55 protein-coding genes and 2 pseudogenes (1 of these 57 running past the window's edge) are annotated in these 57,671 nt (G+C 42.2%); 33 read left to right on the forward strand and 24 right to left on the reverse strand.

Annotated features, from left to right (window positions below):
- Positions 1-399 precede the first annotated feature (399 nt).
- Positions 400-609: pseudogene (tnpA, locus tag R7041_RS06545) on the forward strand (IS66 family insertion sequence element accessory protein TnpA); the annotation flags it as partial.
- A 971-nt stretch (positions 610-1,580) separates the two neighbouring features.
- Here tnpA and R7041_RS06550 read toward each other — a convergent pair.
- The 3 genes and pseudogenes from R7041_RS06550 to R7041_RS06560 form a co-directional block, all read right to left on the reverse strand.
- Positions 1,581-1,727: pseudogene (locus tag R7041_RS06550) on the reverse strand (transposase family protein); the annotation flags it as partial.
- Positions 1,728-2,183: 456 nt separating this feature from the next.
- Positions 2,184-4,535, reverse strand: a complete 2,352-nt coding sequence (locus tag R7041_RS06555) for a hypothetical protein (protein WP_258512560.1) — start codon at positions 4,533-4,535, stop codon at positions 2,184-2,186.
- 214 nt (positions 4,536-4,749) lie between these two features.
- The gene (locus R7041_RS06560) at positions 4,750-5,430 is read right to left on the reverse strand and encodes a hypothetical protein (protein ID WP_258512559.1); all 681 of its coding nucleotides are present in this window, start codon (positions 5,428-5,430) and stop codon (positions 4,750-4,752) included.
- A 700-nt stretch (positions 5,431-6,130) separates the two neighbouring features.
- On the opposite strand from R7041_RS06560, the gene R7041_RS06565 reads away from it, so the two are divergent.
- Positions 6,131-6,841, forward strand: a complete 711-nt coding sequence (locus R7041_RS06565) for a hypothetical protein (protein WP_224914239.1) — start codon at positions 6,131-6,133, stop codon at positions 6,839-6,841.
- 37 nt (positions 6,842-6,878) lie between these two features.
- A complete protein-coding gene (locus R7041_RS06570; protein WP_258512555.1) occupies positions 6,879-7,172 on the forward strand; it encodes a hypothetical protein in 294 nt (97 codons plus the stop codon).
- A gap of 478 nt (positions 7,173-7,650) precedes the next feature.
- Here the strand turns inward: R7041_RS06570 and R7041_RS06575 are convergent, their stop codons facing one another.
- From R7041_RS06575 to R7041_RS06595, 5 genes are all read right to left on the reverse strand, one after another.
- Positions 7,651-9,912 carry a tetratricopeptide repeat protein gene (locus tag R7041_RS06575; RefSeq protein WP_258512553.1) on the reverse strand — a complete coding sequence of 754 codons (2,262 nt, stop codon included), beginning with the start codon at positions 9,910-9,912 and terminating at the stop codon, positions 7,651-7,653.
- A 1,117-nt stretch (positions 9,913-11,029) separates the two neighbouring features.
- A complete protein-coding gene (locus R7041_RS06580; protein ID WP_258512551.1) occupies positions 11,030-11,653 on the reverse strand; it encodes an inovirus Gp2 family protein in 624 nt (207 codons plus the stop codon).
- Positions 11,654-12,029: 376 nt separating this feature from the next.
- Entirely contained in the window at positions 12,030-12,245 is a 216-nt protein-coding gene (locus R7041_RS06585) for a helix-turn-helix transcriptional regulator (RefSeq protein WP_104968970.1), read from the reverse strand.
- Positions 12,246-12,425: 180 nt separating this feature from the next.
- Positions 12,426-13,739, reverse strand: a complete 1,314-nt coding sequence (locus R7041_RS06590; protein WP_104968971.1) for a tyrosine-type recombinase/integrase — start codon at positions 13,737-13,739, stop codon at positions 12,426-12,428.
- A gap of 189 nt (positions 13,740-13,928) precedes the next feature.
- Complete coding sequence (locus R7041_RS06595; protein ID WP_005379378.1) at positions 13,929-14,795, reverse strand: YicC/YloC family endoribonuclease; 867 nt, start codon at positions 14,793-14,795, stop codon at positions 13,929-13,931.
- 184 nt (positions 14,796-14,979) lie between these two features.
- Here R7041_RS06595 and rph point away from each other — a divergent pair, with 184 nt between their 5' ends.
- Positions 14,980-15,696: a ribonuclease PH gene (rph, locus tag R7041_RS06600; protein ID WP_031780917.1), complete on the forward strand. Its 717-nt coding sequence runs from the start codon at positions 14,980-14,982 to the stop codon at positions 15,694-15,696.
- 104 nt (positions 15,697-15,800) lie between these two features.
- Positions 15,801-16,442 carry an orotate phosphoribosyltransferase gene (gene pyrE / locus R7041_RS06605; RefSeq protein WP_026000307.1) on the forward strand — a complete coding sequence of 214 codons (642 nt, stop codon included), beginning with the start codon at positions 15,801-15,803 and terminating at the stop codon, positions 16,440-16,442.
- 84 nt (positions 16,443-16,526) lie between these two features.
- Here the strand turns inward: pyrE and R7041_RS06610 are convergent, their stop codons facing one another.
- The 3 genes from R7041_RS06610 to coaBC form a co-directional block, all read right to left on the reverse strand.
- A complete protein-coding gene (locus R7041_RS06610; protein ID WP_033905948.1) occupies positions 16,527-17,477 on the reverse strand; it encodes a Kdo(2)-lipid IV(A) acyltransferase in 951 nt (316 codons plus the stop codon).
- Between the two features lie 6 nt (positions 17,478-17,483).
- On the reverse strand, positions 17,484-18,074 hold the full coding sequence (gene slmA, locus R7041_RS06615; RefSeq protein WP_005379386.1) for a nucleoid occlusion factor SlmA: 591 nt from the start codon (positions 18,072-18,074) through the stop codon (positions 17,484-17,486).
- 171 nt (positions 18,075-18,245) lie between these two features.
- Positions 18,246-19,445: a bifunctional phosphopantothenoylcysteine decarboxylase/phosphopantothenate--cysteine ligase CoaBC gene (gene coaBC / locus R7041_RS06620; protein WP_005384780.1), complete on the reverse strand. Its 1,200-nt coding sequence runs from the start codon at positions 19,443-19,445 to the stop codon at positions 18,246-18,248.
- Between the two features lie 193 nt (positions 19,446-19,638).
- Between coaBC and R7041_RS06625 the strand changes: the two genes are divergently transcribed.
- The 8 genes from R7041_RS06625 (at position 19,639) to R7041_RS06660 (ending at position 25,980) form a co-directional block, all read left to right on the forward strand.
- A complete protein-coding gene (locus R7041_RS06625; protein WP_206949350.1) occupies positions 19,639-21,312 on the forward strand; it encodes a methyl-accepting chemotaxis protein in 1,674 nt (557 codons plus the stop codon).
- A 114-nt stretch (positions 21,313-21,426) separates the two neighbouring features.
- On the forward strand, positions 21,427-22,101 hold the full coding sequence (gene radC, locus R7041_RS06630; RefSeq protein ID WP_017820707.1) for a RadC family protein: 675 nt from the start codon (positions 21,427-21,429) through the stop codon (positions 22,099-22,101).
- A gap of 302 nt (positions 22,102-22,403) precedes the next feature.
- Complete coding sequence (gene rpmB / locus R7041_RS06635) at positions 22,404-22,640, forward strand: 50S ribosomal protein L28 (protein ID WP_005384783.1); 237 nt, start codon at positions 22,404-22,406, stop codon at positions 22,638-22,640.
- A gap of 13 nt (positions 22,641-22,653) precedes the next feature.
- Positions 22,654-22,824: a 50S ribosomal protein L33 gene (rpmG, locus tag R7041_RS06640; RefSeq protein WP_004410866.1), complete on the forward strand. Its 171-nt coding sequence runs from the start codon at positions 22,654-22,656 to the stop codon at positions 22,822-22,824.
- 276 nt (positions 22,825-23,100) lie between these two features.
- Entirely contained in the window at positions 23,101-23,577 is a 477-nt protein-coding gene (locus R7041_RS06645) for a hypothetical protein (protein ID WP_031777180.1), read from the forward strand.
- Positions 23,578-23,679: 102 nt separating this feature from the next.
- Positions 23,680-24,489, forward strand: a complete 810-nt coding sequence (gene mutM / locus R7041_RS06650; protein ID WP_042522608.1) for a bifunctional DNA-formamidopyrimidine glycosylase/DNA-(apurinic or apyrimidinic site) lyase — start codon at positions 23,680-23,682, stop codon at positions 24,487-24,489.
- An 86-nt stretch (positions 24,490-24,575) separates the two neighbouring features.
- Complete coding sequence (coaD, locus tag R7041_RS06655) at positions 24,576-25,058, forward strand: pantetheine-phosphate adenylyltransferase (RefSeq protein WP_017820709.1); 483 nt, start codon at positions 24,576-24,578, stop codon at positions 25,056-25,058.
- Positions 25,045-25,980 carry a glycosyl transferase family 90 gene (locus tag R7041_RS06660; protein WP_053303391.1) on the forward strand — a complete coding sequence of 312 codons (936 nt, stop codon included), beginning with the start codon at positions 25,045-25,047 and terminating at the stop codon, positions 25,978-25,980. The genes coaD and R7041_RS06660 overlap by 14 nt, the downstream gene beginning before the upstream one ends.
- Before the next feature lie 30 nt (positions 25,981-26,010).
- On the opposite strand, the gene R7041_RS06665 is transcribed toward R7041_RS06660, so the two are convergent.
- From R7041_RS06665 to R7041_RS06675, 3 genes are read right to left on the reverse strand one after another with little or no spacing between them, the layout of a single operon-like run.
- Complete coding sequence (locus R7041_RS06665) at positions 26,011-26,799, reverse strand: glycosyltransferase family 2 protein (protein WP_138939696.1); 789 nt, start codon at positions 26,797-26,799, stop codon at positions 26,011-26,013.
- Positions 26,796-27,563 carry a glycosyltransferase family 2 protein gene (locus R7041_RS06670; protein WP_206949349.1) on the reverse strand — a complete coding sequence of 256 codons (768 nt, stop codon included), beginning with the start codon at positions 27,561-27,563 and terminating at the stop codon, positions 26,796-26,798. The genes R7041_RS06665 and R7041_RS06670 overlap by 4 nt, the downstream gene beginning before the upstream one ends.
- A gap of 35 nt (positions 27,564-27,598) precedes the next feature.
- Positions 27,599-28,654: a glycosyltransferase family 9 protein gene (locus tag R7041_RS06675; RefSeq protein WP_206949348.1), complete on the reverse strand. Its 1,056-nt coding sequence runs from the start codon at positions 28,652-28,654 to the stop codon at positions 27,599-27,601.
- Positions 28,655-28,761: 107 nt separating this feature from the next.
- Here R7041_RS06675 and R7041_RS06680 point away from each other — a divergent pair, with 107 nt between their 5' ends.
- From R7041_RS06680 to R7041_RS06725, 10 genes are all read left to right on the forward strand, one after another.
- The gene (locus R7041_RS06680; protein ID WP_005395798.1) at positions 28,762-29,169 is read left to right on the forward strand and encodes a diacylglycerol kinase; all 408 of its coding nucleotides are present in this window, start codon (positions 28,762-28,764) and stop codon (positions 29,167-29,169) included.
- Between the two features lie 11 nt (positions 29,170-29,180).
- Positions 29,181-29,891 carry a 3-deoxy-D-manno-octulosonic acid kinase gene (locus R7041_RS06685; RefSeq protein WP_005379425.1) on the forward strand — a complete coding sequence of 237 codons (711 nt, stop codon included), beginning with the start codon at positions 29,181-29,183 and terminating at the stop codon, positions 29,889-29,891.
- Between the two features lie 144 nt (positions 29,892-30,035).
- Complete coding sequence (rfbB, locus tag R7041_RS06690; RefSeq protein ID WP_064368911.1) at positions 30,036-31,100, forward strand: dTDP-glucose 4,6-dehydratase; 1,065 nt, start codon at positions 30,036-30,038, stop codon at positions 31,098-31,100.
- On the forward strand, positions 31,100-31,984 hold the full coding sequence (gene rfbA, locus R7041_RS06695; RefSeq protein ID WP_206949346.1) for a glucose-1-phosphate thymidylyltransferase RfbA: 885 nt from the start codon (positions 31,100-31,102) through the stop codon (positions 31,982-31,984). Before rfbB ends, rfbA begins: the two co-directional genes overlap by 1 nt.
- Positions 31,974-33,056, forward strand: coding sequence for a DegT/DnrJ/EryC1/StrS family aminotransferase (locus tag R7041_RS06700; RefSeq protein WP_138939701.1), 1,083 nt, complete (start codon positions 31,974-31,976; stop codon positions 33,054-33,056). The genes rfbA and R7041_RS06700 overlap by 11 nt, the downstream gene beginning before the upstream one ends.
- Complete coding sequence (locus tag R7041_RS06705; RefSeq protein ID WP_206949345.1) at positions 33,053-33,748, forward strand: WbqC family protein; 696 nt, start codon at positions 33,053-33,055, stop codon at positions 33,746-33,748. The genes R7041_RS06700 and R7041_RS06705 overlap by 4 nt, the downstream gene beginning before the upstream one ends.
- A 7-nt stretch (positions 33,749-33,755) precedes the next feature.
- Entirely contained in the window at positions 33,756-34,754 is a 999-nt protein-coding gene (locus tag R7041_RS06710) for an NAD-dependent epimerase/dehydratase family protein (RefSeq protein ID WP_206949344.1), read from the forward strand.
- Positions 34,755-34,758: 4 nt separating this feature from the next.
- Entirely contained in the window at positions 34,759-35,742 is a 984-nt protein-coding gene (locus R7041_RS06715) for a hypothetical protein (RefSeq protein ID WP_262652082.1), read from the forward strand.
- Positions 35,743-35,780: 38 nt separating this feature from the next.
- Positions 35,781-36,629 carry a glycosyltransferase family 2 protein gene (locus tag R7041_RS06720; protein ID WP_206949342.1) on the forward strand — a complete coding sequence of 283 codons (849 nt, stop codon included), beginning with the start codon at positions 35,781-35,783 and terminating at the stop codon, positions 36,627-36,629.
- Positions 36,630-36,637: 8 nt separating this feature from the next.
- Positions 36,638-37,477, forward strand: coding sequence for a polysaccharide pyruvyl transferase family protein (locus R7041_RS06725; protein WP_206949341.1), 840 nt, complete (start codon positions 36,638-36,640; stop codon positions 37,475-37,477).
- A 39-nt stretch (positions 37,478-37,516) separates the two neighbouring features.
- Here the strand turns inward: R7041_RS06725 and R7041_RS06730 are convergent, their stop codons facing one another.
- The 10 genes from R7041_RS06730 to R7041_RS06775 all read right to left on the reverse strand — a co-directional run bounded on the left by R7041_RS06730 (position 37,517) and on the right by R7041_RS06775 (position 48,213).
- On the reverse strand, positions 37,517-38,239 hold the full coding sequence (locus R7041_RS06730) for a glycosyltransferase family 25 protein (RefSeq protein WP_206949340.1): 723 nt from the start codon (positions 38,237-38,239) through the stop codon (positions 37,517-37,519).
- Entirely contained in the window at positions 38,236-39,507 is a 1,272-nt protein-coding gene (waaA, locus tag R7041_RS06735; RefSeq protein ID WP_206949339.1) for a lipid IV(A) 3-deoxy-D-manno-octulosonic acid transferase, read from the reverse strand. Before waaA ends, R7041_RS06730 begins: the two co-directional genes overlap by 4 nt.
- On the reverse strand, positions 39,501-40,559 hold the full coding sequence (gene waaF / locus R7041_RS06740; protein ID WP_206949338.1) for a lipopolysaccharide heptosyltransferase II: 1,059 nt from the start codon (positions 40,557-40,559) through the stop codon (positions 39,501-39,503). The genes waaA and waaF overlap by 7 nt, the downstream gene beginning before the upstream one ends.
- Positions 40,556-41,545: a lauroyl-Kdo(2)-lipid IV(A) myristoyltransferase gene (gene lpxM / locus R7041_RS06745; protein WP_206949337.1), complete on the reverse strand. Its 990-nt coding sequence runs from the start codon at positions 41,543-41,545 to the stop codon at positions 40,556-40,558. Before lpxM ends, waaF begins: the two co-directional genes overlap by 4 nt.
- Positions 41,546-41,671: 126 nt before the next feature.
- Positions 41,672-42,613 carry an ADP-glyceromanno-heptose 6-epimerase gene (gene rfaD / locus R7041_RS06750; RefSeq protein ID WP_206949336.1) on the reverse strand — a complete coding sequence of 314 codons (942 nt, stop codon included), beginning with the start codon at positions 42,611-42,613 and terminating at the stop codon, positions 41,672-41,674.
- A 136-nt stretch (positions 42,614-42,749) separates the two neighbouring features.
- A complete protein-coding gene (locus tag R7041_RS06755; protein WP_206949335.1) occupies positions 42,750-44,945 on the reverse strand; it encodes a YjbH domain-containing protein in 2,196 nt (731 codons plus the stop codon).
- Positions 44,942-45,673: a capsule biosynthesis GfcC family protein gene (locus tag R7041_RS06760; RefSeq protein ID WP_206949334.1), complete on the reverse strand. Its 732-nt coding sequence runs from the start codon at positions 45,671-45,673 to the stop codon at positions 44,942-44,944. Before R7041_RS06760 ends, R7041_RS06755 begins: the two co-directional genes overlap by 4 nt.
- Positions 45,673-46,362: a YjbF family lipoprotein gene (locus tag R7041_RS06765; RefSeq protein WP_206949333.1), complete on the reverse strand. Its 690-nt coding sequence runs from the start codon at positions 46,360-46,362 to the stop codon at positions 45,673-45,675. The genes R7041_RS06760 and R7041_RS06765 overlap by 1 nt, the downstream gene beginning before the upstream one ends.
- A gap of 82 nt (positions 46,363-46,444) precedes the next feature.
- Positions 46,445-46,684, reverse strand: coding sequence for a hypothetical protein (locus R7041_RS06770; protein ID WP_206949332.1), 240 nt, complete (start codon positions 46,682-46,684; stop codon positions 46,445-46,447).
- A gap of 161 nt (positions 46,685-46,845) precedes the next feature.
- Positions 46,846-48,213 (reverse strand): hypothetical protein, encoded by a 1,368-nt coding sequence (locus R7041_RS06775; RefSeq protein WP_206949331.1) that lies wholly within the window; start codon positions 48,211-48,213, stop codon positions 46,846-46,848.
- Between the two features lie 574 nt (positions 48,214-48,787).
- Here R7041_RS06775 and gspG point away from each other — a divergent pair.
- The 10 genes from gspG to R7041_RS06825 all read left to right on the forward strand — a co-directional run.
- Positions 48,788-49,201 carry a type II secretion system major pseudopilin GspG gene (gene gspG / locus R7041_RS06780; RefSeq protein ID WP_258512549.1) on the forward strand — a complete coding sequence of 138 codons (414 nt, stop codon included), beginning with the start codon at positions 48,788-48,790 and terminating at the stop codon, positions 49,199-49,201.
- A complete protein-coding gene (locus R7041_RS06785) occupies positions 49,198-50,862 on the forward strand; it encodes a GspE/PulE family protein (RefSeq protein ID WP_206949330.1) in 1,665 nt (554 codons plus the stop codon). Before gspG ends, R7041_RS06785 begins: the two co-directional genes overlap by 4 nt.
- On the forward strand, positions 50,862-52,058 hold the full coding sequence (locus R7041_RS06790; protein WP_074191942.1) for a type II secretion system F family protein: 1,197 nt from the start codon (positions 50,862-50,864) through the stop codon (positions 52,056-52,058). Before R7041_RS06785 ends, R7041_RS06790 begins: the two co-directional genes overlap by 1 nt.
- Complete coding sequence (locus tag R7041_RS06795; protein ID WP_033004862.1) at positions 52,059-52,463, forward strand: Tfp pilus assembly protein FimT/FimU; 405 nt, start codon at positions 52,059-52,061, stop codon at positions 52,461-52,463.
- A gap of 37 nt (positions 52,464-52,500) precedes the next feature.
- Positions 52,501-54,549: a secretin N-terminal domain-containing protein gene (locus R7041_RS06800; protein WP_206949329.1), complete on the forward strand. Its 2,049-nt coding sequence runs from the start codon at positions 52,501-52,503 to the stop codon at positions 54,547-54,549.
- A gap of 96 nt (positions 54,550-54,645) precedes the next feature.
- A complete protein-coding gene (locus R7041_RS06805; RefSeq protein ID WP_318114894.1) occupies positions 54,646-55,035 on the forward strand; it encodes a prepilin-type N-terminal cleavage/methylation domain-containing protein in 390 nt (129 codons plus the stop codon).
- Complete coding sequence (locus R7041_RS06810; RefSeq protein ID WP_206949328.1) at positions 55,032-55,703, forward strand: prepilin-type N-terminal cleavage/methylation domain-containing protein; 672 nt, start codon at positions 55,032-55,034, stop codon at positions 55,701-55,703. The genes R7041_RS06805 and R7041_RS06810 overlap by 4 nt, the downstream gene beginning before the upstream one ends.
- Entirely contained in the window at positions 55,703-56,557 is an 855-nt protein-coding gene (locus R7041_RS06815) for a hypothetical protein (protein ID WP_206949327.1), read from the forward strand. Before R7041_RS06810 ends, R7041_RS06815 begins: the two co-directional genes overlap by 1 nt.
- On the forward strand, positions 56,557-57,630 hold the full coding sequence (locus tag R7041_RS06820; RefSeq protein WP_206949326.1) for a hypothetical protein: 1,074 nt from the start codon (positions 56,557-56,559) through the stop codon (positions 57,628-57,630). The genes R7041_RS06815 and R7041_RS06820 overlap by 1 nt, the downstream gene beginning before the upstream one ends.
- A protein-coding gene (locus R7041_RS06825) for a hypothetical protein (RefSeq protein ID WP_206949325.1) crosses the window boundary here: on the forward strand, positions 57,627-57,671 show its 5' end (the start). It continues 510 nt past the right edge of the window; 45 of the gene's 555 nt are visible here — the first part of the coding sequence; it begins with the start codon at positions 57,627-57,629; the stop codon falls past the right edge of the window. The genes R7041_RS06820 and R7041_RS06825 overlap by 4 nt, the downstream gene beginning before the upstream one ends.

Consider the following 57,671-nt stretch of genomic DNA (forward strand, 5'->3'; position numbering starts at 1 on the left):
TTCAATGCTAAGAGATGGTGTTATGTGGGATACAGATAGCCTCAAAAATTAACTATTGACGCCATAGTCTCTTGTTATATGGCGGACTTTCTAGATTATTGAGACAGTTGCCAAATACATACCTATCCAATACATAATGTAAAATACCCAATCATCTAACCGCTCAGCAAAGGTTTCTCTTTTCCATGTTTGCTCACTCCACCCAAGTCGCCCTAATGTTGCAACAGCAAAGCAAAAAGCCGACCCAAGAGCTAGAACACTTTGGCTCGTTGGTATACCCAAGTCATAGCAATCTACAATGAAACCGACTCCAACTGCACGTAAGCGCATCATAAACCACGCATTCTAATCGTCTAGCACGAATAATAAGATCAAACCTCCACCCAAAGGAGATTTGAAATGGCTAAACGACGCACTAACCAAGAGTGGCGAACTCTGTTCGAACAATATGAATCCAGCCAGCTATCACAACGATTATTCTGTGAACGCAACGACCTGAGCCTTTCCACTTTTTACGCTAAGCGCCAACAATTAAAGCACATCGAAAAGCCGAACACGATTGGCTGTGTTAAAGCCGAAGTCGTTGAAAAGACCACAAAGTATCAAGCCACTCATGTTGCAAAAGTCGGGCAAAGCGGATAAAGAATTGGCGAAAATCCAAAAACTCTATGGAATAGAGTCGCGCTTAAAAGGTGCCTCTGCTGAACATCGAAAAGCTGAGCCTGATATCGATGCGCTTCTGCCATGGAACTTCAAACACTAGCTAATCGCCCCGTGGGTTCATGGGGCGGATACCTTCTAGCTGAAGCCATCAAGTTTTGTAAGTCTGACATTATAGTGTTTGCTGTTGGTTGCAATCGGAAAAATGACGACACAATTAAACTAGTTATGGATACACACTTTGGTGGCTACGAAACAAAAGAACTTTAACGTAAAAGATATTGGCGATTTACCAGTAACAACATGGATTGCTATCGAATTGCTCACCCAAGAGCTAACTCTAAAGAGCAGGCAAGATTTCGAAACTTAGTGATAGGTAATATTATTGGAGAATGAGCGTCATCTCTGGAGTAAATGCCTATAACATGAAGAACAAGGATAAAGTCATTGATTCTCTGAACGTTCGTCAGTTGGGACTGATGGGTCATATTCTATTAGCTTGTTATTCATATCTATTTTGCCTTGCACTTTTACGTTTACTCTTTTGATTGCGAGCTATTACTTAAACTATCGATTGCTCTCAATCCAAGCATGACTCGAACTAGATTTATGAATTAGCATCGGAGTCTTCAAGTGTCACTACTGTATGAATAATGAGACTCACACACTGACGAGTTGGAGTCAGTTTTATCAGCATCTTACATTAGGAAACGCAGGTCAATCTGAGCACGTTCGTTTATTGAAGAGTATCTACTCTAAGTAGCTTTGGGGCAATTTCGTGTTACATGCCCCGTCAGCACAGCTTTGGACAATAGCTTCTTAGGGTAATCACTTAAATTAGGAAGGTGCGGATAACTTTTAGTATCAGAAAGTAGCTTCGTGAAGTGTCCAGTCTCGCTGGTGCAGATCATTAGTTTCTAAGGCTCTAAAGCTGGCAAGCTTGAACGCAAGTATTCTCTATCAATGTTTTTGACCGTTTCCCAGCGAATACCCAAATGCTGAGACACTGCATGTATGCTCATGTGGCGGCACAATCCACTGATGAACTTGCAAAAGCGAGCGGTATAGTGCGTATTTCGGAGCATTCCGAACACCTATTTCCGCAGTTTTTCAAGCAAGCTGTCGCCATTTTTACATTCTCGTAACGTACTAGGGGGCTTTACTTTCTGGGTTTAAGAAAACCTCACCAATGTGATTCCAGTTCCTAGCCCTTTTCGACCATCTTTCTGGGTGTTTTAAAGCTGCGTTGTGATACACCTGCTCCCGACGTTTGAGGATCTCTATATCATCACCATTTTATCGTTCGCTCGGTGTCACATACTTAATTCCGCTATGCTTATGTTCAAAATTATACCAATAGCAACTTTGAAATTAGCATTTGACGGTTTAAGTCTGGTATCGCAAACCGCCAAATCAACAATTACAAGAGGAGGAAACAGGCAACACGATTATGTTTTAAGTAACCAAAATACAATTTCCTCTCAAACGCATGAATTGTACTTGTACCTGCTTCCTCAGTGGGGTTACCAAATCTTTCCTTCTGGGTGATCGATCATCTCAACTATCTGTTGCTCAAACAAATGAGATGTACTTGCCAATACAAAACTTTGTGCACCCAAAAAGCAGAGCCCCACTAATCGTCCGGTAGTCGTGGAAAAATACTCTGAACTTTGTGTAAGTTGACCTGAATAAGGCTTGCTTATGCCTATGACGGTAAACAGCAGGACGAAGCTAAGCGCCAGTACAGATTTCACTGCAGACGACTTCATCAAATGTTTGGCTTCGTTTCTTTTAATGGCTTTAAGCTCAAGTGGGTACCCAATCACACGGATAAGAGTAACAAAAATAAAAAAGAGTGAAAAACCTAGAGCAATTGGTGGAACAAAGACGGTTTTAAGGTAAAGGTCACTCTTTTCCTTATTATCCGAGGATACGTTCCAAGCGTACAGAACTTGTTTTTGAACCACTAAATATTCTATTTTTTCGTTCAATATATTTTCAAATTCACTTTCTCTCAGCGATGTTGAGTCGATATCAAAATAGAAATCGCCCATAATGTGTCGAAGATTGTCTCTCACTTCCTTTATACCCATTACGGCTTTACTACTCACCTGCGAACGGAATATAGACTTGTTAAACGGTAGTGACTTACCATCTAGGCGACTTCTAAACACCAGTTGTGTATTGTTCAGTGCTGTATCCCGGCCCTTCATTTCCTGGCTTGTCCAATACTTAGTGACATCTGAATATCGGTTATAAGCTTTAGAGTAGGCTTTGATTACATCTTTGACCTCCATTTGGCGGTCACCATATTCGTATTCGCTCCTCAGTTCGTATGGGCGAACTAAAGGTCTAAAGCCTAATCCCTCAATGATTGCGTTTTGTGTTTCGTTGAAGAATGTATCGTAACGGCTTAAATCTTTCGAGTCGCTTAATCCGTACGGGAACCCTGTTTCTTGTTGAACATATGGCATTTCACTAGGATACATAGCTCTAGTAGCTTTTATCTCAATGTATTTTTTCTCAATATGCTTTAGGGCTAATGTGTAATCCCAATCATCGTCTCCAGGGCATAGTTTGTTGCTATCGCATAGTTCAAATAGGCGTATATTGTCGAAATAATTGATGTCTTTTCGATTCGGGTTAAAAATCCAGTTAAGATTCATAGCCATTTGGCTGCGTAAATAATCCAGGTTATACATACCTTTGGTATTGAGCTTACCTTTTTGCTTACCGGTTTTATAATAACTATAAATATTCCGCAGGTTCTGCTTCCTGACTCTGCTGCCGCGATATCGTTTTTTAGCGACCGACTCTATCTCTGATTGCATGCGCTTATAGGGGCCATCCATAAAGGTCCGTTCTGCCTGCCTGACGGCTTGATACATCAAGTGGGCCTCTAAAGCGAGGTTAAACGGAAGCTTATGCTTTACCATAGTGTTATGCACTTCAACGTTGAACTGAACAAGCTTTATGTACTGGTTTACTGCTTGGTATAGATCTTTTTGAGAATGTTCTAAGCGACGTTTGAGAATGGGGTCTACCCATCCTAGATTGGCAGGTGTACGTAACGATTCCTCATAAGCTTCAGTCGCGGAGATTCTAGTAAAAGGAAAGTAAGAAAGGATCGTCAGCGTGTCGCTGTATGATGGTGCAGTCTCACCTTCTGGCGTGGCCTTTTTAAGCAAATTGAAATGCTGAGGAAAATTAATCCCATAATCACGAACATCCACAACCAAGTTAGCAAGGTTAGCTTTATCTTGATTAGCACTAACAATACCTCCCACCAAAATATCTTGCAGCTTGTGCATCACAGGTACGGATATCGTTAAAATAACGAAAAGCCTCACCCACTTCTGCGACTGGCTCAACTTAACGGGAATAGCAAAAGAAGCAATAAACAAACCTAAACCGATACCGCTTAAGGTTCGACCATAAAACTCAACCTTATCTATCGTATCTTGGTTTAACACTAGGCCTGATGAAACACCTGCTATAGAGGTATTCAATCCAATTTCGCACAGCAAGTAGATCACATCAATTGCAATAATCACCTTTAACCATTTGTACTTTTTCTTTCGGTCGATGTAGCCGAGATTTTCATCGTACTTGCCATCGAAAAGTACCTTTTTGTCTGGAGCGGTAGAATGATAGGCTTTGAAGGTGCGAATAGCTAAATTTATGTAGACCGTTCCTATAATAACGAAGAGGAAGAAACCTACACCGAATTGAATGATAGTGCTAAGGGTAGACTCCCATAAGTTGAAGAGAAAAATTATCAAGCCTAGAGCTGGAACAACGATGGCTCCCCCTCCTAAGTAGGTATCTATCTCTTGGAAGTGTGCTTTATATACTTTGTCTTTAGAAAGTGTCATGCATCTATTCGCCCAACAATAGATGCCTATATAAGCCAATATTGTTAAAGCAAAGTGAATTTTAATAAGTATCATAGAGCCAAAAATGGCACCATAACAACTAAGCACTTGTAAGCGCTCGTTAGGTTGAGTGTTAGTATTATTAGACAACTTCGTTCGTACCCTATTTATAATTAGAATTTTTGAAAATCTAGTCCTTTAAACACGCTCAATATTATTCAAGCGTAAACTGATCAATCGATGTGTAATCAAAATTATCAAACCGATGCTCGACAAACTGGCGAGGTTCCGAGTTGTTTTTTTCTACATCAATTTTGTCACTTAATATTGAGTAAATTGCATGGATAATATCGATATAAAGAGGATGCTTTCGCATGGTTGGATCGTGTATTTCTATGACGATTGCATCTTTTTCGGTAGCTGGTAATTCAAACTCTTTGAGGAGTGCATCAATAATGTAAGGCTGTGTAGGAGCCAAGATTCGATCAGCGACTTCTTCGCTTACTCTCTCTTTAGGATAACAAATGCCTTTGTGAACACCATCGGTCATTAATCGACGGATGTCATGTGTGACTTTTTCCCAAGAGTATTCATTAAATTGACCGAAAATAACGGCACTTTCTGAAATCACCACGAACTCTAATAAGTTACCAGCAATGGTAACCTCTGATTGGTCTTTGCAATTAACCAAATTATATACGTATGGTGAAAGGTCGGTACCTTGAAGCTCTTTGATCCTTTGTTTTGCCTTTTGTTGATACATGAACAGTGGCAGCTCACTATCTTCTTTTTCTGGCACCAGGATGTGCTTCTCGCTGTTATCTTTACTGGCTATTCCCTTTGCTAAGATGTAGTTGCCTAGATATCCAATTTCTTGAGCATTGAGCGTACGCATGATTTCCCTACCAATTCCTTGAATTTAACTATTAATATATCAATCATTTAGTCATGTTCATAACGATATGCCTACAGTTTTTCGTTTTACTTATTCATACGAACGAATACCAACTCAATACAAGAAAATTACCCGCCGCAATAACCACTTTTAGCATTACTTAAAGGGCTCTTCTCCGCTTACATGAGCAGAGACAGAAGGATGAAAATTGAACATACCTCTTTTATCTTCAGTTTGAAGTAATCGCTGTCTCTTATTCCCATGCTCTTTAGTTATCATTGAATTCTCCGCACCATAGCGGGCATTTACCCTTACATTACGCGACATGCGGAACAGATAAACCTGTATCAATAGCTCTGGGAAAGTCTTGCCGACCTAACAGCTACGGTTTACGACCAAAGCGCAGCACTGCTGACGCAATCGGATAGTGTTTTATCTGCTTGAGCCAGAAAGGTTAGCGCAATGGCAATAGCATTAACTAGTTAAGTTATTTGTCTGACTTTTATCACTAAATATCTATTTTTTATTAGAAAAATATGTATTTTCCATTTGAAATAGCGTATGTTTCGAAACATCTCAAATGTGAGATTTAACCTCAACATGACCCAAACTTAACCTTAGCATGACTCAGATTTAACCTAGATATGAACTAGAAAATTTTGTCGTCTGAAATTTATATTACAAAAGGATATTTTCATACATGACTAAGAAACTTTTAATTGCAACTCTTTTAGCATCTACCATGTCCTTAACAGGTTGCGGAGCATTAATTGGAATGCAAGCCAGTTCTGGTCAGTTCGCAATGACAAGAGTTACGCCATTAACGGAAGCTGACCCTGTAAAGTCAGATGTTTTCAAGCGAGTGCAGTCAGTTGGTATTGTATACTACGTCGATAAACTTAATGATTCCGGTAACTATCCTGAAGACAACATAGCCATATATAAACTCATGGCGAAATATACCCAAAAGAACGTTGAAAGCATCAAAAAGTTTAAAGTTATCGACCGCAATACTTTTGAGAACGCTTTGAACAAAGTCGCCCCAGACTTAGATATTTTTGCAGCTGATCCCGAAGAATATAATGAAGCGATCGCAAAGGTGGGTCGTCATTTAGGTGTTCACGCTTTAATAGATTTACAGCTTGAAGAAGCACATGGAAATGTCACATCTGTTAGCAATCAATTTGTAATGGCTAAAGATCTGATTGTTCACGGTGCAGCACGTATTCCAATGAATCTAACATTAAAAATGATACGTTCAAAAAACGGCGAAGAACTGTATTCACAAAATGATCTAATCAACTGGGAAATGGGCACCAGCGGTATAGGCAATATGTCACAAAAAGACCTACATAAAGTTGTCGATAACGCAGTGAAACCTTTAGTAAATGATATGGGTGCATACCTTTAACCACCGTAATGTTTAACCAATTTAAAGGAAGTTACACATGGATATAGTTGAATATAAAACTATTAAAAAGGTAGCAAAAACTCAGCTAGGTGCTGATGATGCAGAGTCTCTAAATTATTTTGCAGTTAAAATAGAGAAACAGTCAAAATTTCTAAAATGGTTATCAATTCTGCTTGGTGTTCTGAGTATTCCGCTCTTATTTGTTTTAATTGGGTTTATTATGTTACCTGCTTCGATATTATTGTACTTCTTTGGTTATAGAAGATTACTTAAGAAGGCCAAGATGTTTAGAGAATTCATTAAAAACGATCCTGAACTATCAGCAGCATAGCTACCTATGAGCACACCCACACAAATTTAGTTGCATTTTGGCCCGTCTTGATATGGGTTGACACTTTTTAACTAAAACGCTCGATGTACTTCATCGGGCGTTTTGTATTTTAAGGTGGACTTGCCGCTCTAAAAAAGTGAATGGCATTTAAACCGAAAGTTTTACTGAGACACTTTTGCTACCTGCTAATAAATCTTTGGAAATAGAATGGTGGTGTCACTGATACCTTCAATGTTACGTTAGTCGCCTGTGTAGCCCTTTTATTAACTGAATAGCTACTGACCTGTGAGCAGTTGTCATTAGGAAATGTAGGCCAAAAGAAATGGTAGTTACGAGTTCAATATGGAAGTCAAAACACATATTGGGGCAGAGGTGTGTTTGCCATAGCCAGTTAAATAACCCCTGACAAACGCTCTGATAGAGGAAACGTTGCAAACTGTATTATCTTCTGACTCTATAAACCTAATTTATGGGCATTCTAATCAGAGCTGGGGGTTAGCTCTGATGCAACTAATGAATCTACCCAATGGCTTCGAGCTTGCTCGTACATATCACAGATCACCTGCTCGGTAACGAGGAGAGATACCTCCTCGGCCTTTGCGAGTGTTTTCTCGATGTGCTTCATATCGCTACGTTGCTGCGCATGGGCATTTAAGATATGGCAATACATTACCAATTGGCCGCGGTAGAACCCACTGCGCTGCCACAATGCTAACCCCTCCTCCGCTCGCTCAATGGCTTGTTGATACTCACACTTAAGCAAGTGCTTACGGGCAAGGCCATTTAGACAATCGGTGTAGGAGTGGTGCAGATCATTTTGCGCTGCGATTGCCTTGGTTTGGCGTAGCAATTCAATCGACTCATCGATCTGGCCTAGGTACTCCATCGCTGTACTCATTGATAGATTGATGTAGATGGTTTCAGCGGTATTATCCAACGCTTTGGCGATTACCAGTGCTTCTTGATAATCTTGATAGCTCTTTTGGAAATACTCGCTGTCTTGAGTTTCTAACCCTAACGAAAGGTAGCAAAGCCCACGTTGCGTCATGGCGCGGCAGCGGATCATTTCAAGGTGAGAACGGTGCGCCTCTTCAATGAGGGGATCGATGATGGTAAGGGCTTTTGACGTCTGGCCATGTTGCCTTAGCGTCATAGCAATCTGCACCTTCGCCTCCCCAATTGCCTCTGGAGAGCTGCCGATAGCGGCAAGGTCTTCAAACACGGATAGCGCCTCATCCATACGACACTGCTGTTGGTACAGCTTACCGCTCAGGTGCAGGAAGTCCTCTCGGTCTTTCTCCGAGATCTGCGCACTTTCAAGGTAGTGCTGGGCTTCGATGAAGTTTTTGTAGCCTAGCTGAGCCTCACCATTGATGCCGTTGATCTGGTCGGCATAATAGTAAAATAGGCACGTCAGTGCGGTGTTTTTTGATTCATCAGACTGATGGTCGAGCAAGGCTCGCTTCATCAATGGATTGATCGAAAATGCCTGTCCGGGCAAGGTCTGGATAAACGAGTGCTGAGTCAACCTATCCAGTTCGGTAGCTGGGTATCCGGTATTGTATTGCCGGATCATATATTGAAAAAGTTGGCTATCGAAGTGCCGACAGTTTGCCAGCACTTTCAGGGTTGCACTCTCCGCTCGGTCTAGGTAGCGGATAAATCTATCTAAGATCTCTCTCTGAGTCTTGCCCTGAAAATCATCCGGCGTTGGGGTTCGTAATATAGTGAACTTAATTTTTTGATAGGTATCAACAGAGACATCAAGGTAAAAGGGAACCCCCTTGCTGTTCTCGACGATAACATCAACGATTTCAGAATCTTGGATATCACAGCTTTCCAAAAAATAGCGCGCATCGTTTTCAGAGAGTGACTCGAGGATGTGCGAATCCAACACCTCTGCCCAATCGGACTGGTACTCTGACCATCTCAGCTTGTCTCGACCAGCAATCACAAACAGCACGTTGGGATGATGGGTAATCCACTCACGCACCCACTCATCGACTGAAAAAAAGTGCCCCTCACGATAAGCGTTGTCCCACATTGCCTCGTATGAGTCGATAAAGACACACAGCTTTTGTGCATCATCCTTATCTAACGCAGCATTCAAGTCTTCAGCCAGCATCATAGGCAGGCGCTCTGCGATTTGCTGTGGAGTTAGATTTGGTAGCTCTGTGAAGATACGGCTGCCCGCCGAACTCCACCAGCGCTCTAGGACGTTCACGCTTTTTTTGCCCAATACGGCTAGCTTAGTCACTACGCTAGCAACTGGTAGTGCCTCTAGCGTCTCGACCATGGCTTGAGCGATGTCCGTCATCAGATCAGAGGTTTGCAGATATTCTAGGCTAGGGTCGTTGATGGTGATATCGGGGTTTACCTTTTGCAGATAGATCAGGTAGGCAAAATCAAAGGAGCGAAAGCTCGGCTTGGGCTTAAACTGTTGGGCTAAGGTTTGGCGCAATGAGCGGAGGCAAAAAGCGCAATCTTGATAAGCGGGGTCTTCCATGTCGATACGTACATGGCACCAGTCACTGGTTAGAGATTCACTTTTCGAGAGCTCTTTAAGCAATCGAGATTTGCCAATACCGCCAAAACCATAAAAATTAATGACGCTATGCTCAGTGGAGTCAAAGTTATGGATTGCCTTTCTGAATGTCTCCCTCGGAAGCTCTCGGTCGGTGAAGATGCGTTGAGCCTTAATTGGGGCACTATTGAATGTGTGTTTAGGTTTAAGAGCCATCGAATTCCTTTCTCGACTATGCCGGTACGTTTAGGGAGGATATCGCCTTGGACAAATGTGTGCCCTAGACCCTGCCCCAATCATAAATGATTCTTGCGGGAAGTCATGGTTGGCTAGAATATATCAACTAAACATTTGATCTGAATCGATTTGGGCGGCAGCTATGTATTATTACCCCACGTTGTCTAGAATGATGTTTACTGCGGGGTATCGCTCGACTTTATAAGTGAAAAACTACCATCCTTATTTTCGGTCCATATGATTTCGTCACCTTGCTACCAATTGAGATCCTTTAGATAATCGTCAGAGATCTCGAAGTAGTGCTCGCCTTGCTCGGTTACTTTTATCGGTACTCTCATAGGTTGACCTTTTCTTAAACAAGTATTCGACAATCAGCACTATAGAATCATAATGAAAACTAAGTCAAATGATGCATATTAGGCTTGACGTAAACAATAGGTTTCAGCACGGAATGGGGCAAAAACGAGTCAGACATAACAACTGTAAACATCAAAAATGATCAAACTATATTAGCTTTTGACAAACTTTATTCACTTAGATCAAACACTATTATCCGGTTACACTATTCATTCGTTTCCACTGTCGCTGGTGGCACGTGGTATCAGATTGGTGCGAATAACAATGCTATTGAATGCCACTTAAACAGGCTTGTTTTATGGTGCAAGTAAAATAAAAATGGTCACAAAGTTGTTTAATTTTTGCTCGAAAATGGAAAGGCAACCCCCTTGTTTTTCCAAGGTTGCCGCAATTTGATTAATCATGGCGATATTATTAGCTTATCGCTCTGGGGCTGGCATTGTCATATCGCTAGTACGCAGCCACCAGCCGAAATCAAAGATGTTCATATCTATCACTTCGTTATAAAAACTGAAATCCTGATTGAAAAGTGACACAAAGTGGAGAAGGGAGCGCGGTTTTGTGATTTGGTTTTGGCACTTCTCAATTGGTTGATGTCGTGATGTGCGCATTACACTGTTTATGCAAATATCCGAATCTATAAGGGAATGACATCAGTGTCTAAGCCTGAAGTTGATTTATTGACCAATATTTTCCGTCATAAAGATCACAAAAAGATCGCATTGTGTGCTGCTTGTGCTTACAAATGAGAGAGTGATGATTTTGGCTTTATCGAGCTGCAACCGAATCGACGCACTCCAACAGGAACCTTCTCCTTAGAGGCGTATTTGTATGCATAGCTTGCTCTCATACGGGCGGCTCTGAGTATACGGCCACTCCCTGTCCGTTTAACTTTAAACAGATTTCGCTTAGGGGCATATATGTAATAAAAAGGGCTAATATCCTTGCATGCCTGTTTAGCTAGCTGGGTTATTTGGTAAGATTTTTGGCATACGTGTCCATCAATCATAATGGCAATATGATAGTGCTGATTTGTACCGTCTTTCCCTTCTTCCCGCGCCCATGCGTAGCCAAATCGATCACCTCTAATTTTATAGTGCTTGATACAGAGCGTCTTGAGTCTCGCTATAAACTTCGATAGATGTTTGTTGTGGGGGAGTTGAGTCGTTTGGTGGAATTGGATTAAAACGATGGTTATCCGAGAGTGATAAGTAAAGAGATTATCCAATTGGTTGTAGGCTTGATGAAGAGCTTTAATATCAATCCCTTCAGGATAATAGAATACAGGCTGTTGCATGCCTTTGTAGTTGTAGTAGGCGACATGCTTATAGTACGGATGTATAACTAGATCTTTATCAGACATGAACACTATATAATTATATTAATAACCCACCTTCGTCATACTAAAATGTTAGGCGTGAATTGGGCTTGTTAGCGGTTTTTTGAAAAGAACTAGTACCAAATAGTGTCAATTTAGGACATATGAGGACACGTTCAATAAAAGAAAAAGGGCTCGAAAGCCCTTTATGTAAGTTGACGATGTCTAGGAAAATAGCATACTTATGTCTTGCTCGAACCATCCACGGATATACCCTTTTGGGGTTCTTAGTGGTGGTTTTATCTCCTGACGCTCTACCATTCGATGAATTGTACGTTCACTGACTGCTAATCTTTCGGCTAGCTCTCGTTTAGATACAATTCTGATTGAATTAGCTGAAACCGTTGCAGCAAAATCATAATTACTCATGATCTGCACCTCTGCTTTCAATCCAATTCATAATCTCTGATAGTCGCCAACCTACAGAGTGTGAACCGCAAAGCTTTACTCGCTTTGGAAAAAGTCCACGTTTTTCTAAACGCCACGCTTGTGTCCGCGAGATTGAGGTCAGAGCTTTTCTTTCCTCTTCTCTAATAATGCGGTCAAACCCTGCGGTTAGGTTGCTACTTGTAATCATGGGGGGTTACCTCGTGCTTACAGTAGCGTTTCAGTTTGGTGGGGAAACTGATTTGTTGGATGTTACAGAAAGTTTCCGTATGTTCCAATGGGGGGCATCCTAACGCTTCCCCTTGTAAATTGCTCAACGTTGAGCTTTTAATTTGTGATCTTGATCACCAATAAAATTTGTGTGTTTAGCCTATGCAATCTGTTCAATTGTTGGCTTTTGCGAACTATCTAAAAAGTCGTCACCAACGTTTTTTATCACGCCATTGGTTGTAGCTGGTGGCGTGGGTTTTAAAAATGGCTCAAGAAAGTTGGCAAGTTTATTTAAAGCTTCTCTACGCTCATCTAAATAATGGTATCGGTCATAAATCCCTACAACGCCTTGTATCTTGTGGTTTAGACAGCGTTCAGCCACTTGCTCACTGACTCCAAGCTGAGAAAGTAAGCTTCTGCATGTTCTGCGTAAGTCATGAACAGTAAAGGGCTCTATATCAGGCATCAGGTTCGAATAAGCTGTTTTCTTACTACTAGGGTCTATTCCCATCAGCGTTTGAAGGGCATGGTTAAGAGTGTCATCAGAGATATATCCTCGCTTGCTCTTCTTTCGTGCAGGAAACACGTACTCGGAACCGCCGGCTCGGTATTTAAGTTCTTCAAGCCATGACACAGCAACATCTGGGATAGGGATAGATACTTTTTGCACCGGAGCATTCCTCCGTTGTTTATTTGGAATGCAATGCCAGATTCTCCCTAATAAATCGATGTCTTCCCATTTGGCGCTAATTAATTCCCCTTTGCGACAACCAAAACAGAGTAACAGGCAACAAGCAAGATAGTTGTCCCTTGTAAATGAAGGGCTCTGGCTGCGCATAACCCTAAAGGCATAGTTGATTTCATCGACTCTTAGGCAGCGATTTCTGCTTACTTCTGTGCCACCAGCATCTTTAGGAGAAAAGGCTTGTGCTGGATTAAAGGTTGTAAGGTTCAGTTTAATAGCATGATTAAACAACTGTTTTAAAAACAGTAATACTTTGTTCGCAATGCTATTTCTGCCTGACTCGACAATACGCTCAATGATTAATCGGATGTGTTGTGGCGTTACATCGCTGATAGTCATAACCCCGATATGCTGCTTGACCTCTTTTCTATAGTATCGTTCAGGGATATGCGGGTGCTTTAGTTGCTTAACAGCGAAAGCTTGATACCAGTCCTCATAGAGAGCATCTACATTGTGAATCGCTTTAAACTCACCTTTCTTCCTTTCGGATTTAGGATCGATACCGAGTTTTGTTTTTTGACGAATATCTAGGGCTTGTCGTTTTGCTTCGCTGATAGACAGAGAAGGGTAGATTTGAGGTAAGGCGATCTGAGCCCTTTTGCCAGCGATTATATATTTTACAACCCAAGACGGCTTTTTCCTTGCGATACGGAAATAGAGCCCATCACCAAGGCCAAGCATGGTGTCTTCGCCTTTTCTTATTAGGGCATCAAGTTGTTTATTGTTCATGTTCTAATTTCTTTGCTGTCTTTATCATTGGAAAATGATGACACAGGTGTTTGTGTCATCATCTGTGTCATCAGTTCGCATGATACTAGAGGAAACACAGTGAAACAAATAGGAACAATGGATATTAAAAAGCCACTATAATCAGTGGCTTATATTGATGTTTGGGACGCTATGAAACAGGTAAAAACACTATTCTATATTCTGGATCTGCTCACGCATCTGTTCAATTAGAACTTTCAGTTCAACGCCCGATGCGGTGATGTCGGTGCTGATGGATTTTGACGCTAGCGTGTTCGATTCACGGTTGAACTCTTGCATCATGAAGTCCAGACGACGACCCACTGCGCCACCTTTTTTCAGAATGTTCGTGGTTTCTTTTACGTGAGAATCAAGACGGTCTAGCTCTTCTGCTACGTCTGATTTCTGTGCCAGAAGGATAAGCTCTTGCTCGATACGAGATGGATCCAGTTCCACTTTAGCGTCTTCGAACTTCGAGAATAGTCGTTCACGTTGCCACTCTAGTATTTCTGGCATGCGTGCGCGCACTTTCACAACTTCTGATGTGATCGCTTCTAGGCGTTGCTCAATCAGCGCCTTCATGTTCTCGCCTTCACGAGCGCGCGCTTCAATAAATTCATCCATTGCGCCATCAAACGCTTCTAGTAGCACTTTATTTACCGCATCCATGTCTTGCTCTGGCGTTTCCATTACCCCCGGCCATTGCATGACTTGAAATGGATTGATTCGGCTCAGTTCACCAGTCATGTGCATGACTTGTTCAGCGGCTTTAATTACCTGGCTAGCAAGCGCTTCATTGATGCTAAGCTCACCTTTTGCGGCAGGGTTTGCTTCAAAACGCAGATTACATTCTACTTTGCCTCGTGCTAAGCGCTTACGAAAGCGCTCACGTAAAACGGGCTCTAACCCGCGAAATTGTTCTGGCATGCGGAAGTATGTTTCTAAATAACGCTGGTTCACGCTGCGGATTTCCCATACCGCAGAGCCCCAATCGCCTTTTACTTCTTTGCGTGCATACGCTGTCATACTGTAAATCATCGAATTTTCCTGTCTTCATTTTTTGAAAATTACTTCAAGAGTGTATCATGCTGCGTCGATAGGTGCGCGGGATGTATGGATTGTTTATGTTGTGCCAGCGGCGTAACCTATGAATCCGGAATCGATTCCGTTATAATCTTCGCCCAACCAAATCGTCTTCTCCTCATATTTAAGGTAGATGCCCATGCGTCCAAACGATCGCAAGGCGGATCAAGTTCGCCCTATCAAAATTACTCGTAACTACACAGCTTACGCTGAAGGGTCAGTGCTAGTTGAGTTCGGTAACACCAAAGTGTTGTGTAATGCGACCGTCGAAGAATCTGTGCCACGTTGGCTAAAAGGTCAAGGTAAAGGCTGGGTTACAGCTGAATACGGCATGCTACCTCGAGCAACACATTCTCGTACTCGTCGTGAAGCGGCAAGTGGCAAACAAGGCGGCCGTACGATGGAAATTCAGCGTCTTATCGCGCGAAGCCTACGCGCTGTGGTCGATCTAAAAGCCATGGGTGAGTTCATGATCACCGTTGACTGTGACGTTATCCAAGCAGACGGCGGCACTCGCACTGCATCTATCAGCGGCGCAAGTGTTGCAATGGCCGATGCATTCCAACACCTAGTGGATAGCGGCAAGCTAAAAGCGAATCCAATGAAAGGCCACGTAGCGGCAGTTTCTGTCGGCTTACTAGGCGACGAAGTATTGTGTGATCTTGAATACGTTGAAGATTCAGCGGCAGACACAGACATGAACGTAGTAATGACCGAAGAAGGCAAGATGATTGAAATTCAGGGCACCGCAGAAGGTGAACCGTTCAGTCACGAACAGCTGATGGCATTGCTCGAGTCGGCGAAAGTCGGCATTACAGAAATTGTCGCAGCGCAGAAGGCGGCGTTAGCCAATTGATTTAGATAGCTCCCATTATGGGGGCTATTTTTTTATCTCGACAATAGAGAAATGAATGATTGTCGAGAAGAGACACAAGAAACCAAGGACATAGAGAGAAAATAATGAAAGCATACCAGCGTGAATTTATTGAGTTTGCACTTGAGAAAGAAGTTCTTAAGTTTGGTGAGTTTACTTTGAAATCTGGCCGTAAAAGCCCGTACTTCTTTAACGCTGGTCTTTTCAATACTGGTCGTGACCTAGCGCGTCTTGGTCGTTTTTACGCAGCCGCGCTCGCTGATTCAGGCATTGAGTTTGATGTGCTGTTTGGCCCTGCGTACAAAGGGATTCCAATCGCGACGACAACAGCAGTCGCGCTGGCGGATCATCATGACGTCGACACGCCTTACTGCTTCAACCGTAAAGAAGCGAAAGATCACGGCGAAGGCGGTAACCTTGTAGGCTCTGCGCTTGAAGGTCGTATCATGCTAGTAGATGACGTAATCACAGCAGGTACTGCGATTCGTGAATCGATGGAAATCATTCAAGCAAATGGCGCAGACCTTGCTGGTGTGTTGGTTGCGATTGACCGCCAAGAAAAAGGCAAAGGTGAGTTGTCTGCGATTCAAGAAGTGGAGCGTGACTTTGGTTGTGCAATCATCTCGATCGTTAGCTTGACTGACCTTGTGACTTTCCTTGAAGAGAAAGGCACAGACAAAGAGCATCTAGAAGCAGTCAAAGCATACCGCGCAGAATACGGCATTTAATTGGTTACTTTTTCTGAAAAAGTAAAAAGGGCAGATGGATATTCATCTGCCCTTTTTTGTTTTTGGATTCATCGCCTTGACCACTTACTTATAGCGAATGCCTTTCTCGACATGCTCATCTTGCATGGTTTTATAGCGTTTATGGAGCCACATCCATTGCTCTGGAGCGCGTAGAATGACTTCTTCCACATACTTGTTCATATAAGCGGCAGCGGCGACTTCGTCTTTTTGTGGATAGTCGGCTTCAATGCACTTATCGGCGATGATGTCGTATTTTCCTTCGTCATTGCGAAACCCTGAGCCTGGGATGATCGCACATTTTGAGGTATACGCCAGAATGCTCGTGCCTGTTGTTGTACACGCATCGTCTACGGCAAAGAAGGGCACAAATACTGATTTTTTGCGACCGTAATCGTGATCCGGTAAATAGAACAGACGCTCACCACTGCGTAATACACGAATCATCTTTTTTACATCTTTACGATCAATCAGTTTATTGCCGTTATGTGTCCGTCCCCAATACTGGATAAAGTTATAAGCAGGATTATTATGCGGACGAAACGCGCCGTACCCGGCCACGCCTAACACGGCGAAAGCACGCGCAGTGATCTCTAGATTAAGAGCGTGGACACAACAAAGTAGGACGCCTTTACCTTCTTTGGCTTTTTCACGCAGTGCGCCGAGATCTTTCTCGACGATCAGGTTTTTAAAGCGCCAAGTCGGCCAGAACCAAGTGATTCCGGTTTCTATCAGTGCCATACCGGTATTTTTGAAGTTCTCTTCAACAATATGTTGAATCTCTTCAGGTGTTTTGTCTGGAAAGGCCAATTCTAAGTTACGCTGAGCAACGTGGACACGCTTTTTACCGTAGCGCATGCCAAGTTTACCGAGTGAACGACCTAATGAAAGCAGCAGCCGATAAGGAAGAATATTGACGAGGATGGCCAACAGACCAAAACCAAGCCATACGCCCCAGTTACGAGGGTGAAGAAGTGAAAGAGAAAACTCGGGCTGCGTGTATTTGTCTTTACTCATAGTCTTTTACTTTATTTGTGCACTCAAAAGCGCCCAGTACTCGTCAAAGTTTGCAGTCGGCTGGTATTTAAAGTCGCTACGCACAAAGCGGTTTAGGCTCCCCTCAACTTGTCCCAGAATTTGCGCGGCTAGGATGCGCTCTTCGACAGGGAAAGACTTCCCTTCACGAATCTTACGTTCACGCAGGATTTGGCGCAATTGTGTTTCTATACGCTCAAAGAGTTGATTGATGCGTTCACGTAGACGTTCATTTTCAAACATTAGAGCATGACCCGACAAAATGCGTGTCAGACCTGGGTTACGTTCAGAGAACGCCAAAATAAGGTGCATCACCATACGAATACGCTCTAGTGTATCTTTTTCGTCGTCTAGAATACGGTTGATACGTGTCATCAAGGCTTCTTCAATAAACTCAATCAACCCTTCGAACATGCGCGCTTTACTTGGGAAATGACGATACAGCGCGGCTTCTGAAACGCCGACTTGCTTGGCCAGCTTTGCCGTAGTAATGCGTGAAGCGCCATCTGTTGATTCAAGCATTTCTGCCAATGCTTGTAAGATCTCTTCACGACGGTTGGATTTTTTACTGCCGGCCATTAGTTACTTCCTTTCAAAATACAAAGTTGAGCGGAGGGGATTATAAGACGCTATTTCGCCTCAAACTAGACCACTAAGGGTGGAATGGGAGATTTAACACCCTTAGTTGTCATTTTTGTACCAAATTTATGCCAGCTTTTGTAAAAAATTGGCAGGGTTTTCAAACGTTAGTTACATCAATTGATGCATTTTTTCGAGAATTTTAAAGCTCAATGCTTCTTTTGATTCTAAAGCGAGCGCAAGTTCACCTTCAGGCCAGTAAAGGGTAATTGCGTTGTCGTTGCTATTAAATCCTTGCCCTGCAACCGAAACGTCGTTTGCACAGATCATATCGAGGTTTTTCTTTGTTAACTTGCCTCGAGCGTAGGTCTCTACATCATTGGTTTCAGCCGCAAAACCGACGGTAAACGGACGCTTCTCCGTCATTGCTGCCACAGATGCAACAATATCAGGATTTTTAACCATATTAATGACCATTTCGTCGTTGTCTTCTGTCTTTTTCAACTTTTGAGACGCGATCGTTTGTGGGCGGTAGTCGGCAACGGCAGCGCAGCTAATAAAGGCATCATGCTGGTTTGCATGTGTCATAACGGCTTCGTGCATCTCTTGTGCACTGGAAACATTTATGCGCTCAACACCTACGGGCGTATTTAAACTGACAGGACCGCTCACGAGGGTGACTTTTGCTCCCATCTGCGCTGCGGCGCTCGCCAATGCATAGCCCATTTTCCCGGAGCTATGGTTCGTAATGTAACGCACTGGATCAATCGCTTCGCGAGTTGGTCCGGCGGTAATGAGTATCGACCTACCTTCTAGCAATTTTGGTTGAAAGAACTGTTCACATAGATGTACTAGCTGCATTGGTTCCAGCATTCGACCTGGTCCTACATCACCACAGGCTTGCTCCCCTGCCGCAGGGCCCCAGATGTGCATACCACGACGCGCTAACGTAGCGATGTTCTCTTGGGTTGCGATATTGCGATACATCTGTTGATTCATCGCCGGAGAAACAGCAACAGGGGAATCCGTCGCGAGCACGAGCGTAGTAAGTAAATCGTTCCCCATGCCTGCGGACATGCGCGCGATTAAGTCCGCGGTCGCGGGCGCTAATAGCACTAAATCTGCCCATTTGGCCAATTCAATATGGCCCATAGAGGCTTCCGCTGCTGGGTCTAGTAAACTGTCAGAGACAGGACGGCCCGAAACGGCTTGCATGGTTAAAGGGGTAATGAACTCTTTTGCGGCTTTCGTCATTACAACTTGAACTTGCGCTCCTCTCTCTATGAGGCGACGGGTTAGCTCCGCACATTTATACGCGGCAATACCGCCACTGATGCCGAGTAGAATTTTCTTTCCTGCTAGTGTTTGCATGTGAGATCTCCAATTTGATGACCGGATTTTAACACAATTCAAAGTCTGACCGCCCGAGCATATATAACGAGAAGATAATTCACATCAAACTCCAGAGTATTAATCTGACCGAGGAAGGGAAAATTCTCGCCTACCTCACAGACAAGTTGCGCGGAGTTTGCAAGTCTGAAAAGAAAAAGAGGTAGTGGAAACCATGGTGTTGAAAAGTCGAAACAAATTGCTGCTGATAACCCTAATTCCGCTGCTGTTGATCACTACGTTGATCTCAGTGGTGTATTACATCAACAGCAGTAAAAGTTTGGAAGCGGAGTTAGCAAGAGACAGGCAAGAGCTCATCGAAACGAAAAAGAAAGAGTTACAAGCCTATATGATGATGGGCGTGACGGCGATAAAACCGTTATACGACGCGGATGTAAATGGAAGTAATAAAGAGGCAGCAAAAGAAATTCTGAAAGCCATGCGCTTTGAAAGCGATGGTTACTTTTTTGCCTACGACTCTCAAGGTGTGAATACGTTGCACGCCATCAAACCTGCATTAGAGGGTAAAAACCTTTACGACTTAAAAGATGAAAATGGGGTCGCAGTTATTGCGGGCTTGATTGACGCTTCTCAAAAAGGGGATGGGTTCCTCTATTTCTCGTGGCACAAACCGACCATTGACGCACAAGCGCCTAAGTTGGGCTATGCAGAATATCTATCGAAATGGGACTGGGTTTTAGGTACTGGCGTTTATATTGATGACATCGACCAGCAAGTTGCGATGCACAGAGAGTTAAAGACTCAAGAGCTAAAAGAGCATACGTTATCTGCCGTGTTGATTTCCGTTATTGGATTGATCATTACCAGTGTTCTCACCAGTATCGTGGTGTCTAAAGGCATTCAGCCATTACAACATGTCGCGGCTTCATTAAAAGATGTTGCCGCAGGCGGCGGTGACTTAACGGCTCGTTTAAAAGTCGAAAGTCAGGATGAAGTCGGTGAAGTGGCGGCCGCGTTTAATGAGTTTATGGATAAGCTGCACCCACTGATGCAGGACATTCATCGCTCTGCGACGACAGTACAGACCGTTTCTCAAAGCCTGAACACTCAGACCAGCCAAGCGAGCGGTCAAATGCAGGATCACTGTTTAGAGACGGACAAAGTCGTGACGGCAGTGACGCAAATGAGCATGACTGCCAAAGAAGTAGCCAGCAATACCAATTCGACCGCGCAGGCAATTGACGATGCCAACAGTCAAGTCACCGCCGCTCAGCATGAGGTCGAGCAAGCAATAGAAGGCATTACCGAACTCGTGACGGAGATAGACAGCACGTCAGATGCAATTTCTGAGTTGAGTTTACAGACCGAAAAAATAACCAAAGTGCTGGATGTGATTGGCGAGATAGCCGAGCAAACGAATTTGTTGGCCCTAAATGCGGCGATTGAAGCGGCTAGAGCCGGTGAGCAAGGTCGAGGGTTTGCCGTCGTTGCGGATGAAGTGCGCTCGTTAGCCAGTCGTACGCAAAATAGTACTCATGAAATTGGCGACATGCTCAAGCAGCTACAAAATGGTGTATCAAGAGCGGTCAGTACGATGTCGGTGAGCCAAAAACGAGGTGTCAAAACGGCGGAAGAATCTGCGCTCATTCAGCAATCTCTTTCTGGTGTTCATCATTCTATCGGAACAATTCGAGATATGGGTATTCAAACCGCGTCTGCCGCAGAAGAACAAAGTGCGGTTGCAGAAGACATCAACCAAAACTTAGTGGCTATTCAACAGATCGTGAACAACATTAATGAGACGTTGCAGCATGCCGAGTCAATCAGCACGCAGCTATCACAGTCTGGAACGGAAATTCACGGCTTGGTTGGCAACTTTAAACTCTGATGAACTGTTAAGTTGCATGGAAAGCACTGATGGTACGAAGAAAGCGAAAGTCATACTCGACTTTCGCTTTTTGTTTTGTGGAATAGGGACACTTTCCATATAAAGAGACATCAGATGATATTGAAAGCTTTGCCAAATGAGTCCATGCCCAGAGAGAAGCTACTGCAACGAGGGCCGCAAGCTTTGACCGATGCCGAACTGCTGGCCATCTTCTTGCGCACAGGCACCCGCGGAATGAACGTGATTGAGCTTGCAGACTTCCTTATTCAAGACTTTGGTTCGCTCAGACAACTATTTTCAGCATCAGAAGAAGAGTTTTGTCGTCACAAAGGATTAGGGCAAGCCAAGTATGTTCAGTTGCAAGCGGTACTAGAAATGACACAACGTTACTTGGCGGAGACGCTAAAGCGTGGTGATGCCTTAACCAGCCCCGACCAAACTAAGTTATATCTGTCTTCTATTTTAAGGGATCGGCAAAGAGAGGCTTTTTATATTCTTTTTCTCGATAACCAGCACCGAGTGATAAAAGATGAAATTTTATTTGAAGGAACGTTGGATGCAGCGTCGGTGTATCCGAGAGAAGTCGTCAAGCGTGCTCTGCATCATAACGCGGCGGCTTTGATTTTGGCGCACAATCATCCTTCAGGCGTCGCTGAGCCGAGCCAAGCTGACAGAAGGATTACAAGGCGTCTCATCGACGCATTAGCATTGGTGGATATTCGTATTTTGGACCATTTCGTCATCGGAGATGGGGAAAGTGTCTCTTTTGCTGAAAGAGGCTGGATATAACTGTGCGTTTTTTAGGTTGTTAGTTGCTAAAAATCTGCTATCATCCACGCCACTAAATTTTTAACTGAATTCAGCTTGGACTGCTAAAAAAATCTGCTGTCTAAAAAAAGATCACGAAAACCTGTAAAAAGGATCTGTTCGGGTCTTGAGCAATGCATATCAAGTTAGTATAATGCGCGACCTTTGATAGCCTTGTATGGATTTTCCATAGCGGTTCTTAACCTCTAACTTCTTTTCGAGAGATAGAGAGGTTCGGCCACCAAGGTTGATATCGAGCTGAAACGATTTTGGAGAAGACATTCATGTCACGAGTATGCCAAGTAACTGGTAAGCGTCCAGTAACGGGTAACAACCGTTCACACGCACGAAATGCTACTAAGCGTCGTTTTCTGCCGAACCTACAAACTCATCGTTTCTGGGTAGAGAGCGAAAAACGTTTTGTTAAACTACGTCTATCTGCTAAAGGTATGCGCATCATCGACAAGAAAGGTATTGATACTGTTCTTGCAGACATGCGTGCACGTGGCGAAAACGTTTAAGAGGAAATAAGCAATGGCAAAGAAAGGCGTTCGTGAGAAAATCCGTCTAGTATCTTCTGCAGGTACAGGCCACTTCTACACAACTGATAAGAACAAGCGTAACATGCCAGGCAAATTTGAGATCAAAAAGTTTGATCCAGTAGTTCGCCAGCACGTTATGTACAAAGAAGCAAAAATCAAATAATTGGTTTCAGTCTCTTTGATGAATTGAAAAACCCAACTTTCGAGTTGGGTTTTTTATTACCTGAATAAAAGTGCTGAAGATAAAGTGTTCAGTACGTCATCGGATTATAAAGTACTGCTGAAGTTATTTTACTGGTCCGACTCTATACTCGAATTTTTGATTGATCGCTCTCTGCCGCTTCGTTACCACTTCCCTACACACTTGCACACCGTTGTTCTAGTCAAGCTCAATACTCTTTGGTAGTTTACTCATAACGATAAGAGAGTAGAGATGGTTATGCGTGTGAGTCCGGCTCGTCGCCGCCGATGGAACAATATTCTTATTCTGGGCATTATCGCGTTTATAGTGATCTTAAATGCGCCGATGTGGATCAAAACTTACCTATTAACAGACCAAGCAGACCCTTACCCAAATGTACTTCGCTCCGACTATACGGTGGAGTCTTTGTACTATAGTGGCTGGGAGTTTGAACTGCATGATGGACGATGGCAATCCAACATCAAAGTTGATGCACCGATCAGTGAACTTGTATCACGCTGGCAATCATTGGAAGGGACCGAGCTCACCTCAGAACAGTACGATCATTTAAAACCTAACCTGACGGTACCTGAAACGGTAGAAGTTTGGTATCAGGATCTCGAAGAGCCGCAGCGGGTGACTTTCTTTCGTTTACCTGATTTTTGGCTATTTAAAACCTGGCAAGACAAATGGGTCGCTATCTCCGTCGATGAAAACTACCTTATGCCAGAGTAGAGCCTTTTTGCGCCTATACCCCTAATAAGCTTCCCTATTTATCGTTTTTCTTTTCGATTATGCTAGCAGCGAGAACTATTAGCCGGTGAATTGGAGAATCTAATGCCTGAGTTGCCAGAAGTTGAAGTGAGCCGTATGGGGATTAGCCCCCACATGGTTGGACAAACGATCCAGTCGTTTACTTTTCGAACGCCTAAATTGCGCTGGGATATTCCTACAGAGCTTAAAAAATTGGAAGGGCAGGTGATCCGTGCGATTAGCCGTCGTGCGAAATACTTACTGATCGAGACAAACACAGGTACAGCCATTGTTCACTTGGGCATGTCTGGGTCTTTACGTGTCCTAGATGCCGACTTTCCGCCAGCAAAGCACGATCATGTGGATCTCAAACTAAGCAGTGGAAAAATACTGCGTTATAACGATCCGCGTCGTTTTGGGGCATGGCTGTGGTGTGCTCCTGGCGAGTCACATGCTGTGCTAGCAAACATGGGGCCTGAGCCTTTAACTGAAGAGTTCAATGCGGAATATGTAGCGGAGAAAGCTAAAAATAAGCGTGTCGCCGTCAAGCAGTTCATCATGGACAACAAAGTCGTGGTTGGTGTTGGGAACATCTACGCGAATGAGTCGTTGTTTAAATCTCGAATTCACCCTTCAAGGCCCGCAGGTAAGTTGACTTCTCAAGAGTGGAGGTTACTTGTTGAAAATATCAAAATGACACTTGAGATTGCCATTACGCAAGGTGGGACTACTCTGAAAGATTTTGCGCAAGCCGATGGAAAGCCGGGTTACTTTGCACAAGAGTTATTGGTTTACGGAAAACCCGGAGAGCCATGCCCAGAGTGTGGCGAACGACTTCAAGAGCTAAAGATTGGCCAACGTAATACCTTCTTTTGTAGTGAGTGTCAGAAGTAAGTCGAGCTATTATCGAGCTTAAGTTGTTGTAATCTTGCGTTCGAGCCTCAATAATTCAATCAGTTTCGAATAACTTAGTAAATTATATGAAAGTCATTTATCCGGGCACTTTTGATCCAGTGACTAATGGTCACCTCAATCTAATAGAACGTACTCACGAAATGTTTGATGAGGTTGTGATTGGCGTAGCCGCAAGCCCATCGAAGAACACTATGTTTTCATTGGAAGAGCGCGTTGCACTGATGCAGGACGTTGTAGCGCATTTACCTGGTGTGACGGTAAAGGGGTTCTCCGGGTTATTAGTGGATTTCGCGAGAAATGAGAAAGCTAAGGTTCTTATCCGTGGTTTACGAACAACGGTAGACTTTGAATACGAGTTTGGACTGACCAACATGTACCGAAAGCTATTACCAGGAATCGAGAGCGTATTTTTAACTCCTGAAGAAGAGTTTGCGTTTTTATCGTCGACTATCGTGAGAGAAGTAGCGATTCATGGCGGAAGTATCGAACAATTCGTTCCCAAGCCAGTAGCCATCGCGATTGGGGAAAAACTCAATGAAAGACAGTAAGTTCCCTTATTATTTCTCAAACGCTCTCTCGATACTTATCCCTCGCTTTGTATATCGAGCACAAGCCAAGCGTTTACTTTCGAATCTGACCGAAGCAGAGCAGCAACGCTGTATTGAGCGGGTGAACTATTACAATAAGTGTGAAACGCCGTTTTCAGTTGATAGCCGAGAACAAAGTTACTCGACCATCGATACATTCAAAAAAACGAAAGGCTGGACGTATTTTTTCGATCTTCGCCAAGTTGTACGCTATTTCCCTTCCAGTTTTGCGTTTAACTACATCAACGGCGATGTTACACACATCCCCAATGTACCGAGCTTTATAAAAAGCCGCCCTATTTTTGGTAACAACCAAAATTCAGTGGTGTTGAAACTTAATCAAGTTCGTCATTTTAAATTTATTGATGATCCTGTTCGCTATCAAGATAAAAAGGACATGGTAGCGTGGCGCGGCGTGGGTTTTCAGCCGCATCGTAAAAAGGTGATTCATGCGTTTTACAACCATCCGCAATGCAATATTGGCCAGACCCGCCCGGTAGAAGGGAAACCATGGGAAAAGGGCTTTATGAGTATTGAAGAGCAACTGCAGTATAAGTTTTTGCTCTGTATAGAAGGCAATGATGTGGCCACCAACCTTAAGTGGGCTATGTCGTCTAACTCCTTGGTTATTATGTCAAAGCCAAAATATGAGACTTGGTTTATGGAAGGTAAGTTAGAGGCAGGCGTCCACTATGTTGAAGTGAAGGATGACTATTCGGATTTACCCGAAAAGATGGATTATTACCTAGCGAATGAGCAAGAAGCATTAGCGATCATTGAAAATGCGCACCAGTGGGTTGAGCAGTTCAAAGATAAACGTAAAGAGCGTTTGATCTCATTGATGGTTGCCGATAAGTACTTCGCTTTATCTCAGCAACAATAAAAAAGGGGCGAAACGCCCCTTTTTATAATCTTAAGCTTCTAAAAATTGATCAACACCATTCTCACAGCGTTTAAGCTTGTTTTTAATGGTGTTTTCTAAAATCTCGTCATTTTGTCCGAGTGACGCGCGCGAGTTTTCTACGTGGTACAAGTGGTAGCCTACACCTGCGAATTTTAGGTAAAGACGTGACTTGCCCGCATTCAACATACGGTGAACAAACTCGCTATCTTCACGTCCCCAGCCGACAAAATCTTGGTTGAAGCCATTGACCTCAAGTGCATCCTCTCTCCAGAATGCCATATTACAGCTGCGTGTTGAATTAGCATTATTACGTTTACGCGAGAACCATTTTGATAGCAGTATATTGGTGATACAGTTCTTGCGATTGCGAATACCTTTGCTAAAAATAGAAGGTACTAGGCTGCTTTCCATAATCGCTTTACTGCAGTTTTCATCTGTCAGCACACGTCCACCCTGCACAAACCAATTTGGCTTTGCGACGCGTTTATGTGATTCAATAAATGATGGTGATAGCACCATGTCACCATCAATAATTATGATATAACGACCAGAGGATTTTGCGATGGCACGGTTGCGGCTCATCGCAGCACGAAAGCCATTATCTTCCTGCCAGCTATGAATAAGTGGAACCGGAAAGCCGTCACGCAGTTGGTCGATCATTGCTTTGGTATCGTCTCGAGAACCGTCATCTGCAACGATGACTTCATCAGGCAAAACGGTTTGACGTTTCACGCTTTCTAACACCGCTTTTAATGCTTCTTTCCAGTTGTAAGTGGTGATAATTAAAGTCGTTTTCATGATTTTTTTGCCTGTTCACGTAAGTAGAGATCGATATATTTTACAAAAGTAGAGTGCATGCTTAGCCAAGCTAGAATGAAGCCATGTTTGCCATCAAGGAAGCCTCGTTTGAGAACATACATCTTCAAAAAGCTAGCAAGAGCGTGAACGATAGCGGTCGTTAAACCTGCTTTCTTTTTACCTTCACGTTCATCCGTCCAGGCCTTGAGGTAGCCAGTGGTTTTATTGATGTAATGATGAAGGTGCTCGTAAGTGTAGTGATGCAGTCGACCATCCAGTTTTTCAGTTTGATAGTTTTTCTCATCAACTTTTTCATGAACGAGCGAATCATTATATTGCGTATATTCGGTGCGATATAAGCGCACAATCCAGTCTGGAGACCAACCAGAATGGTAGATGAACTTACCAAACGCAGAGCTTAGTCGATTAAGTTTGTATAAAACGTTCGGCTTATTGGCTGATACCGCGTGTAAGATACTTTCTGTTAGCTCTGGAGTGACTTGTTCGTCTGCATCAAGCCATAAAACGTAGTCTGCCGTAACGTATTGCTGCGCAAGTTGGCGTTGTTTACCGAAACCTGGCCAATCTAGATTGGTGTAAAACTTATCTGTGTATTGTCGGGCGATTTCTTCGGTGCGATCGGTGCTGCCCGAGTCTAGAAGGACAATCTCATCGACCCAATCTTTTACTGTGTCTAGACAAGCTTGTAAGTGCTTCTCTTCATTTTTTACAATTAAGGCAACGGCTAAGGTTGGTTTGGACAAGGTCATTTCCTTCTTAACAAATCAAGACAGTAAGTTTACTGGTATTGAGGATACAAATCTTCTAAGACTTGATCGAACATGCTCATTACTTGAGTGCTGGTAATGCGGTTCATTGCCGTTTCATCTTTAGCGCGAGTTCGCCAGCTTAACTCGTGACTGTTTTTACCTGTTTCCGCAAAGATCGTTTCTTCATACACTGAGACAACGTATTTTAGATAACGGTAAGGTCCCACTCGCAGCGGATTATGGTGTGCATAGAGCCCGATGATTGGTGTTTTCATTGCATTCGCCATGTGTGCTGGTCCGGTATCGGGGGCGATGACCATTTCAACCTTATCTATTAACGCAAGCATTTGCAGAATTGAACTTTGTCCAACTAAATTTAGACACGGTTCTTCCAAGCGAGATTGAATGGCTTCTGCCAGATCCAATTCTACCTGAGCAGGGCTGCCTGCCAGAATCACGTTCCAGCCTTTTGCTCTGGCGTGATGAATCACATCCACATAACCTTCCGCGTTCCAGTTTTTATAAGCTTTGCTCGCACCAGGCACAATCAGCAGGTTAGGTTTACTACGAGAAATATGAGACTCTGCCCAAGCTTGGTCGTGGTCTGAATAAGAAAGTACCCAGTCTAGTTCTGCCTTTGGTACCCCAATTTGATGGGTAAAGGCCATTAAGCCATCTGCGACATGCAGAGATTGCGGGGAAGGCACTTTGACATTGGTAAATAGTGTTTGAAAGTCCTGGCTTCTATCAGAAGAGAAACCAAGTTTGTATTTTGCTTTAATGCCCAACGTTGCGATACTCGCTCGAATCGCGTACTGCATATGCAATAGCGCATCAAACTCTCTGCCTTTCAGCTGTCGCCAAAGTGATTTGTAGCCATCAAGTCCCGCTTTTTTATCAAAAACAATCACTTCTACACCATCGATGGCGGCTAATAACTGGGCTTCAAGTTTACCCGTTATCCAAGTAATCTGGGTCGAAGGCCAGTGTTTCTGAATAGCTTGAATGCTGGCGATAGTATTGCAAACGTCTCCGATAGCGGACAAACGCAAGACGCATAGTGACGATGGGGCAGAAGTGAACATAATTATTGTCTGATTCGATGAATAGAGGCAGGTAAATTATGCAGACATCCCCAATAAATGTAAAATACACGGCTCGAATATAGCTAAGTACTGATAAGTGTTCTGCAATGTCAAAGACAACACCACATCAATCGCAAGAATCTGGCAAGCCGGGTAATACCGGACTAAAGCGCATCGTTAAAGCGACGGGTTATTCGATCCAAGGATTAAAAGCGGCTTTTAAGCATGAAGCTGCCATTCGACAAGAGTTGGCTCTGTTGAGTATCGCCGTGATTTTGGCTTGGCTAGTGGATGTCGGCATGGTTGAGCGTATCTTAATGATCGGGGTCGTGGTATTAGTCTTGATTGTAGAGCTTGTAAACTCAGCGATTGAGGCGGTAGTGGATCGTATCGGTATTGAACGGCATGAACTCAGTGGTCGAGCTAAAGATATAGGCTCTGCTGCCGTTATGGTTGCTTTGGCGTTTGCTGCATTTACTTGGTTGTATATATTAGCCAGCCGGTATTTAGGCTAGAGGGTGAGCGTATGACTCAACAGTATAAAAACAACAACCAAGTGATCTGGTTTGATGACGAGATCATTACAGACCCTAGCCAACCGATATTTGATGCGGAATACTGGCAGTCCTCCGACAAGGTGGTTGGCAGTGCGACGGGGCGAGGCACGACATGGTTTATCCAACTAGAGAACATGCAAGCGGCACTACGTCATTACCGTCGTGGCGGTTTGTTTGGGAAGTTAGTTAACGATCATTATTGGTTCTCTGGCTGGGATAACACCCGTTGTGCGCAAGAGTTTCAGCTTTTGTTGGCGCTAATTGAGGCTGGGGTGCACGTTCCTCGTCCTATTGCAGCAAGAGCCGTAAAGTCAGGACTCTTCTATCAAGCTGATTTATTAAGTGAGCGAATCCCAAACGCCAGAGATCTGGTTAGTATCTTGCAAGAACAGTCTTTATCGGTAGAAATGTATCAGAAAATAGGGCAAGAAATTGCCAAGATGCATCAGGTTGGCGTTAACCATACCGATTTGAATATCCACAATATCTTGATCGACGACAAAGATAAGGTATGGATTATCGATTTTGATAAGTGTCGTTTTGAAACTTCTGGTGACTGGAAGCATCAAAATCTAAATAGACTTCTGCGTTCATTTAATAAAGAGCGTTTAAAGCGACAGATTATTTGGCAAGAATCCGATTTTGAACATTTTCAGGACGGTTATGCTTCTCAATCTTAATTGAGTTTTTTATCATTTTATATTAATTGCTCTAAGTAAGCCTTCTTGAGTCTAACGATGCTCGAGTGAGTCTATAAACTACAATAATCATAAAGTATTCATGTGTATCTGATGGCACAAAAATTAACGTAGGTAACATTTGTAATGAAAATATTAGTAACCGGTGGAGCTGGCTTCATTGGGTCAGCCGTTGTCCGACATATCATTCGTGACACCCAAGATACCGTTATCAATTTAGATAAACTGACCTACGCAGGGAATCTAGAATCACTGGTTGATGTCTCAGAGAGTGAACGTTACTACTTTGAGCAAGTAGATATCTGTGACCGAGCTGAACTAGATCGCGTGTTTTCAGAGCATCAACCCGATAGGGTGATGCATTTGGCCGCCGAGTCTCATGTCGATCGCTCTATTGATGGTCCTGCTGCTTTTATTGAGACCAACGTGATGGGCACTTACCATTTGCTTGAAGCGGCTCGTCAATATTGGTCGGGCTTAGATGAAGCGCGCCAATCGGCATTCCGTTTTCATCATATTTCTACGGATGAAGTGTATGGCGATCTAGAGGGAACGGATGATTTGTTCACCGAAACCACCTCATACGCGCCGAGCAGCCCATATTCTGCATCTAAAGCTTCGAGCGATCACCTGGTTCGCGCTTGGCAACGTACTTATGGCTTACCAACACTTATCACTAATTGCTCCAACAACTATGGCCCGTATCACTTTCCAGAGAAGTTGATCCCTCTGATGATTCTAAATGCCCTCGATGGCAAGCCGTTGCCTGTGTATGGTGATGGTATGCAGATCCGAGATTGGCTGTTTGTGGAAGACCATGCTCGCGCGCTTTACAAAGTGGTCAACGAAGGTGAAGTCGGTGAAACCTACAACATTGGTGGCCATAACGAAAAAGCCAACATCGAAGTGGTGAAAACCATTTGTGCTTTGCTTGAAGAGCTGCGACCAAACAAACCTGCAGGTGTTGAGTCTTATGAATCTTTGATCACGTATGTGAAAGATCGCCCCGGTCATGATGTGCGTTACGCAATTGATGCCACCAAGATTGCTCAAGAGCTTGGCTGGACGCCAGAAGAAACCTTTGAAAGCGGTATTCGCAAAACCGTGGAATGGTACCTCAATAATCCGCAATGGTGGCAACGCGTGCTTGATGGCTCATACAGTCTTGAGCGACTAGGAGCGGGCGAATAATGAAAGGCATTATTTTAGCTGGTGGCTCGGGCACTCGCCTTTACCCTATTACACGCGGTGTCTCTAAGCAGTTACTGCCGGTTTATGACAAACCAATGATTTACTACCCGTTGTCAGTACTCATGCTTGCGGGCATTCGTGAAATCTTGATCATCACCACGCCAGAAGACCAGGAAGGATTTCAGCGCCTATTGGGTGATGGCTCAGAGTTTGGCATTGAGTTGCAATACGCGATTCAGCCAAGCCCAGACGGCTTAGCTCAAGCCTTCATCATTGGTGAAGACTTCATTGGCGATGACTCAGTATGTTTGGTGCTGGGTGACAACATCTTTTATGGGCAAGGGTTCACTCCAAAGTTAAAGAAAGCGGTTGAGACGGCAGAGAGTGGCAATGGGGCTACGGTGTTTGGCTACCAAGTGAAAGACCCTGAGCGCTTTGGTGTGGTTGAGTTTGACGCCGACAGAAAAGCTATCTCTATTGAAGAAAAACCAGCTAAGCCAAAGAGCCACTATGCTGTGACGGGGCTGTACTTCTTTGACAACCAAGTCGTGAGTAGAGCTAAGCAAGTCGAACCATCAGAGCGAGGTGAGCTGGAAATTACCACATTAAATCAAATGTACCTAACAGCAAACGAGCTCAATGTTGAAATGTTAGGGCGTGGTTTTGCCTGGTTAGACACAGGTACTTACGAAAGCTTGCTCGAAGCTGCTCAATTTGTTTCGACGATAGAGAAACGACAAGGTTATAAGATTGCATGTTTGGAAGAAATTGCCTTTAACAATGGTTGGATTAGCAAACAGAAGTTAATGGCGGCAGCTGATGCCCTTAAGAAGAACAATTATGGTATCTACCTATCAAGCATTGTGAGCGAAGATGACAATTAAACTTAACAGTCCATTAGCCCCAGACTTAACTAAGCTTTCTAACTATTTATCTCAAGTAAATGAGAGTGGTTGGTATACTAACTTTGGGCCATTGCATGAAAAGCTTACTAGACGACTTGAAACGTTTTTGGGTGTTAAAAACTTATTGTTAGTTTCTAATGGTACGCTGGCACTTCAGGTGGCATGTAAAGTTTTAGGAATTGAATCCGCGATCTCTACACCATTTAGCTTTGTTGCAACTTCATCAGCGTTGATGTGGCAAGGTATTGATGTGAGCTATTGCGATATCGATTCAAAATCTTATAACTTATCTCCAGATGCTTTGAAAGCAGCTCTTGAAGCAAATTCTCAAGTAGATGGGGTTGTTGCAACACATGTATATGGAAATCCTTGTGAAGTTGAGAGTTTCAAAGAAATTGCAGAGCAATATAAGGTCAAAGTTCTATACGACGCTGCTCATGCATTTGGAGTTAAGGTTGGTCAGGAGTCTCTCTTAAACTTTGGCGATGCTAGTACATTGAGTTTTCATGCTACTAAGATATTCCATACAGTCGAAGGTGGTGCAATTGTATTCAAGCGTCATGAAGATTATTTATGTGCGAAAGAGTTAATTAACTTTGGTCTTCAAGCGAATGGACAATTAGGCGAGCCAGGTATTAATGCAAAGTTGAATGAGTACCAATGCGCAGTAGGATTAACACTACTTGACCAGATTGGAGAGGTGCTTGAGCATCGATCTCACCTATTTAGTTTGTACCGGGCGCTTTTAGAACCTTACGTTGAATTACCTCTTTGGCTACCAGAAGCGTCATACAATGGTTCTTACATGCCGATTTATATAGAAGATGCAGCTCAGCAGCAAACGCTTCTTGATGCTTTGTCGAAGCATGACATTCAACACCGACGATATTTCACTCCGTCTTTGGATGTTGCTTACCCCAACAGAAAAAGCTTTGGTTGCCCTGTAAGTCAAAAAATTTCTGAAGGCGCGATTTGTTTGCCACTTCATGCGAATATGACTGAGTCTGAACTATTAACTGTAGTAAATGTTGTTAAGGAAGTAATGTCATGAAGTTGGCTTTAATGCAGCCATATTTGTTTCCATATATTGGATACTATCAATTAGCATACCATAGTGACTTTTTTTTGTTTTATGATGATGTGACATATATCAAGGGTGGTTACATCAATCGTAATAACATTTTGACGAAAAATGGCAAGCACTTGTTTACATTGCCGATTCATAAAGCTTCGAGTTTTACGCTAATAAAGGATTTAGAATACACTGATAAGACGGGAAAGTTACTATCAACGATACGTCAAAACTACTCTAAAGCACCATTTTTTGATGAGGTTTTTCCTATAATAGAAAAGGTTATTTGTTATAAAGATCGAAGTGTATCAAAAATATCAGCGCTTTCTATCATTGAAGTGTTTAAATATCTAGGTTTAGATTTTAAATTTGACTTTACCTCAAACATTGATTACGAAAGAGATAAGTCAGCAAAAGAAAAAATTTATAATCTTTGTCATATTTATAATTGTAATAACTACGTGAATACCCTCGGAGGGGTTAGTCTATATGATAAAGAAGAGTTTAAAAATGAAGGGATATCATTAAACTTTATAGAGTTTTGCGCAGATGAGTATTATCAGTTTAATAACAAGGATAGTTTTATTAGTCATTTGTCTATTATTGATGTGATGATGAATGAAAGTAAAGAAAATATAATAAGCATGATTGAAAAAAATATATTGAAATAGGTGTTTTATGAAAGTTCTTATTTTTGGTGTTACAGGAAACTCTGGAAGATATACAGCTAAGTTTTACTTAAATAAAGGTTATGAAGTGTTTGGTGTAGGTCGTTCAAGCACTATACCAAAGGAAATTGAGGGAGTTAATTATATTCAAGGTGATATACAGGATATTCATTTTTATAATTCTTTACCTACAGATATAGACCTTGTTGTGAATTTTGCTGGCATTCAACCAAGTATAATTACAACTTCTGAGAATACCGATTTAGATAAAACGCTAAGAAGTTATGTTGACGTAAATATTAGTGGTGTTTTTAATATATTAGAATTTGTGAGAAAAAGTAAGATACCAACATATATTTATACCACGACACATAGGGATTATGAATTACATTGGGAGAATAATAAGTTGTTAGGTAATGATCTACCTTTAGCAATTAATTATCAAGGTGATCATACAATGTATGCGATTTCAAAGACCAGTGCTAAAATGATGGGTGATTACTATGGTGAGTGCTTCGGAATACGGGTATTTAACCTACGTTTACCAATGATGTTCATGGTTCCTGATGATCCTCATTACCTCGTAGATGGAAGAGAGGTAATTATGCCATTCTTGAAAATTATTAAGAATGCTATGTTTAGTAATGAGTTAGAAATCTGGGGAGATCCTGAAATGAAGCGTGATTATGTCCATATTGATAATTTGGTTTCTTTAATTGATCTTTGTTCTCGCTCAAGTTTAGATAGAGGCACATTCAATGTAGGCACTGGAGAAGCGGTGACAACAGAAGAATTTGTAAAATCTATAGGGCATACTTTTGGGCGAGAGCCAGATAAAATTAATTATAAATATTGTAATAGTAAGCGTACTTACAAATGCGCCATCTATGATATTGAAGAGCAAAAGCGCTTGTTAGGTTATGAGCCAGTCTTATTAAAAGAGATGTTGGAAAAATTGAAAAAAGAAATGGATGAGCGTGAATCTGTGAAGTCTTGGGGATGGGTGTAGATTCATGCGAGCTAACATCCCTTATTGTTTCATCGATAATGACTTATCCTCCGTGGCAAGAGAATTTATCTGGAGCTTGAGGTATTCAACGCACTGTATTTATAGTGCATCAAATCTACACTTTGATACTGACAAATACATGTTTTGGACAACCGAAACACGAGAATATACCGAACTATCTATTACTGTAAAAGATAACAAGGTAGTTTTTGGTGATTCGCTAAGTAATTACCAAGAATCTAGGTATAGAATTACATGCGAAAAACTGGAAGAGTTAGTTCCAAATTTCGAATCAATATCATTATATATATTAAGTGACTTTTCCGGTGAGAAAAAAATAGTTGGTATGGTTGGAAAATATCATGGAGAGTGTCGTTGTTTGGATCATAACTCTGCCCAATATACATATTTGATAAAGCAATTAGAAGATTCAATACGGACTATTCCTTGCAACCAGTTGGTACGAGTTGAGGTAAAAAAAGATAGCTTCGAACTTGATGTTTCTCAAGAGCTTGAGGCTAACGAGTTGCGTATTTTACGAGCGTGTGGAATAAACCTGGCTCTCGTTATAATTCAAAACCTCTATGAGCGGAAGGTAAGTACGTTTAAGTTTGTTGATGCTAAATATCTTAACGAGTACAAAGATTTTGATCGTATATATTTTGATCTCGATGAAACCTTGATTTGGGAAGAAGAAGCAATTACAGAAACAATTTCATTACTTGAGCGGTTGAATGAAAAAAACGCAGAACTGTATCTTATTACTCGACATAAGAAGGTAGTAAAAGATACCCTGAAAAAAATTAATGTGAATTTTAATCTTTTTAAAGAAATAATTGTTGTTCAGGATGGAGATAAAAAATCATCTTTTGTTGAGGGGAGTGGGATATTTATTGATAATGAGTTCCCTGAAAGGTTGGATGTAATGAAAAATACAAATTTGATTGCTATCGATATTGATCAGATCGAATTTCTTAATGTTCAATAGCATATTATTCCAATGATGAAGTATAGTTGAGATTATCGATGAATAATAAAGTGTCAGTGTTGTGTATTTGTTATAACCACCAGGAGTACATAAAAACCTCTATCGAAAGTATTCTGAATCAAAAGTCAGACTTTGATATTGAGTTGATTATTTATGATGATTGTTCAACTGATAATAGTAGAGAAATCATCGATGAAATAGTGGCAAATTATAAAGGGAAAATTAAAATAAAGTGCTGCTTTCCAAAGGAAAATCAATACTCTAAAGGCATAACAGTAGTATCATTTCTATTTCCGTTGATAGAAGGTGATTATATTTCCATATGTGAAGGTGATGATTATTGGATTGATAATAAGAAATTGCAAAAGCAGTATGATCTACTAGAGGAAAATCGTGATATTGATGCCTGTTTTCACCCCGCTTTTACTCTTATTGACGATAGGCTAGAGGATAAGCGATATGGTTATATAGGAGATACTGTTTACAGAGTAAGTGATAAAGATGTTATCATGAAAGGTGGCTCCATGATGCCTTTAGCGTCTATTCTGTTTAGGGCGAAGCCCTTTCTTGATATCGTATCTAAGAATAGAGAATTTTTTCACCATGAATGCTACCACTCAATTCTACAGGCAGTAATTACTCTAGGTAGAGGCGCTTTGTATACTCCTGATAAAATGTCTGTATATAGGAGTATGCATGAAGGCTCATGGTCCTTACAGCAAAGTATTGATCAACAAAAACGAGATAGAGAATTTAAAGCAGCGAACCAAAGAATATGGAAACTGAACAAAATATATAATAATAAATATTTTGGTCTATTTCTAAAGCTCTATTACAAAAGGAACGTCAAGTTTTATAAAGATAAACTTAAATCTATCTATAAGTAGGAGATAAGGTGAAAAACTATAAAGGTTTTCGCGGTTTTGTTAAGCGTTTATCGTATAAGTATGATAAATCTCAAGAAGTTGATGCAACAAAAGAAATAGCACTACATTGGTGGAATGGACGAGTTAATTTTGGCGATGTCGTAAATAAGTTTATCGTAGAGCAGTTATCTGGTAAACGTGCTGTTTGGTCATCAGATAAATCGAATAAAGAACACTATTTAGTCATTGGTTCTGTCTTGCAATCTTCGAATGATAATGCGATTGTTTGGGGCAGTGGTATTATATCGGATAGAAAAACGCCACTTTTCAAACCTAAAAAAGTGCATGCAGTTCGTGGTCCTAAAACCAGAGATATCTTAATCGCTCGAGGAATTGAATGCCCAGAAATTTATTGTGATCCTGCTTTAGTTCTTCCGACATTAATAAAGCCCAACGAAGCAGAGTCAGCATACAAGTTAGGTATTATTCCGCACTACAATAATAAGAATGACGCGTTCTTCAAGCAAAATTTTCCTGATGATGTAAAGGTCATTGATATTGAAACTGATGATGTGCAGGCATTTATTGATGATATTGCATCTTGTGAGCTAATCGTTTCAAGCTCGTTACACGGAATTATTATTGCTGACGCTTATGGTGTGCCTGCTCACCATATTTCTTTTGATGACACGGTGGAAGGAGGAGAGTTTAAATTCTTCGATTACTACCTTTCAGTGGGACGAGAGTGTAATTTACCTATCAAAGTATCGTCTTCCACTAGTATCGAAGAGCTCTGTGAGTTGCCCAAGAACTATGACATAAAAATAGATATTCAACCTCTTTTAGATAGCTGTCCTTTTAAACAATAAAATATGCCCCGAAACTAAAATATCGGGGCATATTTTTCGTCATTTATCTCGGTGAACTACAAGCCTGTCTTGAATTTGTTCGTAGAGTCTGAAAAGCTCAATGTATATCTTATTGCAGAGGTTTATATCAGATTTATCTTTTCGAGAACTGCCAATTGTTGATGGAATATCGGCTCTTTTGACAATATCTGGTCTTAAAACATAAGTGGATACACCATGTTTATGCGGTTTTTCCATGTAGTCATCTACAGGTTCTATAAACTGAGTTGCGTTTTTTATGAATTTCGAAGCTGCATGTGGAGTTAGAATATATCCCATAATACCGCATGTGCGTTTGTTGAAGCGTACAATATTAAGTTTGTTATTAACTGAAGATATAACTTTAAATGATTTAGGCTTGGTTGCCGCAAGTTTTAGAAAGTCGTATTGTTCCGCTAATGTGTCGAAATGTGAAAACACGTCAAAAAACTCAGGCAATAAGTCGCAGTTATCTTCTAGAACCAGTATTGGTTCGTTTACCTCCAAGCACTTTTCCCAGGCTAGGTGGTGACTAGAGAAGCAAGCAATTTCGTTCTCAACTAGCCTATAGCCAAATCGTTTTCGAGTAAGGTCATCATTGCTACGTTCAGAGTATAGAAAGTTTGGCGCAGAGGAATCTATCGCTTCTATAAATTCGAATGGTATGTTGGCTTTGTTGAGTGCATTTTCCATGCGAACTCTTCTATCAACTGAGCGTTTCAAGTTAATAACAAAAACTTTCATTTTATACTCTCAATACATCTAATTGTCTTAGTTAGCGCACCAACATTATCTTTGACAAAGCTAAGGAGGTTTTCTTGAACTACACTTTTTGCTAACGCATCTTGAAACATAGCTTCAACCTTTAGACTCATCTCGTTAGGTGACTCAATCAGTTTGATAACTTTCTTATGAAGCATCTTCGTAACCAGATCTTGGAAGTTGTAATAGCTTGGTCCCGTGATTACAGGGACTCCCAGTGCTGCGGGCTCTAGCACATTGTGCCCACCAACCTTATCTCCAATTAGGCTTCCACCCATAAAGCAGATGTCCGCTGCGCCCATCAACGTTAGCATCTCACCCATTGTATCGCCGAGATATACTTGAGTATTCGTCTCTACTGCATGCGTTGAAGTACGACGCACAGTGTTAAAGCCTTGCTGTTGGCAAAGCGTGAATACATCATCAAATCGTTCTGGATGGCGAGGAACCAAAACGAGTAAAGCATTTGGATGAGATTTTAAAACTTGTCTATGTGCATCTAATACCTGTTCGTCCTCGCCTTTGTGGGTGCTAGCGGCAATCCAAATCGGACGATCGTTTCCAATCTGAGCACGAAGTTGCTGTCCTTGCTGTTTCACTTGCTCTGATATTTGAATATCAAACTTAATAGAGCCAGTTACGGCTAATTTGTCTTTATCAATACCCAGTCGTTCAAATCGGTTTGCGTCTGACTCTGTCTGACAAAGGATTTGAGCTAGGCATGGCAACATAACGTTAAACAAAGGTTGAACTTTGGCGTAGTTGCTGCATGATTTTTCAGATAGGCGCGCATTCACGACAGTTATAGGGATACCCGCTTTGTGAACATTGTGAAGCGTGTTTGGCCACAGCTCAGTCTCAATGATCAACATTTGTTTTGGTTGTGCTGCTTTAAGAAAACCTTTGATAGCGAACTCAAAGTCAATTGGCATATAGCGGTGTTCAACTAAATCACCCAACTTAGCAATCTGTTCAGCTCCCGTACTCGTTGTTGTAGTAACTAGAATAGATTGTTCGGGGTTTTGTTCCTTAAGGGCTTTAATTAAAGGTGTAGCTGCTATGCTTTCACCGACAGAGACGGCATGTATCCAAATAGGTTTGTCGTTGCTTTTTATCTTGGGAGTAAGACCAAAGTGCTCTTTCCAGCGAGAGCCGAACTTAGGCTTATTTGGTTTGCTCTTGTACAAACCAAATAAAAGCAGCGGTGACGCGAGAGCGAGCAGCAAGGTATAAACAATACGAACTAACATGAGCTTATCGTAATGGCGTCAAGTTTTTGGATGCTATCTAGCACTTGCTTAGGCGAAAGTTCTGTCAAGCACTTAAGGTGTTTGTATTGACATTCGCGTTGGAAACAAGGGCGACAATCAATATCGGTATGAACAATCTCCACTTTTTCTGCGAGTGGGGGGGTGTACTTCGGTGAAGTTGAGCCATACACGGCAACAACATTGCAACCAACCGCAGCTGCCACATGCATTAAGCCTGAGTCATTCGCGACAACAGTCTTGCATGCAGCAAGTAGATCGACCGCTTCAATTAAGCTGGTTTGTCCTGCTAGAACATGAATGTTCTTATGGAATTGCGTCGGGACAAGTGCGCGGATATTGTTACAAGTCTCTAAGTCTTTTTGAGAACCAAACAACCAGATTTGATGCCCAGAGCGAGCCATTTGCGTTGCAACTTCAGCGTAGTGTGTTTCGGGCCATTTTTTGGCAGGACCAAACTCTGCTCCTGGGCACAGTCCAATGATTGGTTGGTCGTGCGTTAAGTTGAACTTTTTGAGCGTGGCTTGTTGCTCTGCCGCGTTGATTGCAAGGCGTGGGCGAGGTAAGGTTTCAAGCCCGCCAAGAGAATTAGAGTCCACCATCTCTGCTTTTGGATAAGCTAATGCTACATAGCGTTCTACCATGTATTGAAAAGACTTCATGTTGGGGCGTAAGTCATTCAATAAACCATAGCGCATTTCTCCCTTCCAGCCAGTACGAAGAGGAATGTTGGCAAACCATGGGATCAGTGCTGATTTCGCTGATTTAGGCAAGATATAGGCGTGGTCATATTGCTTTTCACGTAATGATTTACCAATTTCCCTGCGGCCTAATAAGTTAAATTCACCATGGCCAATAGGCATTTCAATCGCTTGGTGGATTTCTGGCATACGCTCAAGAATTGGTTTACACCAACCTGGTGCAATTACATCAATTTGGCTTTCTGGATGGAGTTGCTTTAAGACAATATAAAGAGATTGCGACATCACCATATCGCCAACCCAAGAAGGGCCAATAATTAAGATTTTTTTCATTTGCTTATTTGCCAGTCAGTGTTGTATCTCGGTTTAAATAGGTTGTAATAGTTATTGCCGTCTTCTTGAGAGTGCAGCAACTGCAGTACCCACATATATTGTTCGGGTTTATCACCGACAAAATATTCAATGGCTTCATTACAGGTACGAGCGTCTTGCTCTTCGCCTTTATCCAGCTCAAACGCTGGTAAAATCTCAATATCAAACGTACCATCTTCAGTGTTCATCGACGCAAATAGAGACAGTACTTTTGAGCGTGATAGTTTCGCAATTTTGCCTAAACCAGGTAGCGTTGCTTTACGTGTTGCAAAAAAATCCACAAACACACTATGCTCTGGGCCGTGATCTTGATCAGGTAGATAATACCCTATATAGCCATCTCGAATGGATTTCAGAAAAGGCTTAATGCCACCTGAGCGTTCATAAACACGACCACCGTATTGGACCCTTTGCTTGTGCATCAGCCAGTCAGCAACATCATTCTTTTGTTTCTTCGCCATTGCAGAAACTGGCATTCCCATTGAAGCGAGCAAGATAGCAGGCACATCAATTGCCCAAGAGTGGGGAACCATTAAAATTACATTTTCGTTGCTATCAATGTGCTGTCGTAAAATGTCTAGGCCGCGAATTTGGCAACGTTTCTGAAGCCATTTTGGTGAGCGTAAACTTAGTAACCCGAAGCGAAAAAAGAACATGGCCGCTGTGTAGAGTGTTTTTTCTATCAAAGCTTCACGTTCTTGGAACGATTTTTCCGGAAAACACAGCTCAAAGTTAACCCTCGCGCGGTGAGCTGGCCCTTTGTGAGATTTCGACAGTTTTTTGGCTATGGTTTTCGCCAACCACTTTTGTAAACTCAGTGGCATTAATGATAAAGGTAAAAATAAGATAACACCTAACCACGTGCCCCAGTACTTAGGCGATAGGAAGTGGCGTTTAAACTCAGGGTTATATGCTTTAGGGTCGAAGTCATCACGTTTTATGGTCATTGCGTGTCTAGTTACCTATTCGTGTACTGGCGAAGTGGCTTAAATGAGAAAAAGATATTAAGGAATGATACAGGCTATTACACTTGAGTACAGGTGGCAGGTTATGGTTCTACCACCTTGTGGTGCTTAACTGTTTTGGATAGTCAAGTATTCGGCAACGCCTTCTGCAACTGTCTTGAATTCAACATCACAACCTGCGGTGCGCAGTTTGGTCAGATCCGCTTGTGTGAATTCTTGGTAAGCGCCTTTTAGGTGCTCAGGGAATGGGATGGTTTCAATTTGGCCTTTGCCATGATGCTTGATAACTGCTTTTGCTACCTCTTCAAAAGATTCAGCACGGCCAGTACCACAGTTAAAAATACCTGATACGCCGTTTTCTAAGAACCACAGGTTTACTTTACATACATCACCAACGTAAACGAAGTCGCGTTTGAATGATTCGCTGCCCGCGAACAATTTAGGACTTTCACCTGCGTTAAGTTGGTTGTTTAGGTGGAACGCAACTGATGCCATGCTACCTTTGTGGTCTTCACGTGGGCCATATACGTTGAAGTAGCGGAAGCCGGTGATTTGAGAAAGGGTCTCACCATGCTCTTCAGCGTCTTGCCATAGGCGACGAACGTAGTTATCAAACTGCTGTTTCGAGTAACCGTATACATTCAGTGCGCCTTCGTATTCGCGTTCTTCAATGAAAGTCTCTGTATCGCCGTAAGTGGCTGCGGAAGAAGCGTATAGGAATGGAATCTCGCGATCTAAACAGTAATGAAGCAGCTCTTTAGAGTACTCGTAGTTGTTTAGCATCATGTACTTACCATCCCACTCAGTCGTTGCAGAGCAAGCACCTTCGTGGAAAATTGCCTCAATCGGACCAAAATCATCGCCCGCCATAATTTGGGTCAGAAAGTCGTCACGATCCATGTAATCTGTGATGTCCAGATCAACTAAGTTCTTAAACTTTTTGCCATTTTTTAGGTTGTCGACAACCAGGATATCGTTAATACCAGCTTCGTTTAGTGCTTTAACAATGTTGCTGCCGATCATGCCAGCACCACCAGTTACGATGATCATAAGACTTCCACCATAGATTAAAATTTTCTCAGGAATTCTAGCAAGAAACAGAAATTAGCGCTATTGGAAGGAAAAGAAAGGTATAGAGCGCTTGGGTATAAACAAAAGGGAGCCGAAGCTCCCTTAAATAGTGTTGTTATTCAGCGTTTGACGCGTTTGGTCTTTGGTACCAAGGATTACGTTCATCAGTCAGTTCAATCAAGCTGTACTTACGACCTAGTTTCTGACCGCCATCGCGAGTCAGTGGCTGCCAGCTAAAGTTCGCACGATTGTTACTTGGCTTAACGGTCATGATGTCAAACGGAATCGACAAGTAGAAACCTTTAGTAAAGCTACCTTCACCAAATTCGTCCGCAGACAAGTCTGTAAATGAGGCAAAGGCGCCAGCAATTACGCCACTCTTGAACTGCTTAGAAACATTGATTTGTGTACCAACATCGCCAGCTAGGAACTGACCAACATCGACTTGGATCATCAAATCTTGCAGGAATTCCCATTGAGGGTAGTAGTAACCAGATGCAAAACCAGTGAAGCCTTTATTAATAACTTGGAACGGACGTCCATATTCTGGCACGTTTTGCCATTTCTCATCGTAAACTCCGAAGTAACTTTGTGGATCACGTTGAGAAATTACGTTGACGTCAGCGCCAATCGCCCAGTTAGCTCCTTGTGGTCGGTAAAGAAACTCGGTACCGACTCCAGCAAACATACTCTCTAAGTAACCAGCATAGAATTGCTGATCCATGGTATCCGAGTACTCCTGGAACCAAGTTAACTGAAGGTTTGACATAGTTACCGCGTGTTCGTTTTGGTATGCTCGGAACATTGTACGAACCCGAGGGACAGTCGTTGCATCAGGAGGCGTAACGTAAACAAACTTGTCGTAGTTGTTGTACCAATCCCAGTATAGAGAGCCACCAATTTCTAGGTTATCTGTTAGCCAGTAAGACGCACTACCGCTCAGCCCTACGCTAAATAAGTAAAAGTCTTCCGCACTTCCCAAAGTTTGAGTCAGTTTAGGGGCAAAACCCCAATCAAAGCGTTCAAATCCATCATATGCTAGGTTACCATGCGGCTTCATCCCTGACGTTGAAGTTGCATCTGAAATTACTGGATCTACGTAGTTCACCTCAGCGAAATCACGGTACTTATCTTTAGAGATAACCGTTTGTTCACCAATCAACCCACGATTGCGCTCATTGATAGTAAAAGTGTCAATGTTTTCTGGCATCTCGTTGTATAGAACTGCTGATGCTTTTTCATGAGCTTCGGTGCGATCACGATACTTCTTTTGCTCTCCGACTACTGAGACCGTGTTTTCACTAACATAGAGTTGGGCATTTTGGTAACCAGCAACTTTATCTAACTCTTTAGTTACTCGTTCCCAATCTACATCAGACAGTTGCTCCGGTTGTTCGTCATTCATTTCAGGAGTTGGCGTGTCTCGCCAGAAAGATGGCATTTCATTGAAGTTAGTGTAAAGGCTAACACCAGCAACGAGTGTATCACCACGCTCATAACTTAGGCGCAAATCAGCCATATGTCCTAAACGATAGAGAACACCAAAGTTCCAAGGAGTATGGGGCGTCATATTGACTTCTGATCTGACGACAGCATAATCTTCACTGTAGTCATTGCTATCATATTCGATTTTGAATCGCAGTGGTTCGTGTAGAGTCTGGAACTCAACACCACCAAACAGAGCTGCAGGGCCTTTAAATGCTCTTTCAAAGTTGGTTGTGCCGCCTGAATCAAGAAACTCGTCAGAACGCTCGCAGAATTTATCTCCTAACTTACAGAATGGGTTTGTTACATTATCTCGGGTACCTAAGTATCCCCAGCCCATACCAAGTGTAAAATCAAAAGTACCTAAGTTAGGGTTGGAGTAACGTTTTGTTGCAGCGATAAATTCAGCATCGAAAAGGCCTGTACCTGCGAAGTCTCGAATACCAACAGACAGTTCAGGTAGATACTGAGACTCTTGCATCAAGCGAATCTTAAAATCGATTCCTTTATCTGTGTAGTCGTTGTCTACTCCAGGAAAAGACGATGAGTACGGTAGATCTCTCACCTTTGTGTAGCGTATGGTGCTTTCTAACCAAGGTAGTACTTGTAGGGTGACGTTGTAAAACAAATACTCATCACTACCGGTAACTGAAAAATTAAATTCGCCTTCATCAGACATCCTTGCGGTGGGCATCTGCATTAAACCAACACCACCGAAATCCATCTGAGAGGGGGTTAAATCTGGTGCTTCAAAAGGCACTGATTGAGCCAACACTGCTACAGGGCTCATTAGTACAATGGGTAGAAAATTTGGAATGAGCTTCATAAGGCTGTATTCATGTTTATCAAAAGTTCAACGATGGCTTTATCTAAAGGTGACTTCTCAAACTTGTAAAATGGAATGTAGATAATAGTGCCAGGTGGAAGGGAGTAACTTTTTGTCTTCCAGTTTCCAATGTGAGATTGTGTTAGTTTGCCATCAGGGTAAATAAGTACAGGAGCGTGTTCGAGATTTTTAAATAATGATGTTTTATCATTGAGTAAACTACTCAGGCTCATATTTTCTTCAGTAGGAATAGTTGCGACTTTAGGAGTGTTACCCAATACAAGTAAAGGTATTCCTCGTTCACCAACTGAGAGAATATACTTTCCTTTTAGAAGAGGATTGTTTTTTTTATTTAAACGAACAGTATCTAAGTCAATATTTGAAATAACTCTTTTAGAAGTACCAGAACGTTGAATGAAATTAAAAAGCTCCGTTTTGTTGAGCTTATATTCTTTCATCAATTCAAGGACACGCTCTTTGCTGAGTCGAGCTTGTTCTACATCAGAAGGGCTCAGAGAGAAAAGCGTAGTTGATAAGGGGTAAGTTATATAGACATTATGCTTTTCGAGAGCCGTTAAAGCTTGGTGCAGTCGTGTTGATGATGAAAACTTGAACTCTTGGCTTGAGTTGGAAAGTTTAAGAGTAAGATAATCGTCTTTTACTTGTTCTGAAGCATATAAAGGCAAGTTCACAAGTATAAAGAAAAATGCAATATTAAGCCTAAACATTATTTTCTCTCCGCATACCTTTTAAGGAAAGTCATTTCAATTGGTTCCATATTAGGACCAAGATATTGTCTTGTTTTTAGAACATTTCCTGAAGTATCAACCCAGTACTTATTCGTAATTTTAGAGTCTAAAGCTTTAAAATAAATGCTTTCTTCAAATATTTGTGTTGGAGAGGTATAGAGTGCGGTTTTTACCGTTGAAGTAATACTTTTAGATAATTGTGCTGTCGCAGAATAGTTGTAGCGATACTTAGGCATCCAATCATAAGTTAATGAATAATTATGAGTAGTATTTACATCATTAAATTTAGGATAAGTGCCAGATAGAGCGACGAGGTTGTTTCCTTGTAAGCCTATTGTTTTAACAATACGTCCGTTCTCTGTCACAATCATAGACTTATCAGCGCTCACCCATTTTAGTTGCTGGGCTCCTGTGATTTTGTTTTCTTCGGCAAAAGCCAGCACAACGAAGACTTGCTTTTGAGTGCCTATTCTCAAGTATGCACTAGCATAAGGTACTTGTTTTATCTCATCAGATGTTAACTCAACATCAATATAGTTTGAGTATGCTTCTTCTACGGTTGCCGAAACATCATTAAATTTTTGCGTACAGCCCGCCATCAATAAAATTGATGTAATGATCAAGAGTTTTGCTTGAGTTTTACCCTCATTACCTCTCATTTTACCCATGCCGTCCTCACCTTGGGTTGAATACAAATAAAATCGCCCTGAAAAGATCAGGGCGATTAACTTCTTTGTCAGACAGTTAAGATTAGTTAGAAACTGAAGCTGAAGCTGAAGTAGAAGTTGAAGTTGAAGTAGAAGAGCTGTCTGAGTCAGACGCTGCTACTGCAACTACAGTTACAGCTGCTGCTGCACCAACAGCTACAGCTGTTGTACCTGTTGCAGATGCAGATGCTGCGCCAGCGCTGCCTGCTTCTGTACCTGTTTCAGCGAAAGCAGAAGTAGAAGCACCTAGTGCCATTAACATTGCCAATGCGATATTTTTCATAATTATTCCTTGCAAGGTTCAATAACATCGATGTGAGGGGAAACCTCAAACTGCATTTTAGGGTATATATGCATATGTTGTAAACAGTTGCTTTAAAACAGAACAAACAAAAAAAGCAGGCCGAAGCCTGCTTTTTAACGAGTTATACTAAAAGTACTTAATTACTTTTTGTATTGGTCGTTGATAGATTGAACGCGAGAATCGCCTTGACGGTAGTAAGGTACGATGCTTACGTTTTCTTCATCAGCGTCAGAGATGAACGTGATGTTTAGTTTAGTAGCTTCAGTGATACCTAGAGCACCCATGATATCTGCTTCAGAGTACTTAGTTACAGTCTTAGGAGCTGCGTTAGCTAGTGTACCAGTGTACTCGTTACCGTTGTTATCGAAAGCAGAGATGCTTACTTCAGCAGCAGAAGAGCCGTGGTTAGAGTACTCAACGTTTGAAGATAGGCTCTCGAAGCCTACTGGTAGGTAAGGAACGTTAACTACAGATGCATCTAGTTCCCATTGGCCTAGGTCAGCTGCTTGTGCAAGAGTCTTATCACCAGTTTTAGTTGGAGTACCAGCGTTGTCTGCGTAAGAAACTTCAGCATCGATTGAAACTGCTGTTAGTGGAATCACATCACCGTCAGGGCTAACGAACGTGAATGTAGTTGCGTTTGAGCCGAAATCAGTAAGTGTAGACGTGAAACCAATTAGGTCACCACCAGTGCTAGTAACAGCAGCTGGAGCTGTAGCAGCAAAGCCTGCCGTAGGGTTTGTGATAGTGAAGTCTGCAACAACCGCGTCACCTTGGAAAAGGTTAGCGTTTACTTGGATATCTGAACCAACAGTTTCAGCCGCAACGTCGAAGTCTGCAGCGTTGTCTAGAAGGTTAACAACAGCGATATCTGTGTTCTTGTCTTCAGATGCACCGAAAGTAGCAAATGTGTCTTGGTTTACGCGCTCAACACGGTTGTTGTATTGAGTAGCAACGCTGAATGCGTATTGAGATGCTTCAGTTGCGATTACTGCAGAACCAGTTTCGATTTCTGCGCCACCTAGGTTTGATGCGTAATCAATGTTCGATGCACCACCGATAACGATGTTTTTGATCGTAGTACGGAATGCAGAGTTAGCAACAAGAGGGTTACCTAGGTTAACGTTGAAGCTAATTGTTTTCGCTACATCATCAACGTCAACTGCGTCAAATGTAAATGAACCAGTACCTACGTTGAAATCAAGGCTACCACAAGTAAACGTACCAGTTGTTGGAGCGTTACATGCACCACTAGTAACAGCAGATAGATCTACTTTGTCGCTAAAGGATAGAACAATTTCAGCACCTGCAGAGTGATCTTTAGTAACGATAGTATCGAAAACTAGGTTACCTGTAGAAGTTAGGCCAACTTCTACAGCTTCAGTAGAAAGCTTGATAACGTCTGCTTGACCTGTAGCAGCATCAACAGGTGTAAGAGTTGCAGCGTTAACGCTTAGTGAGCCAGCAACAGCTAGTGCAACTAGCGAAGCATTAAATAGCTTAGTCATTTTAAATATTTCTCCAATTTCATGAAATTGGTGTCATGAAACCCTAACCAAAAGTTATTGTTTTCCATAACTGCCAACTAAAAGAGATTTTGCCATTACCGACGAGGCAGCATTGCCACCCGGGTTGGAATTAATGATGCCCCGTGACACCGACTAGGACAAAATATCATCAATATTGTAGCCACCCCCTCCAAAGGTTTAGCTACAAGCGAAATATAAAGGAATTAAATGTCAACATCAACTGGTGAGGAGGGGTTATTGTCAAAAAAAATTGCCCTAACTCACACTTATGTCAGCAAAATGTCCGAATATTTGAGTTAATTTATAGAACCGTCATTATTGTGCTCAAATAGTGCTCAAATATAACATTTTTATTACGCATTCTGTTGGTTTTGTAATTAAGGGCGCTACTATTGATGCTGTTAATAATATTTGACTGATAGATCTGTATATTACTTTGTTAACAGTTTTGTGATGTTGTTTTGAGCAACCGCTTCGATATGGAGAAGTGGTATGGATTTAAAAATGGCTATGATAGTATCGCCTTCCAATTGGTCTATCTGGGAGCAAAATTTTGGTTGTTAATTCTTTACGTTCTCGCACACGCGGCTTCACGCTAATGGAACTTTTAATTGTTATTGTCATTATGGGCCTGCTGATGTCACTCGTCGCTCCGACCATGTTTTCGAAGGTTGGTGCCTCCAAAGCTAAGACAGCAGAAGCACAAATGCAGATGATGGCGACAGCCTTAGACGTATATCGCTTAGACGTTGGTAACTATCCTTCAGCTCTGGAACAGCTTCGTCAAGATGATAAAGTTGGTTGGGATGGTCCTTATCTTCCAAAAGCGATTCCGTTAGACCCGTGGAACCGAGCATACATTTACAAAGTACCGGGTGAAAACAGCGCGCCATACAGTCTAAAGAGTCTTGGCTCTGATGGTGTAGAAGGTGGAGAAGGTGAAGCGGCGGATGTGGTTTATCAATGAGTCAAATTGAAGCCATCTTCAGGTCGCACTTCGATGTCTCTAGTGAAGATTTAGTGAAAGCTCGTCATTTCCAATCGCGGAATGGCGGGCAACTAGAACAGATTTTAGTCAACATAGGCGCGTTGACAGAAGAGAATCTTCCTGAATTTTACGCGACTTACTTAAAGCTACCGCTTATCACTGAATTCGAACTGCCACCAGATTTGCTGTTTGAAAACGGTGAAAAGTATTCTGCTTTGCAGAACATGGGCTGGCTGGTTGCCAAGACCGGTGAAGGTGAACTCGTTGTTTTTGCACAAAACCCCCTTCACCCAGAAGCTATTGAGCTTTTATCAAGCTTGGTTCCAACCGAAAATGTCCAGTTTGTTGTTACAAGTGAGCCTCAGTTTGACGAGCTAATACAATCTCATGTTTCTGATGGCGAGGACTCTGATGAAAATGACTTCAACAACCTAAGTTCATTAGAAGAGGACAAGCTTAGAGAGCTTGCTTCTGAAGCTCCAGTAGTAAACCTTCTTAACGGCCTGATCACTAAAGGTTTAAAACTAGGTGCATCTGATATGCACTTAGAACCGAGTGAGAATACCTATCGAGTGCGAATGCGTGTTGACGGCGTACTTCATGAAGTGGAAAAAGTTCCCGCTCGCTTGAGTGTGCCGATAATCTCACGATTGAAAATTCTCTCTGGTATGGATATCGCGGAGAAACGACGACCTCAAGATGGCAAGATCGCAATTAAGATCGCGAATGAAAAACTAGACATCCGTGTCTCTGCCCTTCCTCTTGCAGATGGCGAAAGCATGGTTTTGCGTTTCTTACGACAACAGTCGATTCGTTACGATATTGGTAGTTTGGGTTTATCCAGTGATATTCAAAGCGCTATTCTAGGCGATATAAAAAAAACAGCAGGCGTGGTATTACTTACTGGCCCTACAGGCTCAGGTAAAACGACCAGCTTATATACCTTTCTGAGTTTATTGAACGACGAATCTCGTAAAATCATTACTTTGGAAGACCCTGTAGAATATCGTCTAGACGGTATTAACCAAGTACAAGTTCAATCGGATATTGGATTTGGCTTTGCTGAGGGCTTGCGTTCTATTGTTCGACAGGACCCTGATGTCATTATGCTGGGTGAGATTCGTGATGCAGAAACGGCGCGTATTGCAATGCAATCTGCATTAACCGGACACTTGGTGTTTAGTACAGTACATACCAATGATGCTCCTTCAGCGTTTACTCGTTTACTCGACCTTGGGGCTGAAGAGTATTTGTTGAATGCGGCGTTGGTATCTATCGTAGCTCAGCGACTGGTTAGGAAGTTATGCATTCATTGTGCGGAGCCGATCGACCCTTCAGAAACATTGAAAAGGCACCCAACACTGGCAACCTTGGCCGAAAGAAGTGGACATACGCTCAACCTAAAGCAGGCAAAGGGATGCGAACACTGCGGGAATACTGGTTATAAAGGTCGTATGGCGATAATTGAATACATGCCTATTGACGATGAGATTCGAGCCCTCAAGAAAGACCAACACTTTCTGCAAAAAGCCATCGCTTATCATAGAAGTATTGGTGGTCGCGGTTTGACTGATGATGGGTTATTAAAAGTATCTCAAGGACTTACAACCATCGAAGAAGTTATGAGGGTGGCTAACTAATGAAGTTTGACTATCAGGCGTATGATCGTCATGGAGCCAAACATAATGGTGCAATTGATGCGTCTTCATTAGAGGACGCAAAAAAACAGCTCAAGCAACAAAATTTAACGGTCGTAAAGCTACAAGAGACACTAGCAAATAACCGTAGCAAGGCGAGCGGGCCAATTAAACCATTAACGTTGAAAGAGCTAGAAATCATGACATCTGAGCTTGCTCTTTTACTTGAGAGTGGTGTTCGGATTGATAGAGGTTTAGACATATTGGCAAAAGGCAGTGAGAGCAACTTAGGCCGCGTCATGTCTCAACTTGCCAGTGCTGTTCGAAAGGGGGACTCTTTATCTTCTGCAATGTCAAATCTTAAAGGTTTTGACCATGTCTATGTCAGCTTGGTTAAAATGGCGGAAGAGAGCGGTAACCTACCTCTAGTATTTGGTCAGCTAGCCAAAGAACTTAAGTTTAAATGTGAGTTGAAAGCAAAAATCATTCAGTCACTTACCTATCCGGCAGTGATTTTGTTTGTTTGTGTAGCCTGTATTTTATTTGTCTTTAACTTCATAGTTCCGAGAATGAGTGGGTTATTTGAGCAAGCAGCGGAGTTACCTGTTTATACAGAAATGCTCCTAGGGTTAAGTGCTTGGATGCAAAGTTACCAAATCTACTTGCTGATTGGAGTCATCGGGTGTGTGTGTTTTACTCTTCACTTAGCTAATACGGGACAGCTTAAGTCTTGGGTTTCGAGGGTTTTTAGTCAAACGCCAGGCCTTAAGAGCTCAATATTGCTTGTTAATCGAATTCAAGTCAGTAGTTCAATGGCAATGCTATTAACTAGTGGAGTGAAGTTAGATCAAGCTTTGAAGCTAGCTTGTGATGGAATCACTTGGATTGAATTACAAAATTCACTCAATGCGGCCCGTAGCAAAGTGAGTGGTGGCGAGAGCTTAACGTTAGCTCTGTCAAATACAGAGTTATATTCAGATCTTTCTCTCTCTTTAATTGAAGTTGGTGAAGAAAGTGGTGAGCTAGCCAGGGTTTTTGACGAGGTTGCACATCGAAGCCGAGCTGATTTTGAATCTTGGACGTCGAAATTAACTTCTATTCTTGAGCCATTGATGATCCTTGTTATGGGCGGGATTGTTGGTGGTGTTGTTGTGGTTATGCTTTTGAGCATAACTTCATTGAATGATGTGGCGATTTAAATGCACCCACGTGGCTTTACTCTAATAGAGCTATTAATTGTTTTGGCTCTAATGGGACTTGCAGCCTCATTAGTTGGGCCAGCTACAATTGCCCAAGTTGAAAAAGCTGAAGCCAGAGCTGAACTACAAAAGCTAAAAAGTCTAGTTCGCAAGACAAGTAATCTTGCGTTTAACCGTGGTGGTGATATCGGGCTATATGTTCGAAATAATGAGCTAACGTTGTTGGATACTTCTCAACAGCCCACAAGTGAAAAGCATATTACTTTTAAATTTCTAGGTTTTCCGGAAGAGCAAATGGTGGCCTTTAATCGCAATGGATATCCAGATCCTGAATATCTCATAGTTGTGTTTAGAGGCGCTCGTCAGGAAATCAATTTATTCCGCCTCGTCGAAGCGACAGATTGATATAACGACTGAGGTAAACTCGTTTCATGGAATCAAAATGAATAAACAGTTCAAGTTAACAACGTCTGCACTGTTATGCAGTTCATTGTTGTCAGGGTGTGTGTTAACAGACGCTTCTGAGCGTCAATATCCGGTCAGCGGTTCATTTTTAGAGTCTGAGGCAACAAACAGCGTACCATCAAAAGATGAGGTCACTGAAAAGAAAGCTAGTTCAGACTTAGAGCCAAAAGTAGCAAAACCAGGGGCTGTGTATAAAACAGTACCTACTCTAAAGGTTAGTAATGACCGTTTTGAGGCGGGTCAGGCACTCTCAACGAACTTCAGTGATGAAGCTAGCTTAAAGCTGGCTGCTGACGCTATGCCTTTGAATGATTTCTTGCATTATGTTTTTGGTCAGATACTGCAAGTTGACTACATTCTTGGGGATAACTTGCAAGGAGTTACAACTCCGGTCACTCTGAATGTTCAAAATGATATTAGCCCAAGACGTCTGTTTGATTTGACACAGGAGCTTTTGGTTCAGCGTGGTATTAGTGTGCAGGCTCGTGATGGTTTATATGTCATTATGAACTTGAAACAAGATGGTAAATCTAGTGCCGTTTTGGGTTATGGCTCCACGCCTGAATCCGTGCCAGATGGTGCTATCGATGTAGTTCAAGTTGTTCCTCTGAAGTTTACTTTCAGCAACTCGACTATGGGCGTAATTAGAGAACTTACGTCCGTTAGAGTTTCTCCTGATTTGAGGCAGGGTGTACTCATTTTGAGCGGAAAGCGCTCGGAGGTAGTTAGGGCCATTGAATTGCTGAAAATCCTTGATGCTCCCTCAAATACTAGCAAGCATATCGGGTTGGTGAAGCTAAGGTACATCACTACTGAGGACTTCATCGCTACCGTAACCGAGCTTTTACAAAATGAGGGAATTGTTGCTGATGGTGGAGTTAATGATAAGCGATTATCAATGGTGCAGATCCCTCAGCTAGGAGCCTTGGCTGTTTTTGCATCGGAAGACTCTTTTATAAAGAGAGTTCGATACTGGGCTGCGCAAATGGATCGACCAAGTCAAGGCGCAGATTTACGTTATTTCATCTATCAACCTAAGTATGCAAGAGCTGCAGATATAGGTGATAGCTTAAGTAAGCTAATAGGTGGTCGTTCGCTATCGGTTCAAAAGAGTGCAGACAAAGACTCTTCTAAAATAGAAGTAAATAGCCAAAGTAGTAACTCAGTATCGAATGACAAACTGAGTTTAGTGGTTGATGAAAGAGCGAATACATTGATATTCAGATCCAGCTCTACCGAATATCAGGCTTTACTGCCGTTGATTGCTCAATTAGATGTCATGCCTAAGCAAGTTATTTTGGAAATGACAATTGCAGAAGTAACGATGACTGACGAATTTAAGTTTGGCGTCGAGTGGGCTTTCTCTAACGGTAACTTCTCTGCAAGCACAAAAGACGCTTTCGGTTTGGATAAAGTCGGAGGTGGTTTTATAAAATGGATGAGCGGCGATGACTTTATCAACTTGCAAGCGTTCGAGAGCAATAACAACGTTAATATCATGTCGAAACCTAGCTTGTTGGTAAGAGATGGCGTTGAAGCAAATATTAATGTCGGTACCGATATTCCTGTAGTTGGACAAACAACTACAGACAGCAACAACGGCGTCACTCGTTCAGTTGAGTACCGAAAAACTGGTGTGAAAGTTGCGGTAACTCCAACGATTAACGCTCAAGGCATTGTCTCAATGGTTATTTCGCAGGAAAACAGTAACCAAGTTGACGGAGGTACCTCTGTAGAAGGCAACCCTTCAATTTTTGATCGTAGCATTACAACAGAAGTAGTCGCTGAGTCAGGTCAAACAGTAATTCTGGGCGGCTTGATCAGTGAGAATGTTACAAACAATGGTTCAGCAGTACCATTCTTAGGCTCTTTACCTGTTGTTGGTGGTTTGTTCGGAACTAAAACTGATAACAAGACCAAAACTGAGCTAGTGATTATGGTAACACCAAGAATTGTTGAAAGCAGCAGTCAATGGGATGATCTGAAAGCACGTTTTTCTCAAGGGCTTGAGCACGTCAAAATTTAAGATATAAAGAGCATAGGCTCATTAATTTGGGCCTATCGACACCTTTTTAGTTATACGTTATACGTTAATTTTTGCCTACTATAAGCGAATTGGAATATGTACAAGCACAAAGGCTTTACGCTTATTGAAGCTCTGGTAGCAAGCATGATCCTTTTTGCTGTCATCACATCTATGTCGATGCTTTATCAAAGCACAATTAAAGCAGAGCTCAAAGCCAAGCAATCTATCGAATACTCAAGTGCAATCCCTTTTATTCTTGACCAGATCCGTTACCAAATCCGCTATGAGAGGATTGACAATGGAGAGGGGTACGCCCAAGGAACTTATTATCATTGGAATTCATCGGAAATAGATAGAAAGGCAGGATACGTGCCTGAGGGATTGGAAGATGAGTATGGTGCCCAGCAACGTCGTTTTGTTTTATGGTCCGTTACGCTGACGGTCGAAAATCGGGCTCCTATTGTTTATAAGGAGTTTAGCTGGTGAAGGGGCAAAAAGGTTTTACCCTAGTTGAAATGCTAGTGGCTAGTGTCATCATGATGGCTGTTTTGTTGATAGCTAGCACTAGCTATAGCTTCTTTCATGATAGATGGTTTAAAGACAAGGGGCAGTTTTATCAGTTGGTCGTTGAGAAAAAAAGCCAATTAATGATGCTCGATGTTCTAAACGGCACATTACCATATCTAGTCAGGGGGAAGGGTAAAGCTTCTTACTTTTTCGAAGGTGATGGGCAGCAGTTTGAGGCCGTGACCGAACTACCTATTTTTGGTACTGATCCAGCACTAGTTCAGTTATCTGTACAGGCTGTCGGAGATGGTACATTCCAAGTCATATACAAAGAGGCGCCAATACTCAATTCATCTTTTGCACTTGATTCCTCCAAGCCTGACTTTAAGTATGAAAAGGTTCTATTTGAAGGGCTGGAAATAGCAGGTTTTCGATATTTGGGGTGGGAAAGCTTAGAGGATAAAAACCTATACCTAGATGAATTTGAAGGGAAGCCTCAATGGAACGATGCCTATAGCGCACAGGCTGTAAAGACGATGCCTGTCGCTATCGCTCTTACAATAGGTGACGAAGTATTGCGATTTCTGCTTCCAGAAGATAACAGTTACATGCTCAATTTCTCAACTGACACATGGGATGAAGCGTAGTGAACTTTTTCTACACTAAGCAGTCCGGCGTTGCCTTACTGCAAGTTTTACTAATGAGTGCTGTGATTAGCGTACTCGCTTTGCAAATGAGTTATTCGGCAAAAGATAAAGTATCTATCGCTCAGGTCATACAGGATAAAGTTATGGCTGAGGTTGCGATAAGAACCATGGAGTCTGAATTACTTTTTGCCTTGTCAACGGCTCGTTGGGCCAAAGACGAACAACACGAAAACAAATTGGCTCAGATATGGAATTTTTATGGTTCTCCTTTTGAGTATGAAGATATTGGAACAATCACAATCCAAGATAATTCAGGGCTGATTTCAGTGTTTAACGGAGGGGATCGCTCAACTGTGGAGAGAGCATTTGAGCGTTTACTAGGCAGTAAGCATCAGGCTAGAGTTGCACGTAATGCTCTGATTGATACGCAAGGCTTCCAGAGTTCGACGAATGGGGCTGGCATTAGTGGTCAGTTTTTTCAAAGCCGACAAGAAATGTTACGAGCTTTGAAAGAGTTAGGAATACCTTCGTCAAAGGCGGAAGTGTTTACACGTATTCCTTATAGTGCCTATTTACCATTACAGGCCCCAGACGAATCTTTAAAATTATGGTTGCCTGAACGCCAGGCAAAGGCCGTGATCGAATCGAGACAAAATGGCGAACTTACACCTCAACAATTTACCCAGCTGACGGGGTTGCGGAAAAGTGATTATATGCTGTTTTACCCTAGTGGCCGTTTTATTATTACGTTGAAGAAACAAATTGGAGATGCTCGAGTGCAGAGGAAAATGTTCATCAATGTGTCTCCCACAAATAAATCCCAACCCATTTGGAGTTTTGGAGTCGAAGGGTAGTGAAAAAAGAAAAGTTTCAGTTGGATACTCTATTGGGTGTGTTGTTTAAATACGTCACGCCGGAGTCAGTCGGTGAACATCAAGAGCGTTCGGGGGCGAAAAGGCCTGTTTATGTACTTAATCGAGAGTTATACCGAGAGCAAACACTGACGTTGCCAGTGATGGAGCACAAAGCCCTCAAGCAGGCTATTAAATTTGAGCTTCAAGGAAAAGAAGAGCATGGTTTATACGTTGTAAATCAGAATTCTAACAACTCGATTACTGTGGATATATATTGGATCGCCCCATCCCTAAATGAGCTTACCGGTGTATTAATTCCCGAGAGCCTCATTATTGGTCGCTCGATAAAAGAAGGGGAGTTTGTTCGGTATCAAAATGGCAGTAATTTGGTTTACTTGGCAAAGAATAGTAAAGGGATATTTTCAAAGCTTTCGGCTGGTATGTTTGCTAATGCGGAGTATTTTTGTGCTGCGCATGGTATTGCTGCCTTAGAATCTCGACACATAGAGGTGGTTGAGTTTAGTAAAATCCTAAACGAAAACTGGTTCCGCTTACCTTGGCATAAATGTATGGGCTTGTGGCATCAAGCTCCGGGAAGTGATGAGTCTCTTTTTGATAGATTGAGTAAAGCTGTCTTTCCATTTTCTCTTCTATTTACCGTTTACTTGTTACTTAGCTCTGCCTTTGTGAGTATGCAAATGAATTCTGCTTCTGATGAGCTTAGCGATTTAAAGGCTAATGTTGGTAGTGCCTTAAAGGTTCGAAATGAAGTCAGAAATTTGGATGAACACTTGCATAAGCTCTCTGTTGTACAAAATGCAGTGCAAACAAGATGGGAGCTATGGCCAGTCTTAGTCCCTCTATACGAAATGGGGAGCCAAATTGAGCGAATTACGGTGGTGGATGATTTAGTCAATATTCGTGTTAGAGCTGACTCATCGAGTGCAGTTCTACAAAACTTAATTAATAACGTGAACGTTTCATCTGCAAAGTTCAGCGGTCCTGCGAGAAAGGTGCGTGATAAAGAAGTTGTTAACGTTGAGGTTAAGCTGGCTCAGAAGGTAGAGAGATGAATACAGAACAGTATAAGAAGTACTTGCCTTGGCTCAGCTTA

The sequence above is a fragment of the Vibrio sp. 1751 genome (assembly GCF_033339895.1).
GTDB lineage: Bacteria > Pseudomonadota > Gammaproteobacteria > Enterobacterales > Vibrionaceae > Vibrio > Vibrio alginolyticus.

Excerpts from the sequence above, each read along its gene's own strand:
- R7041_RS06595 (WP_005379378.1), bottom strand. The coding sequence starts at position 14,795 with ATGATTTACAGTATGACAGCGTATGCACGCAAAGAAGTAAAAGGCGAT.
- R7041_RS06760 (WP_206949334.1), bottom strand. The coding sequence starts at position 45,673 with ATGTTTAGGCTTAATATTGCATTTTTCTTTATACTTGTGAACTTGCCT.
- waaA (WP_206949339.1), bottom strand. The coding sequence starts at position 39,507 with ATGTTAGTTCGTATTGTTTATACCTTGCTGCTCGCTCTCGCGTCACCG.
- R7041_RS06680 (WP_005395798.1), top strand. The coding sequence starts at position 28,762 with ATGTCAAAGACAACACCACATCAATCGCAAGAATCTGGCAAGCCGGGT.
- R7041_RS06705 (WP_206949345.1), top strand. The coding sequence starts at position 33,053 with ATGAAGTTGGCTTTAATGCAGCCATATTTGTTTCCATATATTGGATAC.
- R7041_RS06575 (WP_258512553.1), bottom strand. The coding sequence starts at position 9,912 with ATGGCTCTTAAACCTAAACACACATTCAATAGTGCCCCAATTAAGGCT.
- R7041_RS06800 (WP_206949329.1), top strand. The coding sequence starts at position 52,501 with ATGAATAAACAGTTCAAGTTAACAACGTCTGCACTGTTATGCAGTTCA.
- rfbA (WP_206949346.1), top strand. The coding sequence starts at position 31,100 with ATGAAAGGCATTATTTTAGCTGGTGGCTCGGGCACTCGCCTTTACCCT.
- R7041_RS06715 (WP_262652082.1), top strand. The coding sequence starts at position 34,759 with ATGCGAGCTAACATCCCTTATTGTTTCATCGATAATGACTTATCCTCC.
- R7041_RS06590 (WP_104968971.1), bottom strand. The coding sequence starts at position 13,739 with ATGAACAATAAACAACTTGATGCCCTAATAAGAAAAGGCGAAGACACC.
- R7041_RS06710 (WP_206949344.1), top strand. The coding sequence starts at position 33,756 with ATGAAAGTTCTTATTTTTGGTGTTACAGGAAACTCTGGAAGATATACA.
- R7041_RS06765 (WP_206949333.1), bottom strand. The coding sequence starts at position 46,362 with ATGGGTAAAATGAGAGGTAATGAGGGTAAAACTCAAGCAAAACTCTTG.
- R7041_RS06580 (WP_258512551.1), bottom strand. The coding sequence starts at position 11,653 with ATGTCTGATAAAGATCTAGTTATACATCCGTACTATAAGCATGTCGCC.
- R7041_RS06645 (WP_031777180.1), top strand. The coding sequence starts at position 23,101 with ATGCGTGTGAGTCCGGCTCGTCGCCGCCGATGGAACAATATTCTTATT.
- R7041_RS06795 (WP_033004862.1), top strand. The coding sequence starts at position 52,059 with ATGCACCCACGTGGCTTTACTCTAATAGAGCTATTAATTGTTTTGGCT.
- R7041_RS06730 (WP_206949340.1), bottom strand. The coding sequence starts at position 38,239 with ATGAAAGTTTTTGTTATTAACTTGAAACGCTCAGTTGATAGAAGAGTT.
- R7041_RS06560 (WP_258512559.1), bottom strand. The coding sequence starts at position 5,430 with ATGCGTACGCTCAATGCTCAAGAAATTGGATATCTAGGCAACTACATC.
- lpxM (WP_206949337.1), bottom strand. The coding sequence starts at position 41,545 with ATGACCATAAAACGTGATGACTTCGACCCTAAAGCATATAACCCTGAG.
- R7041_RS06675 (WP_206949348.1), bottom strand. The coding sequence starts at position 28,654 with ATGTTCACTTCTGCCCCATCGTCACTATGCGTCTTGCGTTTGTCCGCT.
- waaF (WP_206949338.1), bottom strand. The coding sequence starts at position 40,559 with ATGAAAAAAATCTTAATTATTGGCCCTTCTTGGGTTGGCGATATGGTG.
- R7041_RS06565 (WP_224914239.1), top strand. The coding sequence starts at position 6,131 with ATGACTAAGAAACTTTTAATTGCAACTCTTTTAGCATCTACCATGTCC.
- rph (WP_031780917.1), top strand. The coding sequence starts at position 14,980 with ATGCGTCCAAACGATCGCAAGGCGGATCAAGTTCGCCCTATCAAAATT.
- R7041_RS06610 (WP_033905948.1), bottom strand. The coding sequence starts at position 17,477 with ATGAGTAAAGACAAATACACGCAGCCCGAGTTTTCTCTTTCACTTCTT.
- mutM (WP_042522608.1), top strand. The coding sequence starts at position 23,680 with ATGCCTGAGTTGCCAGAAGTTGAAGTGAGCCGTATGGGGATTAGCCCC.
- rfaD (WP_206949336.1), bottom strand. The coding sequence starts at position 42,613 with ATGATCATCGTAACTGGTGGTGCTGGCATGATCGGCAGCAACATTGTT.
- R7041_RS06555 (WP_258512560.1), bottom strand. The coding sequence starts at position 4,535 with ATGACACTTTCTAAAGACAAAGTATATAAAGCACACTTCCAAGAGATA.
- R7041_RS06625 (WP_206949350.1), top strand. The coding sequence starts at position 19,639 with ATGGTGTTGAAAAGTCGAAACAAATTGCTGCTGATAACCCTAATTCCG.
- R7041_RS06685 (WP_005379425.1), top strand. The coding sequence starts at position 29,181 with ATGACTCAACAGTATAAAAACAACAACCAAGTGATCTGGTTTGATGAC.
- rfbB (WP_064368911.1), top strand. The coding sequence starts at position 30,036 with ATGAAAATATTAGTAACCGGTGGAGCTGGCTTCATTGGGTCAGCCGTT.
- R7041_RS06805 (WP_318114894.1), top strand. The coding sequence starts at position 54,646 with ATGTACAAGCACAAAGGCTTTACGCTTATTGAAGCTCTGGTAGCAAGC.
- radC (WP_017820707.1), top strand. The coding sequence starts at position 21,427 with ATGATATTGAAAGCTTTGCCAAATGAGTCCATGCCCAGAGAGAAGCTA.
- coaD (WP_017820709.1), top strand. The coding sequence starts at position 24,576 with ATGAAAGTCATTTATCCGGGCACTTTTGATCCAGTGACTAATGGTCAC.
- R7041_RS06700 (WP_138939701.1), top strand. The coding sequence starts at position 31,974 with ATGACAATTAAACTTAACAGTCCATTAGCCCCAGACTTAACTAAGCTT.
- R7041_RS06720 (WP_206949342.1), top strand. The coding sequence starts at position 35,781 with ATGAATAATAAAGTGTCAGTGTTGTGTATTTGTTATAACCACCAGGAG.
- rpmB (WP_005384783.1), top strand. The coding sequence starts at position 22,404 with ATGTCACGAGTATGCCAAGTAACTGGTAAGCGTCCAGTAACGGGTAAC.
- R7041_RS06585 (WP_104968970.1), bottom strand. The coding sequence starts at position 12,245 with ATGATTACAAGTAGCAACCTAACCGCAGGGTTTGACCGCATTATTAGA.
- R7041_RS06660 (WP_053303391.1), top strand. The coding sequence starts at position 25,045 with ATGAAAGACAGTAAGTTCCCTTATTATTTCTCAAACGCTCTCTCGATA.
- rpmG (WP_004410866.1), top strand. The coding sequence starts at position 22,654 with ATGGCAAAGAAAGGCGTTCGTGAGAAAATCCGTCTAGTATCTTCTGCA.
- slmA (WP_005379386.1), bottom strand. The coding sequence starts at position 18,074 with ATGGCCGGCAGTAAAAAATCCAACCGTCGTGAAGAGATCTTACAAGCA.
- R7041_RS06790 (WP_074191942.1), top strand. The coding sequence starts at position 50,862 with ATGAAGTTTGACTATCAGGCGTATGATCGTCATGGAGCCAAACATAAT.
- pyrE (WP_026000307.1), top strand. The coding sequence starts at position 15,801 with ATGAAAGCATACCAGCGTGAATTTATTGAGTTTGCACTTGAGAAAGAA.
- R7041_RS06665 (WP_138939696.1), bottom strand. The coding sequence starts at position 26,799 with ATGAAAACGACTTTAATTATCACCACTTACAACTGGAAAGAAGCATTA.
- R7041_RS06770 (WP_206949332.1), bottom strand. The coding sequence starts at position 46,684 with ATGAAAAATATCGCATTGGCAATGTTAATGGCACTAGGTGCTTCTACT.
- R7041_RS06755 (WP_206949335.1), bottom strand. The coding sequence starts at position 44,945 with ATGAAGCTCATTCCAAATTTTCTACCCATTGTACTAATGAGCCCTGTA.
- R7041_RS06570 (WP_258512555.1), top strand. The coding sequence starts at position 6,879 with ATGGATATAGTTGAATATAAAACTATTAAAAAGGTAGCAAAAACTCAG.
- R7041_RS06775 (WP_206949331.1), bottom strand. The coding sequence starts at position 48,213 with ATGACTAAGCTATTTAATGCTTCGCTAGTTGCACTAGCTGTTGCTGGC.
- R7041_RS06785 (WP_206949330.1), top strand. The coding sequence starts at position 49,198 with ATGAGTCAAATTGAAGCCATCTTCAGGTCGCACTTCGATGTCTCTAGT.
- coaBC (WP_005384780.1), bottom strand. The coding sequence starts at position 19,445 with ATGCAAACACTAGCAGGAAAGAAAATTCTACTCGGCATCAGTGGCGGT.